The 57,671-nt window shown below is 41.2% G+C and carries 49 protein-coding genes (1 of these 49 cut by a window edge); 19 read left to right on the top strand and 30 right to left on the bottom strand.

Features of this window, described 5'->3' with window-relative positions:
- The 12 genes from WG989_RS20255 to WG989_RS20200 form a co-directional block, all read right to left on the bottom strand.
- Window positions 1–182, bottom strand: the 5' end (the start) of a protein-coding gene (locus WG989_RS20255; protein ID WP_340431939.1) for a serine hydrolase. It extends 1,261 nt beyond the left edge of the window; the window shows 182 of its 1,443 coding nt (coding positions 1–182); it begins with the start codon at window positions 180–182; its stop codon lies off the left edge, out of view.
- A 108-nt stretch (window positions 183–290) separates the two neighbouring features.
- Window positions 291–1,061: a hypothetical protein gene (locus WG989_RS20250; RefSeq protein ID WP_340431938.1), complete on the bottom strand. Its 771-nt coding sequence runs from the start codon at window positions 1,059–1,061 to the stop codon at window positions 291–293.
- A gap of 78 nt (window positions 1,062–1,139) precedes the next feature.
- Window positions 1,140–1,916 (bottom strand): hypothetical protein, encoded by a 777-nt coding sequence (locus WG989_RS20245; protein ID WP_340431937.1) that lies wholly within the window; start codon window positions 1,914–1,916, stop codon window positions 1,140–1,142.
- A gap of 18 nt (window positions 1,917–1,934) precedes the next feature.
- Window positions 1,935–3,134, bottom strand: coding sequence for a serine hydrolase domain-containing protein (locus tag WG989_RS20240; protein WP_340431936.1), 1,200 nt, complete (start codon window positions 3,132–3,134; stop codon window positions 1,935–1,937).
- 30 nt (window positions 3,135–3,164) lie between these two features.
- The gene (locus WG989_RS20235; RefSeq protein WP_340431935.1) at window positions 3,165–3,758 is read right to left on the bottom strand and encodes a hypothetical protein; all 594 of its coding nucleotides are present in this window, start codon (window positions 3,756–3,758) and stop codon (window positions 3,165–3,167) included.
- A 132-nt stretch (window positions 3,759–3,890) separates the two neighbouring features.
- Window positions 3,891–4,484: a DinB family protein gene (locus WG989_RS20230; RefSeq protein ID WP_340431933.1), complete on the bottom strand. Its 594-nt coding sequence runs from the start codon at window positions 4,482–4,484 to the stop codon at window positions 3,891–3,893.
- Window positions 4,485–4,564: 80 nt separating this feature from the next.
- On the bottom strand, window positions 4,565–5,143 hold the full coding sequence (locus tag WG989_RS20225; protein ID WP_340431931.1) for a Crp/Fnr family transcriptional regulator: 579 nt from the start codon (window positions 5,141–5,143) through the stop codon (window positions 4,565–4,567).
- A 280-nt stretch (window positions 5,144–5,423) separates the two neighbouring features.
- Window positions 5,424–5,957, bottom strand: a complete 534-nt coding sequence (locus WG989_RS20220; RefSeq protein ID WP_340431929.1) for a GNAT family N-acetyltransferase — start codon at window positions 5,955–5,957, stop codon at window positions 5,424–5,426.
- A gap of 59 nt (window positions 5,958–6,016) precedes the next feature.
- Window positions 6,017–7,471, bottom strand: a complete 1,455-nt coding sequence (locus WG989_RS20215; RefSeq protein ID WP_340431928.1) for a hypothetical protein — start codon at window positions 7,469–7,471, stop codon at window positions 6,017–6,019.
- A gap of 179 nt (window positions 7,472–7,650) precedes the next feature.
- Window positions 7,651–8,286, bottom strand: a complete 636-nt coding sequence (locus tag WG989_RS20210; RefSeq protein ID WP_340431927.1) for a response regulator — start codon at window positions 8,284–8,286, stop codon at window positions 7,651–7,653.
- Between the two features lie 67 nt (window positions 8,287–8,353).
- Window positions 8,354–9,463 carry an acyltransferase family protein gene (locus tag WG989_RS20205; RefSeq protein ID WP_340431926.1) on the bottom strand — a complete coding sequence of 370 codons (1,110 nt, stop codon included), beginning with the start codon at window positions 9,461–9,463 and terminating at the stop codon, window positions 8,354–8,356.
- Between the two features lie 3 nt (window positions 9,464–9,466).
- Window positions 9,467–12,538: a ligand-binding sensor domain-containing protein gene (locus tag WG989_RS20200; protein WP_340431925.1), complete on the bottom strand. Its 3,072-nt coding sequence runs from the start codon at window positions 12,536–12,538 to the stop codon at window positions 9,467–9,469.
- Window positions 12,539–12,792: 254 nt separating this feature from the next.
- Here WG989_RS20200 and WG989_RS20195 point away from each other — a divergent pair, with 254 nt between their 5' ends.
- From WG989_RS20195 to WG989_RS20120, 16 genes are all read left to right on the top strand, one after another.
- On the top strand, window positions 12,793–13,272 hold the full coding sequence (locus tag WG989_RS20195) for a GIN domain-containing protein (protein WP_340431924.1): 480 nt from the start codon (window positions 12,793–12,795) through the stop codon (window positions 13,270–13,272).
- Window positions 13,273–13,458: 186 nt separating this feature from the next.
- A complete protein-coding gene (locus WG989_RS20190; protein WP_340431922.1) occupies window positions 13,459–13,746 on the top strand; it encodes a hypothetical protein in 288 nt (95 codons plus the stop codon).
- Between the two features lie 164 nt (window positions 13,747–13,910).
- A complete protein-coding gene (locus WG989_RS20185; RefSeq protein WP_340431920.1) occupies window positions 13,911–16,451 on the top strand; it encodes a phosphoenolpyruvate carboxylase in 2,541 nt (846 codons plus the stop codon).
- Window positions 16,452–16,661: 210 nt separating this feature from the next.
- Window positions 16,662–17,879, top strand: a complete 1,218-nt coding sequence (locus WG989_RS20180) for a hypothetical protein (RefSeq protein ID WP_340431918.1) — start codon at window positions 16,662–16,664, stop codon at window positions 17,877–17,879.
- A 447-nt stretch (window positions 17,880–18,326) separates the two neighbouring features.
- Window positions 18,327–18,683 (top strand): cupin domain-containing protein, encoded by a 357-nt coding sequence (locus tag WG989_RS20175; RefSeq protein ID WP_340431917.1) that lies wholly within the window; start codon window positions 18,327–18,329, stop codon window positions 18,681–18,683.
- A 10-nt stretch (window positions 18,684–18,693) separates the two neighbouring features.
- Window positions 18,694–19,455 (top strand): SDR family oxidoreductase, encoded by a 762-nt coding sequence (locus WG989_RS20170; RefSeq protein ID WP_340431915.1) that lies wholly within the window; start codon window positions 18,694–18,696, stop codon window positions 19,453–19,455.
- 197 nt (window positions 19,456–19,652) lie between these two features.
- Window positions 19,653–20,039, top strand: a complete 387-nt coding sequence (locus tag WG989_RS20165) for a hypothetical protein (protein WP_340431914.1) — start codon at window positions 19,653–19,655, stop codon at window positions 20,037–20,039.
- A gap of 272 nt (window positions 20,040–20,311) precedes the next feature.
- Window positions 20,312–20,848: a DUF2975 domain-containing protein gene (locus tag WG989_RS20160; RefSeq protein WP_340431912.1), complete on the top strand. Its 537-nt coding sequence runs from the start codon at window positions 20,312–20,314 to the stop codon at window positions 20,846–20,848.
- Between the two features lie 3 nt (window positions 20,849–20,851).
- Window positions 20,852–21,064 (top strand): helix-turn-helix domain-containing protein, encoded by a 213-nt coding sequence (locus WG989_RS20155; protein ID WP_340431911.1) that lies wholly within the window; start codon window positions 20,852–20,854, stop codon window positions 21,062–21,064.
- 102 nt (window positions 21,065–21,166) lie between these two features.
- Complete coding sequence (gltS, locus tag WG989_RS20150) at window positions 21,167–22,399, top strand: sodium/glutamate symporter (RefSeq protein WP_340431910.1); 1,233 nt, start codon at window positions 21,167–21,169, stop codon at window positions 22,397–22,399.
- Between the two features lie 127 nt (window positions 22,400–22,526).
- Window positions 22,527–23,096 carry a Crp/Fnr family transcriptional regulator gene (locus WG989_RS20145; RefSeq protein WP_340431909.1) on the top strand — a complete coding sequence of 190 codons (570 nt, stop codon included), beginning with the start codon at window positions 22,527–22,529 and terminating at the stop codon, window positions 23,094–23,096.
- A 76-nt stretch (window positions 23,097–23,172) separates the two neighbouring features.
- The gene (locus WG989_RS20140; RefSeq protein WP_340431908.1) at window positions 23,173–23,904 is read left to right on the top strand and encodes an SDR family oxidoreductase; all 732 of its coding nucleotides are present in this window, start codon (window positions 23,173–23,175) and stop codon (window positions 23,902–23,904) included.
- A gap of 257 nt (window positions 23,905–24,161) precedes the next feature.
- Window positions 24,162–24,758 (top strand): hypothetical protein, encoded by a 597-nt coding sequence (locus tag WG989_RS20135; RefSeq protein WP_340431906.1) that lies wholly within the window; start codon window positions 24,162–24,164, stop codon window positions 24,756–24,758.
- Between the two features lie 25 nt (window positions 24,759–24,783).
- Complete coding sequence (locus tag WG989_RS20130; protein WP_340431905.1) at window positions 24,784–25,149, top strand: anthrone oxygenase family protein; 366 nt, start codon at window positions 24,784–24,786, stop codon at window positions 25,147–25,149.
- 102 nt (window positions 25,150–25,251) lie between these two features.
- Window positions 25,252–26,127 carry a carbon-nitrogen hydrolase gene (locus tag WG989_RS20125; protein ID WP_340431904.1) on the top strand — a complete coding sequence of 292 codons (876 nt, stop codon included), beginning with the start codon at window positions 25,252–25,254 and terminating at the stop codon, window positions 26,125–26,127.
- Window positions 26,128–26,256: 129 nt separating this feature from the next.
- Entirely contained in the window at window positions 26,257–27,312 is a 1,056-nt protein-coding gene (locus WG989_RS20120) for an agmatine deiminase family protein (protein ID WP_340431903.1), read from the top strand.
- Between the two features lie 250 nt (window positions 27,313–27,562).
- Here the strand turns inward: WG989_RS20120 and WG989_RS20115 are convergent, their stop codons facing one another.
- From WG989_RS20115 to WG989_RS20050, 14 genes are all read right to left on the bottom strand, one after another.
- Window positions 27,563–28,675: an outer membrane beta-barrel protein gene (locus tag WG989_RS20115; RefSeq protein WP_340431902.1), complete on the bottom strand. Its 1,113-nt coding sequence runs from the start codon at window positions 28,673–28,675 to the stop codon at window positions 27,563–27,565.
- Between the two features lie 109 nt (window positions 28,676–28,784).
- The gene (locus WG989_RS20110) at window positions 28,785–30,194 is read right to left on the bottom strand and encodes an ammonium transporter (protein WP_340431901.1); all 1,410 of its coding nucleotides are present in this window, start codon (window positions 30,192–30,194) and stop codon (window positions 28,785–28,787) included.
- A 223-nt stretch (window positions 30,195–30,417) separates the two neighbouring features.
- Window positions 30,418–31,926, bottom strand: coding sequence for a glutamate synthase subunit beta (locus WG989_RS20105; RefSeq protein WP_340431900.1), 1,509 nt, complete (start codon window positions 31,924–31,926; stop codon window positions 30,418–30,420).
- Between the two features lie 39 nt (window positions 31,927–31,965).
- Window positions 31,966–36,483, bottom strand: coding sequence for a glutamate synthase large subunit (gene gltB / locus WG989_RS20100; protein WP_340431898.1), 4,518 nt, complete (start codon window positions 36,481–36,483; stop codon window positions 31,966–31,968).
- A gap of 136 nt (window positions 36,484–36,619) precedes the next feature.
- Window positions 36,620–37,873 carry a threonine ammonia-lyase gene (gene ilvA / locus WG989_RS20095; protein WP_340431897.1) on the bottom strand — a complete coding sequence of 418 codons (1,254 nt, stop codon included), beginning with the start codon at window positions 37,871–37,873 and terminating at the stop codon, window positions 36,620–36,622.
- Between the two features lie 10 nt (window positions 37,874–37,883).
- Entirely contained in the window at window positions 37,884–39,368 is a 1,485-nt protein-coding gene (ilvC, locus tag WG989_RS20090; protein ID WP_340431896.1) for a ketol-acid reductoisomerase, read from the bottom strand.
- 182 nt (window positions 39,369–39,550) lie between these two features.
- Complete coding sequence (gene ilvN / locus WG989_RS20085; RefSeq protein ID WP_340431895.1) at window positions 39,551–40,141, bottom strand: acetolactate synthase small subunit; 591 nt, start codon at window positions 40,139–40,141, stop codon at window positions 39,551–39,553.
- Between the two features lie 52 nt (window positions 40,142–40,193).
- A complete protein-coding gene (gene ilvB, locus WG989_RS20080; protein ID WP_340431893.1) occupies window positions 40,194–41,942 on the bottom strand; it encodes a biosynthetic-type acetolactate synthase large subunit in 1,749 nt (582 codons plus the stop codon).
- Between the two features lie 59 nt (window positions 41,943–42,001).
- Complete coding sequence (gene ilvD / locus WG989_RS20075) at window positions 42,002–43,684, bottom strand: dihydroxy-acid dehydratase (protein WP_340431891.1); 1,683 nt, start codon at window positions 43,682–43,684, stop codon at window positions 42,002–42,004.
- A gap of 163 nt (window positions 43,685–43,847) precedes the next feature.
- A complete protein-coding gene (ilvE, locus tag WG989_RS20070; protein ID WP_340431889.1) occupies window positions 43,848–44,771 on the bottom strand; it encodes a branched-chain-amino-acid transaminase in 924 nt (307 codons plus the stop codon).
- Window positions 44,772–45,045: 274 nt separating this feature from the next.
- The gene (gene leuB / locus WG989_RS20065; RefSeq protein WP_340431888.1) at window positions 45,046–46,161 is read right to left on the bottom strand and encodes a 3-isopropylmalate dehydrogenase; all 1,116 of its coding nucleotides are present in this window, start codon (window positions 46,159–46,161) and stop codon (window positions 45,046–45,048) included.
- A 2-nt stretch (window positions 46,162–46,163) separates the two neighbouring features.
- Entirely contained in the window at window positions 46,164–46,751 is a 588-nt protein-coding gene (leuD, locus tag WG989_RS20060; RefSeq protein WP_340431886.1) for a 3-isopropylmalate dehydratase small subunit, read from the bottom strand.
- Between the two features lie 23 nt (window positions 46,752–46,774).
- Entirely contained in the window at window positions 46,775–48,175 is a 1,401-nt protein-coding gene (gene leuC, locus WG989_RS20055; RefSeq protein ID WP_340431885.1) for a 3-isopropylmalate dehydratase large subunit, read from the bottom strand.
- Window positions 48,176–48,178: 3 nt separating this feature from the next.
- Window positions 48,179–49,339 carry a 2-isopropylmalate synthase gene (locus tag WG989_RS20050; protein WP_340431884.1) on the bottom strand — a complete coding sequence of 387 codons (1,161 nt, stop codon included), beginning with the start codon at window positions 49,337–49,339 and terminating at the stop codon, window positions 48,179–48,181.
- A gap of 153 nt (window positions 49,340–49,492) precedes the next feature.
- On the opposite strand from WG989_RS20050, the gene WG989_RS20045 reads away from it, so the two are divergent.
- On the top strand, window positions 49,493–51,082 hold the full coding sequence (locus WG989_RS20045; RefSeq protein WP_340431883.1) for a hypothetical protein: 1,590 nt from the start codon (window positions 49,493–49,495) through the stop codon (window positions 51,080–51,082).
- A gap of 30 nt (window positions 51,083–51,112) precedes the next feature.
- Window positions 51,113–53,170 carry a penicillin acylase family protein gene (locus WG989_RS20040; protein WP_340431882.1) on the top strand — a complete coding sequence of 686 codons (2,058 nt, stop codon included), beginning with the start codon at window positions 51,113–51,115 and terminating at the stop codon, window positions 53,168–53,170.
- A gap of 151 nt (window positions 53,171–53,321) precedes the next feature.
- Here WG989_RS20040 and WG989_RS20035 read toward each other — a convergent pair whose 3' ends face one another.
- Genes WG989_RS20035 through WG989_RS20020 form a run of 4 tightly spaced genes read right to left on the bottom strand, consistent with a single transcriptional unit; the run spans window position 53,322 to window position 56,928 of the window.
- Window positions 53,322–53,930, bottom strand: a complete 609-nt coding sequence (locus WG989_RS20035; RefSeq protein WP_340431880.1) for a hypothetical protein — start codon at window positions 53,928–53,930, stop codon at window positions 53,322–53,324.
- Between the two features lie 3 nt (window positions 53,931–53,933).
- Window positions 53,934–54,476, bottom strand: a complete 543-nt coding sequence (locus WG989_RS20030) for an RNA polymerase sigma factor (RefSeq protein ID WP_340431879.1) — start codon at window positions 54,474–54,476, stop codon at window positions 53,934–53,936.
- 8 nt (window positions 54,477–54,484) lie between these two features.
- Entirely contained in the window at window positions 54,485–55,336 is an 852-nt protein-coding gene (locus WG989_RS20025) for a hypothetical protein (RefSeq protein ID WP_340431878.1), read from the bottom strand.
- 41 nt (window positions 55,337–55,377) lie between these two features.
- Window positions 55,378–56,928: a hypothetical protein gene (locus tag WG989_RS20020; RefSeq protein ID WP_340431877.1), complete on the bottom strand. Its 1,551-nt coding sequence runs from the start codon at window positions 56,926–56,928 to the stop codon at window positions 55,378–55,380.
- 197 nt (window positions 56,929–57,125) lie between these two features.
- Here WG989_RS20020 and WG989_RS20015 point away from each other — a divergent pair, with 197 nt between their 5' ends.
- Entirely contained in the window at window positions 57,126–57,647 is a 522-nt protein-coding gene (locus WG989_RS20015) for a hypothetical protein (RefSeq protein WP_340431876.1), read from the top strand.
- Window positions 57,648–57,671: the final 24 nt, after the last annotated feature.

Genomic DNA, 57,671 nt, shown 5'->3' with positions numbered 1-57,671 from the left:
GCATACCCGAAGGATTTCAAATAAAACACATCGGTTCCTTTTGCCACCAATACATTTCCTGAAAACTGTTTTGTATCCACATACAATTGCATGAGGCTGTCAATTTTCAATTTTACCTGTGAAGGTGACTGAGCAATTACTTTTTGTGTAAGAAAAAGTAAGATGATGAAGGTTTGTTTCATGTACCAAATATACCGGTGCAATAATGCATTTTCAACCACATGAATATGTGAAAAGGGACCTTTTGCAAGATCCCCTTCTAAACCAACTACTGCTGAAACGATTGAATTTTATTGATAACTGTACGTAAAAAGAATGGGCACTGTACTTCTGTCGTCTTTATACAGTTTTGTTGCAGGATATCCATCTGCATCATAGGTGAAATTGAAGGTAATAGTTTGATAATTTTCTCCGTTAGCTGCATAATATCTTACCCTGCGGGCATTATTCTTTTGGAATACAACCGAAGGCAAATAGATCGTTCCCAAAAACGAGATCTCCGGATTTTTGAACTGATCGTATTGATCATACACTGTGCTTCCGCTTAAAGTGAAAGGCCCGTCGTTTGTCATCTTTAAATAATAGAGCATCCGTTTCAGATTTCCGTCTGCGTAATACTCAAAAGTTTGTTTCGATTCTTTTGGCTCATCAATTTGCGGCTGACCAAACTTCTCTCTCCATTCAATTAATTGTCCATTGCTGTTATACGTGTAGTAAAGCGTTGAGATCGCACTTCCCATTGGCCGGAAACTTCTCACAACTTTCACCTGGCTGCCTTCCGTTTCATAAAATATTGAACCGCCCTGTGATGAAGAAGTACTGATGATGCCATCGATATAAAAGTAATTCACCGACATCATCGAAACGTCGTTTCCGTTCACAAACTGAATCGTATGATTTGTCAAACGTTTATTCGCATCATACGTAAACGAACGGAAATCAGTTGGCGATGAAGAAATTTTTGTGACTTGTTTGAATGATTGCTCTGGCTGCGTTGTCGGCTTCTTACAGGAACTGACAAACAAAATAACAAAAGCGATCGTGGTGTAAGCGTATTGCATAGATTGTGTTTTCTTCTTGAATACAACTTTCGACTACACTCCGTTGCATCAAGATCAAAATAGAATAAAGTTTAACAGTTAATAACTGTACGTGTATAAAATCGAAACGGAACTGTTACTCAATGATGACTTTTTGGTAGCGATCATTCCATCTGCATAATAAGTATACTCCAGTAAATTAATTTGATGTACCGCTCCGCCGGGAGTAAAATGCTGAATGCGTCCCGGATTATTGATTGCTACAAACACGCCCGGCAAATACAACGGTGTACCAAACAACAATTCCGGATTTCGGTAACGGTCGTAACGATCATACAGCGTTCCGCCCATGGACGTGAACGGATCTGTTAAACTGAGGCGATAGAAATGTTCAATTCGCTTTACATTACCATCAGGATGGTATTCGTAAATCTGCTTCGATTCAACCGGTTCATTTGTATGAGGATTGTTGATCTGCTCGATCCATTCCTTTAACTGTCCCTTGTTATTGTATATGTATTGAATGGTTGAACGAAGCACACCATTCACTGAAAAATATTTTGTTGATACTACTTTTCCTGCTTCGGTGACGTAATCTATACGACCCGATATTGACTCAGCTTTTGTAATAACAGAATTTGAATAGGTATAATCGATAATTAACCGGGAGATTCCTGCTCCGTTAACAAACTGCGACGTGTATTTTGTAAGCGTATGTTGTGCATTGTACTGATACTCTCTGAATTCAGTTTCCGCATTTGCGATCTTGCTTACATACCTGGCAATGGGTATCACAGGCGGTTGCAACGGATCAGGCTGCGGTTTGCAGGAACTGATCACTACTATTAAAAAAAGAAAACCATATATCTTTTGCATAACATTTTAGTTAATGGATCAACGATAGGTTGCTGCATAACGGCACAGATCAATTTTAAGATCGCTGGTGCGGAACAAATACTCACCAAACAACTGACGACCTGCATTAATGCTGATAAATAAATATGTATTGTTGGCAGGAATGTATAAAACCTGTGTAGTGCCGCCCAATCCATCACCTTCATGTCCGTACGTAACAGTAGGAACCGTTTTGTTATAGCTGCCAAAGTATTCAAAACCCAATCCATAGTCGGGTTCTGTACTTTCTTTGCCTTGTACCCATGTGCGCATTTCCGTTAATGATTCAGGGCTGATGATATTACCGTTGATCAAAGACTCCATGAAACGAATTACATCTGTTCCATTGGCAGCAATACCACCATAGCCTTCCAATCCTTTCGCAATAGTATTATGCCATTGCGTTGCATTTTCCAGTTGACCATTGTTATATCGTTCAAAATAATAATTGGGAAAACCTAACTGCAGCGCTTGTTGATCGGTAACTCCGTAAAATGTTTTTGTAAGATTCAATGGCTGCAGAATTTCTTCCCGCAACACTTGCGCATAAGGCTTGTTACTTACTTTTTCTACAACCCACTGCAACAATGTATAACCTGTGTTGGAATAAAAGAAATCTGTTCCCGGTTCAAACAGCGCAGGTTTGTCGTACACGAATTTCACTTTCTCTTCAAGAGTCAGCACAGTCAATGGATTATTCAATTGAAATAATTGAAACGAAGGTTCTACCGTATGGTTGCGCAACCCGCTACTGTGATTCATCAGTTGCCGCACGGTGATCTTATCAGCATTTGCCAAATGCTTTATTACATCCTGCGAAAGATAGCTGGAGATCTTTGCATCAAGATTCAGAATTCCTTTTTCTTTCAATCGTAATGCAACAACAGCAAGATAGGTTTTGGAAATACTGTATACCCAAGCCGTCATATTATCTTCAATAGGTGTTTTGATTTCCACTTTTGCATAACCGGCATTTGCAATATACCAGCCATCTGCATTCTTGACCATTACCTGCACACCCGGAACACCCTTGGCTATATGTTTATTGATAATAAATTCAAGACTGTCTTTCATTGGATGGTTTGCATTTTTTGGCAATACTCCACCCACAGGCGTAACAGCAGTACTGTAAACATCCTTACGACAGGAAGAAAAAAACAGCAAGCCGATAGCGATAGCAACGATGAAAATCCGTTTCATATAATTTAATTCGTTTGAGGTTAGCAGTAATTATTTCTTAGCTGAATATTTAACACCCAGCAAAAAGAACGAGGATGGTAATGGAGTAAGATCGGGCGTGTATTTAAACAACGCATTCAACTGGTAAGAAACATACGGTGTAAAACGGCCTTTGCTTGTTTCAATACCACGGTAACCGATACTCACCTGTGCCGGTACCTGTATCACACCTTTTGTTGCTTTTCCTTCTACCCATTCTGTACCATTCCATTTCAATGGCTTTGATGGATAAAATGCTAACTGATAACCAATGCCTGCACCAATACCTAACTCCAGCCGATTTGCAATAACCGGTGTGTAATTAAACAACAGCTGCGTAAACAATGCATCGCCTTGTTTTGCATGACGGTTATAGCCCAGTTTTAATGTGAGGCCCACATTGTTTTTCAAATTCAATGGCTGATGTACACCCGCCAGTATAACCGGATGCATGCCCTTTACATCCGCTTTTAAAAATGGCGCATAAAATGTTTGTAGTCCTGCAGAAAGATCGTATCCCAATGGTCTTTGATGCTGCTGTGCCAATACATGACCGGCAGTAAAGAACACGAAGAATGTAAAAATGATGATAAGGTTGAATTTCATGATGAGTGATGATAAGGTTGCAAAGATTTGGAATTATATTCTTTCAGGAAACCACATATCAATGTGAAAATAAGCCGGCACATAAAAAAAGATGTGATATCACTATCACATCTTTTTGATGATAAGGGTTGATCAGGCAGCGTGTAAAACAGATGAATCTTTCAACTCGATCTGTTTCAGGGTGTTTTCAATTTGTAAAAAATGCCGTTGCTCATGTGCAATAAAGAAACGGAACGTATCGCCCAGCTTTAACTTGATCAATTTTGTAAGCGAAGTTGGAATACGGTTGTATTCAAGATTAGCAGTACGGGCAATTTGTAACAGGTTGAGCAAATGATGTTGATGACTGATAAACTCCGTTAAAACTGCCGTTGCATCGGGCTGAGCCGAAGGAACTGCATTGGCCGGTGCTTTCATTTTTGATGCAATGGTTTTTTCGGCTGTAGGCTTCATCAGCTTTGTAAAATAATTACCCAGCCAACCGGGTGTAAAATCTCTATTGGGCCCCGATTGATTCAAATGTAATTTCTGTTCAATGGCCGTAATATAAAAACGGGAATAAAAATTCAGGTGTTCCAATACCTGCGCCACACTCCACTTGTCCGGCTGTGGTTGTTGTTGCAGCAGGCTGGCAGGTTTTGCCTGCAAGGCTGAGCATTGCAATAAAATTTCACGTACATCGGCTTGCAATAATTCAAGAAGTGTGTTACTATTGATCTGTTTCATGTTTTTCTATTTAACACAAATTTCAAACAGATCAATAAAACAGTTCTTGGTAAAAACCAAGATTTCCAACGTAGTGCAAATTAAATTTTAACTGAGCCTAACAACTTACTGAAGTTGGTGGCATCCATGCCGAGGTAAGAGGCGATGTACTTGTGTGGTACCAGGTTGAGGATATGCGGACTGCGTTGCAATAATGTCCTGAACTTTTCTTCGTTTGTAAAACATTGTAATTCTACATGCCGATGTAACGCACCTTTTAATGCGAAAGCGGTTGCCTTAAATAAAAATTGTTGAATGGCTGGTGAAGTTTTCATCAGTTGGTCCATTTCATCGTACGATATGCGGAGAAAACGACTGGCTGTTAAGGTTTCTAAAAAATAAAGCGAAGGAGTTTGTGTAAGAAAACTATCAGCTACACCGCTGAAGGAAGGTGGATAGGTAAACACAATGGTTGCTTCTTTGTTGCCATCGCCCACATAAAACGCACGTTGCAATCCTTCCAGCACAAAATAAACATAACGTTCAGTTTCACCGGCCGCTGTAAGAATGGTTTTCCGTTTTACGGTCAGCGGTTTCCAGTTGGCAGCAAAACGTTCCAGCTCCGCTTCCGGCAACGGATGAATTTGTTGTACAAATTGTTTAAGCAATTCAATTTCCATCCTGCTAAAGATAAGCAAAGCCTGCGTTTACCAAAAAGCAACATCAGTTATTTTCGGGATTGCCGATACAGTTGATCAACAGGTAGCCAAAGCCGGTACCGGTTGGAACAACATAGATATGGGCCCACATTAAATCGTTCATAAAAAATGTTTTAGTAACTATATTAACGAAACTGATGTGAAGATAGATTGCAGTACCCCGTGAATCAATCGCATAACTGTGTGAATTGTGGAATGTACAGCGTGAAATGATGTGAGGAAACATCACATGCATCGGCTTTTAATGCGCCGGATTGAGCAAAGCAAAATAATGGAGATCGATATAGCGCCCGTTTTTCAGTTCACATTCTTTGCGAGCACCTTTATGTGCAAAGCCCAGCTTGGTAAGCAATTGCATACTTGCATTGTTGTCGCCTTCAACAATGGCTTCGATGCGGTGCACATCCATCGTAGTAAATGCATACGCACAAATGGAGCGGATGGCTTCTGATGCATAGCCACGGCCTTGCTCTTCCGGTAATATCCAGTAACCAAGCTCAACACATTTATGCTCCTGTTTGTGCTGATGCAATCCGCCGTTGCCAATCACTATGGCCGGATTCTCCTTCTTGCTAAATGCCCACCAGATCCCGTCTCCTGTGTTATAAATTTCGTTGTACCAATCGAGTTGCACCTGCACTTCTTCCAAAGAATGATAGACCACCGACATATGCCGATTCACCAACGGATCGCTGTAGCCTTTTAATACAGCCACCGCATCGGTTTGTTCAACCTTTCGTAATACTAAACGTTCTGTGGTAAGAACAGGAAACATCTGAATACATTTTGAACAAAATAAAAAATCCTGTTCGATAAACGAACAGGATACTGTGATTATTTGTTGAGATCAACCATCAAACCCATCCGCACCGTTACATTCGGATCGAGATAAGGATTTGCTGCCACCCATCCGTTTGTCTTTGCTTCTGCTTCTGCATACAACTTCAAAGATTTTCCCGTTGGATAAAAAGCACGCAGTTGTAACAAACCTCCAGGTTCGGCTTTGGTGGATGTAAACAATTGATCTTTGGGTTGGAGCCATAACATTGCTCTTGCCTGTACCGGTATTTGAGCTCTGCGTACACGTAGTTTGATCGCAGGATTTTCTACTTCAATACCGGGCCAAATTTTTTCTTTATTTCTGTATCCATGCAATCCTACCAGCCATTGCGTTCCTTTTGTCTCGAGAAAAACATCAAGACCCAGATCATACCCAAACGAATTCAATATATGACGAACTGAAAAATTAAACGCCGTTTGTTCATTTAATTTAATGCGATGAATACCAACCATGGAAGGTGAAATAAAATTCAGGTACTGCATCCGTCCCATCTTACTTAAATATTGATCTTCTTCTGCTGTAAGCTGACTTCGTTTGATGGCTCTGTTGATCCCCGTTCCGTTTGGATGTGTACCACGGTTGCTATACGGTTCATTGATGCGATGCAGATCGTATACCCATGCTGTAAAATCCCATCCCACAAAATCACGATCCTTTATTGCAACTCCATATTTATTCATTGAGTCGATACTGGCATCGTAATCTTTTTGTTTGAACTGATTCACATAACCAATTGCCTGGTTAGTGACAAGAATATTCATGGCAACATTTGGCTGATTGGTGGGATGGAAAAAATTATCTTTCTGCAAGGCTCTTACCAATTGATACTGCGCTTCAATACCTGCTGCAAAACTACGCACCATGTTTTGTGGTGCTCTATCTTTAAACCGCATCATGTCTTCATCCAGCACATGCGATACTGAACCACTTGGGATACCTCCGCCGAAGCGATAATAAGTTTCATCGAAGCTGGATGCACATTGATGCGTTACACCATTCCGGTGAAACTCTTCATGCAGCCAAACCGGACCAAACACCATGAGGTGATACGCCAACACATAATCAATTGCACCGGCCGTTGCATTCGCAGCAAGCCGGTTTAGAAATTTTTTCTTAGAATTTACCGGTGCGATCCATTTGTTCCATAACCGGTTATTAAAATAATAATTTGTTGCATGAAGATTCTTTGTAACAGCAAGTGCCTGCTGCATGGAAGGACTTTCGTACCCACGTATAAAATCGCCGAAGGTTGGACGCACAGTGCCGCCGGAAGGCAATTGCAGGCGTTTGTTGAACGACATCCCTGCTGCATAATTCATGTGTGGAAATTCAAGCACAGGAAAATCGAGGATAAGACGGTTTTTACTTTGCTTTGTGCTGTCCTGTGCAGTTACCGTATAGCAACTGAAAAGTGCTGCTGTAACAAGAAATGATTTGAACAATTGCATGATAAGGTTTGATTGATGATAAGGTGAATACAAAAATAGCCCGCTGTGCAGGCTATTGATGAAAGAGATGGATGAACTGTATATGCAGGCCCTTTGCCAATAGAGACAAACAACAAAAATCCGGATGAATTGGAAACGGGTAGTGTTGATGTACTGATAAATACTATACGAGAAAACGTTTACAGCAATTTATCCTTAAATGCTTTTGCTACTGCTTCGCTTTTTGAATTGACGTGGAGCTTTTCGTAGATCTTTTTGATATGACTTCGAACAGTATCAATGGAAATGAACATTTCGGAAGCGATCATTTTATAACTGAAGCCATCAACCAGTAACTGCAGTACTTGTTTTTCACGGTCGCTCAAATGGTATTCTTCATTTTGAACATGCGTATTTACCTGCGAAAACATTTTGAGTACCTGTGTAGCAATGGAAGCTGTCATTGGTGCTCCGCCGCTGGCAGCCTCTTCGATATATTCTAACAATTTAGCCGGTGGAGTTTTCTTCAACACATACCCATTCGCACCATTGCGGATGGCTTCAAATACATTCTTGTTATCATCAAATACCGTGAGCATTAAAATTTTTACCGTGCTGTTTTGTGAGCGGATCAATTTCAACCCTTCAATACCATTGGTACCCGGCATATCAATGTCCATTAAGATCACATCAGGGTTCCATGCCTTCACTTCATCAGTTACGTTATCGCAGTTTTTGTAAGATGCAAGTACAGTAAATCCATCACTGCCATCGATCAACATGGTTAACCCTTCACGCAGTTGCGGATTGTCTTCATACAGCAATACTTTGATCATGTTTCTTGTGTTTATACAAAGTTAATATTCCCTCACAGCCAACCAATCACATAAATATGTACTAATCTCAGAAGCCTCTTCCTCCTGTTGTGAGCAGATACAAACGGGGAATGTACCGCCGCAGTAAACTACCCATCCATATACAAAAACAAAGTACAAGAAATGGAACAACCAGGTAACAAAGCAAACGGTAATTTGGTAACATAGATGTATTCATTAACGCCCATTTCATTACGTAAGGAAGTAACGGCACATGTAAGCCAAACATAAAGAACGAATACCCGCTTGCCGTATGAAACCATTCTTTATTCATGATCCATGTAACCACCCGATCGGCCCCAAACCAGATCGCTACAATACCGGTCAATACAGCCGACTGATGGATCACAAGTAAACTGATCAATGTTGCAGTGGTATTTGGTTCCAGTTCAAATGCCATGAATGTTTTGATCACCGATAAACCAATGAATGCAATAAAGGCGATTCCAACACTTAACCACGCAGGCTCTTTCTCCAATGAAATGTTTCGCTTTTGCAGCCACACACCAAACGAAAAGAAAAACAATCCACGAAAATCAACAAACGGAACATTTATCACCGCAACAAAAAATAACAGGAAGGTTAGCGGTAGCCAGATGTATGGGAGTTTTACAACCATCCATCGGATGGCGGGATAAAGCAGGTTAAAAAAGAACAAGGCCAGAATAAACCACAATTGATAGGCAATAGGTCTTAACAACAAACGCTCTGCCATACCGGACCATCCAATTTCGGTGTAGGGACGGTTATCACCCAACTGATCAATACCTGCTGCATAAACAACATTAGCAGTATAAGGAAACTGTTGCAATAAAAATGTAAACAACAATCCAAACGCACTCCAGATAAAGTAAGGAATGATCAATGAACGGAACCTGCTCTTCACCTGTTGTTTGTACGGCCTGTGATCGTACGTTGCATAGAGATAACCCGAGATCATAAACAACATCGGTATACGAAAACGAAGCAATCCGTTTGCAAAAAGGTATTCGAAAAAACTGGTAAATGTTAATGGCTCTTCTACTGTACTGAAAGGAGCGAGATAAGTATCGTTCAAATTGTACCCGTGCACATAAGCCAGCAAGCCAATACAGATAAACGTAAAGAAGCGGAATTTCTGGCTGAGTGAACGGGTCATGTGTTATGCATTAAGAGGTACTGTTAATACTACTTCCGTTCCTTCACCTTGCTTCGATATCAATTGAAGTTTGCCTTTCAATGCATCTGTCCGCTTCTGCATATTGCCCAACCCGTTCCCTCCATCGGCTGCTTTTACATCAAATCCAACACCATTATCTTTTACACGTAACTGCAATGTTGTTTTTTCAACAGATACATGCACGAGTGCTTTGCCGCACTTTGAATACTTGGCTGCATTATTCACCGCTTCTTTAAAAATAAGGAAGAAATCCCTGCGCCCTTCCATATCAATTTTTGCTTCATTCACTTCCTCTTCTGCTTTAAACTCCAGGTCAATATCTTTTGCTTCAAACACACTTGTGGCAAACTCCCGCATGCGTGCCACCACTTTCTGCATACTGTCGTTGGATGGCTTAATGGCCCACACAATATCATCCATTGCTTCCATCATCCGCTGACTGTTATCGCTGATCTTATTGATATATTCACCCGTTTTTATTGAATCCGTATTCAACTTTGCTTTCGCCATGGAGCTGAGAATATTAATGGTGCTGAGTGTACTGCCCATATCATCGTGCAGATCACGGGCTACACGGTTGCGGATCTTTTCAACAGCAAAGTAGCGGTGCAAACGAAGACGATGCATACTGTAAGCAATCAATGCCAGCAGCAACAGCAATGTGGCCGCAAACCAATAGGTTCGCCAGAAAGGAGGTTTTACAAAAATGCGTAGTGATGAAATATTTTTTGAAACCATTCCATCCAGGCTTTCGGCTTTCACCAGAAAAGTATAATGACCCGGTGCAAGTGCAGTAAAAGGTACAGATAAGCGATCGGCCCTGATCCAGTCTTTATGCAGCCCTTCCATTTTATAATAGTAAATAAACTTATCCCTGTTTTTGTAATCAAGACAGGCAAAGCTGATCATGAAATTATTCTGATCAGGCATTAATCGTATTTCCGGTAAACGCTGTAACGAATCAAGTAATTGATATTCGCTTCCCAATAAAAAATCGGTGATGGTAACATCCGGCGGTGGTGTACTTCTTCGAAATGTTTCCGGTTTAAAAAACAACAAACTGTTGGTGCCGGTAAACATCAGGTATCCTTCGCTGCAGATATAATCCGCTTTGTCTGATGACTCAGCGATCAATATGCCGTCTTTACGTCCGTAACTGGTAAAACGTTTTCGTTTATGATCGTAACGGGACAATCCTTTATGTGTAATGATCCATAAATATCCGCTGTTATCTAACCGCAACCGCTTGATGGAATTGGAAGGTAATCCTTCACGCAGCGATACCTGCTCCACTTTACCCGTCTTTTTATTAATAATATTCAGTGCTTCTGTAGCAGCATAAATAATACTGTCGTTCAATTGCTCCAGATCGTAACAGGTACCGGCAAACAATGGCTGTGTTGCATCATCTGCTGTGTAATGCTGTTCCACTTTTCCTGTTTTGGTATTGAGTGCATACACACCTTTATCATGTGTGGCGATCCACGCCCAGCCTTGTTTGTCAATTAATATTTTATAAATGATGGCACCAATACCAAGATCAAGTACAATTTTATAATCTGTTCCATCATACCTGATCACACGGCCTGCCTGTGTACCAAACCAAATATTGTTATCCTGATCTTCCGTAATATAACGGATGGTGCGATTCTCAAATACATCGGGCTCGAGGTAGTCCGTTTTTTTAGTTGCAGGATCATACACCATCAGCAAACCCATCTGGCAACCGATAAATACTTTTCCGGTTGTACGTTGCTGACACATACTCCATGTTTGTTTGTATGCTGTTAACCTGGTTTTATCAATCAACGAAGTGTTGGTATATAACGGTGACGGATAAGGGCGAAAACTTCTGTTCATTGTTAACACACCCTTGCCCCAGGTACTGAGCCAGTAGTCGCCATTCTGCAATTCAATAATATCAGTTACGTTATAATAACCCGGTATGTTCGATAAATAAATATTGACGATGTCGGCTGAGAAAGGCGAGGTATAATACAACCCCTGATCGGTTGCGATCCAAACCATCCCATCTTTATCTTCGTACAACTGATTCACCGCTTCGTAGCGGATGCCGTAATTATCGAGATACTGATTGCGGTACAATTGAAAACGATCTTTGTTCTCTGCATTACCCGGCTCCACACTGAATAAGTTGCCGAGGCCGTAGATCCATAGTGTACCCTTCGATGTTTGAAAGAAATGCCGCAGTTCAGAATAAGAAGTGTTTACGCCGTTTAAACCGGCTGTATCCTGTAACGATCTTGTTCCTGTGGAATCAAAACAATGAAACTCCTGCACGCCCGGCCAGTTAAACACCCAATGTCTGCGTTGATCATCAATGAAAAATTCAGTAACTCTGTATTGAACATCGGCATTATTCAACAATGCAAGATTCGCCGGATTGTACTTTCGACTCCACATTTGTTTACTGGCTTCATCATACACACACAATCCGCTGTCGGTAACGATCCAGTATTGCTTTTTCTGCTGGTCATGAAATGTGTTGAATGTTGCTTTCCAGTTAGCAGGTAATTTATTCAATGGCGTATTCTCGGTAAAGGCTCCTGCCTTATTATCATACTTCACAATTTTTCCATAGCCATGTATGTTGATGTAGGTATCGCCGTACGCATCCTGCCACATTCTGAATTCGGAACGGGCGGGCAGGCTCTTCGAAGTCTGTAACGGCACTTTATGATAACTGTAGGTAGATGGATTAAAAATTCCAAACTCACGCAATGAAAAAGCAGCCAGCCACATGCTGGTACTATCGGCAGGAAGTATTTGATTTACGGCAACCGTTGGCAATGGATCTCCCCTGGTACCATCGGGACTAAACGTTACAAACTTGGCACCATCAAAACGCTGCACACCATTACTGCCGCCAACCCATATATATCCTTTCTGATCCTGGTAAATACTGAAGAGCACATTAGACTGCAACCCCATTCCATCATCCGTGCTGATGCGGTTGAACGCATAGGGAAACCGCTGCGCCGATACATGCAGCCATGTGGTACTAACGAAAAGAAGGAGTAAAAGAATTCTCATGCGGTTGTTCGTTCTTCAAATGTAGAAAACCGCATCCACAAATTGCAGGCGCCGGGGCAAAACCACATGATTATGTGATAGGCTTGCTGTAACTAAATCAAAATGCAGCTACAGCAAGGGTTTCAACGATATTGAAATCCTGTATCAAAACCGTTTCCACACGTTTGTGTGATTGTGAAGGCCTGTTTTCCGATGCATCTTTGCAGTGTTAAACAAATCATCAAAAAAAGGCGTAAGCCAAAAACCTTATTATCATGAAACAGTTTTTTATTTTATTCATCGGCATGCTTACAGCAACTACAGTTGTAAAAGCTGCTGAAGTAACCAGAGAAATCGAATTAACACAATCCATTTACAGCATTGAGATCAGCCACGATATGGATGTGGTGCTTACAGAAAGTACGGAATCAACGATCCGTATTACCGGCGAAGAAAAAGCAACCAAAGCCGTATTGTATGATGTTACAAAAGGCAAGTTGAAACTACTCAGCAAAAAGGGATCGTTGAAAAACAGAATCACTGTTTTTATTCCGGTGCAAAATCTGCGCAAGCTGAATATCAACGGCACATCGCATGTACGCAGCAATGGAGTACTTGCATCGCAACAATTGCAGGTAAAGTTGGGCGGCCATGCAAAAGTGGAGATCAATAATATCGGCGATATCATCTTCCAGGCCGATGAAGATATTGATATGCAGGTCAAAAAATGGAACACTACAAAGCTGCGTCAATAACCAAAAAATATGTTACTGCAGAAAGCCACATGCCACATGTGGCTTTTTTTTATTGCACAGTAAAAACGGTTTATTGCAGGTTTTGTACAGTTCACACAGCGAAAACTGCTTTTCACATATTTATGCGATTGTGCAGGGAACTACGCATATTATCTTTGACCTGTCAACATCAAAAAACGATACAACATGAAAAAAGGAATATTAATAATACTGGTTTTGGCAGCCTGGGTATTACTCCGCAACCAAACCTACACACAGTTGTTCGTAAGCAAACAATACAATGTGCAGCAAACAGCACAGCTTGTTGCAAAAACAATTTCAAATGATCTGTTTCAGTTTACAAGCGTTCATTTGTCTAAGCCTGAACTGAAACGAAAAAAGAAAATACGAATCAAGCAACCGTGCATTTTTCATGCAGCCAATGAAAAACAACACAAGAACCATGAAACCTTATTACTCATAAACAGCCTTTAAAAACACTTCTTTCGATTTTTACACACCTATCAAGTACTTCAGTCTGATCTGGAAAAACACAGCCGCCCCGTAAGGCGGCTTTCGTTTGCGTAAACAAATTTTTCAAACCCTTCTTTTCTTTTTATCTTTCGTGCCACGATTGCCTGCTTTAAAACAGGATTACTATGTCATTTTCACATGCAGCACGTCTGCAACAGTTTAAGAACCTCGTAGGGATCAGATTTCAACTCTACAACAGTTTGTTTACGTCGCTTCCGTTTCATCGTATTGAGCGGACGGGAATTCTATTGTCGTTACTCCTCACCAACAGTGAAGATGGTTACAAGAAAAAACTCAGCCCGGTAGAGATACTGGAAGATTTTTTCAACCGCCACACCACGTACCAGAAAGAACAGGAACAGATCGATCTGCTCTTTCGCTTTGTGCAATATGCCGAGCGCCAGATCGTGTTGTTTGATGCATTGGAAGATGCATCGTTTCGTGAAGTGAATGATATGCAGGGATCAGGTTCGCTCAAACAACTCTTTAACGAAGTGCAGATAAAGCACAAAGAAAAAGAGCTGGAACAAAAACTCAGCGACTATTGCATACGCCTTGTACTAACGGCGCACCCTACCCAATTTTATCCCGGTTCGGTGTTGGGTATTATTCATGATCTGTCGAAAGCATTGTCTGAAAATAATGCAGCACTCATCAATACCTATTTACAACAGTTGGGTAAAACGCCGTTCTTAAAAAAGCAACGCCCCACGCCGTATGACGAAGCGGTGAGTTTGATCTGGTATCTGGAAAATGTATTTTATGCATCTGCCGGAAAAATTTATAGCTCCATCAAAAATCAATTGCAGTTAGGCATAGATTTTAATCAACCATTAATTCGCATGGGTTTTTGGCCGGGTGGCGACAGAGATGGTAATCCGTTTGTTGTGACTGATATTACGTTGAAAGTAGCATCGTTATTACGTGGCTCGATTATCAAATGTTATTACTTAGAAGTACGACGTTTAAAACGCCGGCTTACATTTCATGGCGTTGATGTTTTACTCGCCGAACTGGAAAAGAAACTCTATGATAATATTTTTATTCCCGGCCACACTACCAGTTTAAGCAAAGATGAAATACTGGCCACCTTGTTTGAGATCAGAAGTATTCTTATTCACCAACACAACGGTTTGTTTCAGCAATCGGTAGAGCAACTCATTAACCGTGTGCAGTTGTTCGGTTTGCATTTTGCATCGCTGGATATCCGGCAGGACAGTTCTGTACACAAACAGGTATTATCAGCCATTGCTGCAAATGATGCAAGTGTTTCATTCCCTTACCTGCCGGCTTACAAAGTTGATGCAGAGCACAAAGCATCGAATGAACTGGTAAAAGAAACACTGGATGTGATGTACAATATCCGCACCATTCAACAATCAAACGGTGAAGATGGGTGCAACCGTTACATCATCAGCCAATGTACCAGTGCTGAAAATGTATTGGAAGTATTTCAGTTATTATTGTTAAGCGGCTGGAGCAAAGAAGCATTGCCGATCGATATTGTTCCGTTGTTTGAAACTGTAGAAGACCTGCAACAGGCACCGGCAGTGATGAAAGCGTTGTATGAAAATGAAGTGTACAAAAACCACTTGCAGCAACGCAAAAAACAACAAACCATCATGCTTGGCTTTAGCGACGGTACAAAAGATGGCGGTTACCTCATGGCCAATTGGGGCATTTTCAAAGCCAAAGAAGAATTGACCCGCATCTCCACTGAATATGGATATGATGTGGTGTTCTTCGACGGACGTGGCGGCCCGCCTGCACGTGGCGGTGGTAAAACACATCGCTTTTATGCATCCATGGGCAAGCAAATCTCGAATAAAGAAATTCAACTCACTGTACAGGGACAAACTGTAAGTTCCAACTTTGGCACACACGATTCGGCACAGTTCAATATTGAGCAATTGTTGAATGCAGGTATCAGTAACGATCTGTTCTCTTCCACCAAAGCATTGGAGCAGGAAGAAGAAACATTGATACTGGAAGTGGCAAAGAAAAGTTTTGATGCCTATGTGGAATTAAAGAAGCATCCTTACTTTATGCAATACCTGGTGGATGTAAGTCCGTTGAAATATTACAGCGAAACAAATATTGCCAGTCGACCGGCAAAGCGTGGCGGCTCATCCCGTCTTGAATTAAAAGATCTCCGAGCCATTCCATATGTAGGTGCGTGGAGCCAGATCAAACAAAATGTAACGGGTTACTATGGTGTGGGCACTGCATTGAAAGCATTAGACGACCAGGGACGTTTTGCTGAATTCAAACAACTGTATCAAAATTCGCTCTTCATTAAAACACTCATGGACAATTGCGAAATGGCGATGAAGAAATGTTTCTTTCCGTTAACAGAATACCTGCGTGATCATCCGGTGTATGGAGAGATTTGGCAGAAGATCTACAATGAATACGAACTCACCAAGAAATATGTATTACTGTTGAGCGGCAATACGGAGTTGATGGAAGATTTTCCCGTTGAACAATTATCGATTCAAATGCGGGAGCGTATTGTGATGCCACTCATCACCATTCAGCAATATGCCATTGCGAAATGCAGAGAGATGAATGAACGTGGGCAACAAACAGAACATAAAGCAGCGTACGAAAAACTCATCATCCGCAGTTCGTTTGGAATTATTAATGCGGCGAGGAATTCAGCGTAGGTGATTTGTAGTTTGAGTTATTTAGAATCCGTGTACTGATTGTGCACGGATTTTTTGTTGGGTATACTTCAATATCAAAAACAAGCTGTTTGGAAGTTTCACTTTTCAAGGCAGTTACGTATATTAGTGCGCAACATACAATTTCGGAAGACCTGCGGCAGTAAATTTTAACACCAATTCAATTTAAACCCGAGGTAAAAAATATTCATATTGGAACATACACTCTTTAATCAGCAAAGCGCAGCTTCAACGTTTGACCTTTATTTGCGAGAGATGGTGACTGAAATTAACTCAAAAGGCAACGACTATATTTTAAATGTTGATGTTGAGCAATGGAGGCAGTATTTCATTGACAAATATGATTTTATTCCGTTGACGGTGTATCCTGAAAAAGCGACCTTCAGATTTATCGGAAAGGGAAAAGCTAGGATAGAAAAATATGGCAGAGAATACGAAACTGAAACATATCGTTTTGAAGTAATCGTTCCTTTCACAGGATGGTCTTTTCTTTTCCTGCTAAGTCCGTCAACAAGAACCATAAATCATCCACGAGTAAACACTCCATCAGGAAACAATGGCGATATAACGGCATCCTTCACCCTTTATGAACAAAATGACAGACAATTTGAACATGAAAAGCAAAGGTTAATTAACGCAATATCTGTAAATGTCCCCAATATAAACAAAGACCTTGCAGCATTTAAAGCCAATGTAATAAACACTTTTAATTCTACATACGCCGAAAAAAAGGAAAAAGTTCTTGCGGAAAATTCTTTTTTTGAAAAGCTCAATTTAAAAGTAGAAACTAGTACCGACAGAATTTTCAAGGTGTCTGTTGTAGAAAAAAAGAAGGTGCCAGAACCAATAGTCGATAAAAAAACTGAAAGAAAATATACTGATAGTCCAACTCTGCCAGACGAATTTTATAATGATGTCTTGGATGTTATTAATACATTTTTCAAGTCAGTCGAAAAAAAACCCTCAACATATGAAATTAAAGATGAGGAGGGGTTAAGGGATTATGTCCTTCCAACCTTGGAAACAAGGTATAATAATTTAACTGTTACTGGCGAAACTTTTAATAAAGGAGGAAAAACTGATATACTTTTAAAATATAAAGATGGGACAAATTTATTTGTTGCAGAATGCAAATATTGGAAGGGCGAGGCGGTCTTTCATGAAACCATCAATCAACTTTTTGACCGCTATCTAACTTGGAGAGATAGTAAAGTTGCAATAATCTTTTTTGTCACCAATAAGGAATTCTCAAAAGTTCTTTCTACAATCCAAGAGAGCGTAAAGAAGCATCCATATTTTTTTCGGGAAAATGAAGTAAGAGGTGAAAGTTCCTTCTCTTATCTATTTCATTTTCCGACTGACAAAGGAAAATATGTTTTTACTGAGATAATGGCTTTTCATTTTCTTTAGTATCAGACATAAACAAGAAATCGATAGAGCATAGCAAGCAACAATACATCAACATTTTATCAATCGTACCTAGGGCACGAAAAATACTTCGCCGCTGTTGGTATGTACCAAATAAAAACACGCCGTGGTTGCGTCGCCGGACCAACCACATATTCTATTCTTTGTTTGAATAAATTCTCCGCAGAAATAATACAACATGAGAAGGTAGAGATGTCTCCTGCGTCGACATGACGTGCAAGAGGCTGAGTAATTATATCAGATCTTCTTCGCTTTTCGTCGGCCCGGGGTCTGGCCTTAGCCGACCCCGGGAGTAAGGATATATCTCGTTAATCTGTTAGTATATTCGCTACAAAAAACACGCCGTGGTTACGTCACCGATAGCTATCGGAATGTGCATCGGTAAGTGAACGTTGGTTTCTCCCTATAAAAAAATTAAAACTCCACCACATGCAAAAAATTAACTGGAACAGCATCCCCACCGAACAGGTAAATGAAAAAATGAAACGGCAATTTGTACACGGCGAAAAAATCATGATTGCCCGGATGGAATTTGAAGATGGCTTTACCGTTCCCTGGCATTCGCACGAAAACGAACAGATCACCGAAGTAATTGAAGGCACTCTCCGCTTTTGGTTTGATGATGATGAAACCAACAGCATTGATTTAACGGCGGGAGACGTAATGATTATACCTTCAAATCGCCGGCACAAAGCGTTAATGATTGGGAAGGTAATAGAAACGGATACATTTGCTCCGCCACGTCAAGACTGGATTGATGGCACGGATAATTACTTACGGAAATAAAAATTCTATTATGGATTTAGGCATACAACATAAAACAGCGCTGGTACTGGCATCAAGCAAAGGCCTTGGTAAAGCAGTAGCCATGGAGCTGGCAAAAGAAGGTGCGAAGGTGATTATTTGCGGCACCGATGCGGCAGCATTGGAAGCTACCAAGGCAGAACTGGAAGCAGTGGCGCCGGGCAATGTACTGTCGGTAGTATGCGACATAACGGATGAAGCCCAACGAAAAAATTTGGTTGCACAAAGTGTAGATGCATTTGGGTCCATCGATATTTTAGTCACCAATACAGGCGGCCCTGCTGCCGGTCCGTTTGAACAATTTGATACAGCTGAATGGAACAATATCTTCAACCTGCTTTTTTTAAGTGCGGTCGATATTATACAGCAGGTGTTGCCCGGTATGAAAGCAAACGGTTTTGGCCGCATATTAACCATTACTTCTGTTGCAGTAAAACAACCGGCCGATAATTTAATTTCATCGAATGCAGTACGGGCAAGTTTATTGGGATTGGTGAAAAGTTTATCGAACGAAGTAGCGGCTTTTGGTATTACGGTAAATAATTTAATGCCGGGTTACACCAGTACCAACCGCCTGCAAGGGTTGATTGAAAAAAATCCTGCAGTCAACAATGTAAAAGAAACCATCCCCATGAAACGCTTTGGCACACCTGAAGAATTTGCTGCAGCCGCTGCGTTTTTAGTAAGTGAACGGGCCAGCTATATTACCGGCCAGTCGCTGGCGGTGGATGGTGGTTGGATTAAAGGACATTAAACAATTTCTCCACTGTTGGTATGTATCAATCAGACGCATACCGTTGTTGCATACCCCGACCAAATATATACCTACGCAGTATTGCATCCTGTAAAATTCTGACATGGCATTCAACGTTTGTATGCCACTTATCGAGTTCTAATTGAAAGAACCTTTCGAATGAAATATCTTTAAGATTCACAATAAAATTACAGTTTATGAAAAAGTTTTTATTTCTGACGTTGATCTTTGCTGCACTGATTTCTGCTACCATACATGCACAGAGTGGCCCGCAAGCCCAAGGCAATCCCGATCCGGCAGTTATGCTGCAGCAGATGAAAGAAAAACAAGTACCGGGATTGGTAAGTAAAGCAGGATTAACCGAGGCGCAGGCAAATAAAGTTGTAGAAATCAACCTGGAATTGCGCATGACAATGATGACTGACGTAAGGGATCTCAGTGAAGCTGATCGTTCGAAAAAAATTGCAGAATTTAAAGCAGCAAAGGAAAAAAAGTACAGTGAAATTCCGCTTACTCCAGAGCAAATAAAAGCTGTGTACACCTATTACGAAGACATGGGAAAGAACAGGCAAAAGAAAGATTGAGACTACTGATACATGACTTTCTGAAAGCTGCTCACGGGCAGCTTTTTTTATTGTGTAACCTGATGAAGTTTGCCGTCGACATCACGAGTAAGAGCTTGAATATTGCAAAACATTTTACCGGCATACAATAACTCCTGCTACCCTGCTATCGTCAACATCTGTTCACTTTCCTTCAAAACAGCTCATCCAGATATTTTTCGATAAATATTCTATTTTTATTGTTTATCAATAAATATTTATTATTTTTGCGACATCATTCTAAACTACAAATCATGTCAAAAAGAAACGACTACTTATTGAAAGGTCTGTACATTGTTGCATGGCTCATCTTTGTTGGTTTATCTATTGAAGCCGGCGGACTCATCGTCAATTTTATTTTCAGCATTTACAAACCCGAATTTGTTCCAAACTTATATCAGAAACTCGACCTTAGTGAAATGTACGGGAAGAGTAAATGGGTATTCTTCGGCATGTACAGTTTTATTCTCTTTATTGCCATTTTGAAGGCACATATGTTTTATGTTGTCATCAGGCTCATGGGCAAACTGAACCTGGCAAAACCATTCAGCGAATATGTGTCGAAACAGATCGCACTGATCAGTTACTACACACTCTCGATCGGTCTCTTAAGTTATATTGCCAGGCAATCAGCCAAAAATTTACAACATTATGGATTTGAAATTGATCAACTGAATCAATTCTGGGGCGACAGCCAGGCATACATTTTAATGGCAGCGGTGATCTATGTAATTGCCACCATCTTTTCAAAAGGAGTTGAAATGCAAAACGAAAACGATCTAACTGTGTAACGTATGGCAATTATTGTAAACCTGGATGTGATGATGGCCAAGCGGAAAATGTCGCTGAATGAACTTTCGGAGAGGGTTGGTTTAACATTATCGAATCTGTCTATCTTAAAAACGGGGAAAGCGAAAGCGATCCGCTTCAGCACGCTGGAAGCAATTTGTAAAGCGCTCGATTGTCAACCTGCTGATATTTTGGAATATGTTGATGAGGAGAAATGAACTTTTTTAATAAGTTATTCAACGAAAAATAAGTGTATCAAAAAAGGATCATCCTTTGTTGTTTTGTTGCAGTAACTTGTTTTGTACACAATGTAAAATCGTATGCCTGCAACAGAAACGCAGATTCCTGAATTCCATCTCGATCTCATTCAGACATTGGCCATCGCCGGTCTTATTTTCTTAACAGGCATGCTGCTCAAAAAGAAGATAAATGTTTTTGAACAGCTCAACATTCCATCCGCCGTTTTAGGCGGATTGGTTTTTGCAGCCTTCAATCTCATTGCACATAACCGGTTTCTGAATATTCAGGTAAATACCTCCATGCAATCGTTGTGCATGATGTTGTTCTTTACTTCCATTGGAACCAACGCAAGTTTTGGTTTGTTGAAAAAAGGCGGGAAACAGGTGATGCTGTTTCTGTTGATTGCATCTGCATTTTGCGTGATTCAGAATCTGGTGGGCATAACCGTTGCGACTTTATTTGGTGTGCCCAAACTCTTTGGTGTAATGGCGGGTTCTGTAACGCTGGTTGGTGGGCCTGCCACCGGTTTAGCATTTGCGCCTTTGTTTGAAGAAATGGGATTAAGAGGTGCTGAAACAATTGCTATTACGTCTGCTACATTCGGTATTGTGTTCGGCGGATTGCTGGGTGGCCCTGCAGCAACATTCCTCATCAATAAATTCAACTTAGACAAAGATGCAAAGAAGAATCATTCGAAAAGGGAAACCTTACCTACGGAAAAGGATGAACTGTTAGGTGTTGATATTACACACGAGAATTCCGGCTTCACCATCAGTCTTGTGAATATCGGCATCATCATGGGCTTGGGAAGTGCAGTAAGTTATTTGATTGCAAAAACAGGCATTACACTTCCGGCATATATTGGTGCGATGATCGTGGGTGCTGTTTTCCGAAACATCAACGACAAAAAAGAATGGACGGTGATGGATCAGAAGACCATTGATTTTGCAGGCGGCATTGCATTGAATATTTTTCTCACCGTTGCGTTGATGGACCTGCGATTATGGGAATTGTTTCATCTGGCTTTGCCTCTTTCCGGAATACTCATCGCACAGATGATCGTTGTGATTTTATTTGCACTCAGCATCTGCTTTGTGTTAATGGGAAAGAATTATGAATCGGCTGTGATGTCAAGCGGCTTCATTGGGTTTATGTTGGGAACTGTTGCCAATGCAATGGCTGTAATGAAAACGATCGTAGATAAACATGGTATCGCTCCGAAAGCTTTCCTGGTTGTTCCGTTGGTGGGCGCTTTTTTTATTGATTATATCAATGCACTTGTCATCACTGTATTTGCGAATATTTTGAAGTAGAAATATCAATTCTATTCTTTATTGACAATGCAGATCAGCACTCTTTAAATTTCTGACAGATTGAAATTTTGGTGCAGGGTCAATAACTTTAACATTATTATCCCAGTATAATTCAATTCAAAAAAATTTGAAAGAATTAAAAAACTATATCGATCAAATCGCAAAGCTCGACAATGAAGCGTGGGTTGCATTCAGTGATCTCTTCTCGGAATTGTCCATTGCAAAAGGAGAATACTTTGCAGTTGAAAACAAAACAGAAACCAGGATTGGATTTCTGCTAACTGGTATTGTCCGTGCTTTTTACAAAAACCACGAAGGCATCGAATACAACAAAACTTTTTTTACCGGTAACGAATTTCTCGGCGCATATGCTTCACTTGTAACACAACAACCCAATAGGATCAATATCCAGGCACTTACTGATTGTACACTTTTGATTGCAGATTATTCACAAATCACAAAGCTGTTTGCAACACACAGAGCCATTGAAACATTAGCAAGGCTTCTTGCCGAGCAATTTTACATCGAAAAGGAAAAAAGGGAAATTGAAATTGTTCTTTTACAAGCCGATGAACGATACAAACTATTCAGAGAAGAATATCCCGGACTTGACAACCTTATTCCACAGTATCATATTGCTTCGTATTTAGGCATTACGCCTACACAGCTCAGCCGTATACGGGCTAAGAAAGGGTAAGCACAGTATTTCTTTACATATGTACATGTTCAGGTTGGATGCAGTATTGAAATTTGCCTGCATCAAAAACATATACATGAAAGTCTCAGGCAACAAAATTTTGATAACCGGCGCAACAGCCGGTATTGGAAAAGCGCTCACTCTAAAATTTCTTTCACTTGGCAATACGATCATTGCTGCAGGACGAAATAAGGAAAGTCTTCAGGAACTTGCAAAAATTGACAGCCGTATTATACCTGTTGTATGTGACCTTTCAAAAATGAGTGAGTTGGAAAAACTTACACTGCAAATTGAGAACGTTCATCCTGATTTAAATATCCTGATCAATAATGCAGGTATTCAGTACAACTATCAGTTTACAGAAGAAGAATACCTGATCAACAAAATAGACCATGAGATCAACGTTAATTTCATTGCTCCATTAAAGCTGATCGCTTTTTTACTTCCGGTATTGCAAATGAATGAAAATGCAGCGATCGTAAATGTATCATCCGGTATTGGTCTTGTTCCAAAAATGCAGGCACCTGTTTATTGTGGTACAAAAGCAGGCATTCATATCTTCTCTCAATCGTTGCGCTATCAATTACAAACGACCAAAGTATTTGAAATGATCCCACCGCTGGTTGATACGGAAATGACAAAAGGAAGAGGAAAAGGAAAAATTTCAGCTGAGCAAGTTGCCGAAGAATTTATCAAGGCTTTTTCAAAAAATCAATACGAAATAAATATTGGCAAAGTGAAATTGCTGAAACTCATCAACAGAATAAGCCCGAAGCTGGCGCAGCGTATTATGAAAAACGGAAAATAAATTGAAGAAGAACTTTTAACCGCCATTCACCAGTTTACCCACCAATTCCTTATTCCTAATTAACCTCACCCCCTCCCAACTATTACTGTATTTTTACTCGTCTTAGAAAAGCACTATAAGTAAAGTACAGGTAGGAATGGCGCAATGGAGCTGCGCAACCAATAATGAAGAGAACCTTTCCGGCTCGTTAGCGATAAGGGAACTGTTTGTGGCAAGAATTAACGTAAGTAACATTCACCAATACAAAACAAACCACTATGTTCAAGAAAACGTTCCTGTTCATAACTACGTTCTTTACAGCCGCGTCGGTTTCCACTGGCTATGGTGCAACTGATTCCTTAAAAGGCACCGTTAATGTAACAACATTTTTAGACTGGTTCAACAGTACGGAGAAGTATGTACCTGTAACCGGGCTTATTGTATTAGATCTCATCCCAATACTTTTTCTCATCGTTCAGGCAACACTATTTTTTAAGGACAGAAAAAAGCTGAAAGGCATACTTACTGTTGCTGCATTGCTGGCAAATCTTATCGGAGTATTTCTTATTATACAATATGCAAACCCTATTGCTTCGCAAATGAAAGGTTGGACAGCAGGCAATACTCCTTCAGATTGGATCAGTTTAAAAGATGAATGGTTGAACAATATCGGGCTTTCCGGTTTACTGGGCATAGCAGGTTGGCTTTGTTTTGTGATAACTTATTTTGTGCCCGCAAGAAAACAGGAAGGCGTAAAACAGCTTCCACGCTTTCTTAATTTCTCAAAAAATGCGCTCTTATTTTTTCTGACGTTTGTATTAGGTATGGGTGCTACACGCTTGTACGACGCTTTCTTTTTTTCCCTTTTCGTATGACATTTCAGGGGCAACTTTTATTGAAATGCACCGCCCTTTGGATATAGCTATACGAAAAGCCGGACCGGTGGTATTTGCAATTATATCTTCGTTACACATACTGCTTGCCGCACTATTTTTTATTGAAAAGAGCCGGAAAAAAGCATGGCTTATTATAGCTGCATTAATTTTCCTTTTGTGCGATACGTTTATTGCATTGCAATACAACGGGCCTATAAACGACCTGTTTCTTACCTGGACGCCAACTACTATACCAACTAACTGGGCAGGTATAAGAGATGAATGGTTAAGCTATCATTTGTACAGAAACATTTTTATGACGTTGGGGGTTGCTGCTATTCTGCTTACGTATTTTGTTAAACAGAATAAGAACGTAACAGAAGCAGTGTAATAAGTGGTAAAAAAGGCAGTCAGCAACTCCAACTGCTAATTCCTGATTCACTGCATCTGCACCCAACTAATTCTGTATTTTTGCCCGTCTTAAAAAAGCATTATGAGTAAAGTACAAGTAGGATTGGTGCAAATGAGCTGCACGGCCAATAAAGAAGAGAACCTCCAAAAGGCAATTGCCAAAACGAGAGAAGCGGCAGCCAAAGGCGCACAGATCGTTTGTTTGCAGGAGTTGTTTACATCGCTGTATTTCTGCGATGAAGAGAACTATGATAATTTCCTGCTGGCTGAAGCCATTCCCGGCCCATCGACAGAAGCGTTGAGTGTTGTTGCCAAAGAGCTTGGCGTAGTGATCATTGCTTCGCTCTTCGAAAAACGCACACAGGGTTTGTATCATAACACAACGGCTGTGCTGGATGCTGATGGTACTTATCTTGGAAAGTATCGCAAAATGCATATCCCTGATGATCCGGCATACTACGAGAAATTCTATTTCACTCCCGGTGATCTTGGTTATAAAATATTCAAAACAAAATTCGCCAATATTGGTATCCTCATCTGTTGGGATCAATGGTATCCGGAAGCAGCACGAATCACAGCATTGATGGGTGCTGAAATTTTATTCTATCCAACAGCAATTGGTTGGGCAACATCGCAAGATGAAGCAACGAACACCGAGCAATACAATGCATGGCAAACGATGCAACGCAGTCATGCTGTTGCAAACGGCATTCATGTGGTGAGTGTAAACCGTGTTGGGCTGGAGCAAAATGGTGCGATGCAATTCTGGGGTGGTTCATTTGTGAGTAATCCCTTTGGTACGTTGTTGTACAAAGCAACACATACCGAAGAAGAAGTACATGTGCAAGAGTTGGATCTCAAAAAAACAGATCAGTACCGGACGCACTGGCCGTTTTTGCGTGATAGAAGAATTGATTCTTATCAGCCGATTACCAAGCGCTACATTGACGAGGATTAATAGCTACTTGTGATCTCTGTGTATTACTTCGTGTTCTTTGTGCTAAAAGTTTCACAAAGAGCGCAAAGATGAAAACACAAAGAACACAATTACATCAACAACATTTTTCAATTCCATCGAGCATCACCAATGATTTCAGAAAATAAAACCCCAAAAGAACTCGGCTATTTTTTCCCTGCTGAATTTGCGCCGCATGTAGCAACATGGCTTTCATGGCCGCATAAAGAGGCAAGCTGGCCTGGAAAAATCCAAACCATCTTTCCTTATTACGTACAGTTCATTAAAACACTTGCATTAAGTGAGCAGGTGCGTATTAATGTTGCGGATGAAGCCATGAAGAATTTTGCACTCGGTCATTTGCAAACAGCAGCAGTTGATCTGAGCAAAGTTGAATTCTTGTTTCATCCAACCAATGATGCATGGTGCAGAGATCATGGACCTGCATTTCTCATCAATCCAAATGCAGAACAAAAGAAAGTAATTGTTGATTGGGGTTACAATGCATGGGGCGGAAAGTACCCTCCGTTTGATCTGGATGATGTGGTGCCTACATTGATTGGTAAGCATTATAATATCCCTGTATTCAACCCGGGTATTGTGATGGAAGGTGGTTCTGTTGAATTTAACGGCAACGGAACATTAATGACCTCAACCGCATGTTTGTTGAATGAAAATCGGAATCCGCATTTGAATCAACAACAGATCGAAGAATATCTCATCAACTATTATGGTGTTGAACAAATTCTTTGGATCGATGAAGGAATTGTAGGTGATGATACGGATGGGCACATTGATGATACGGTTCGTTTTGTAAACGAAGACACGGTGATTACGGTGATTGAAGAAAACAAAGCCGATGAGAATTACGACCTCCTTCAGCATAACTTAAAGCAACTGCAGCAAATGCGTTTGCTCAATGGCAAACAGTTGAATATTGTGGAGCTGCCCATGCCCGATGAATTAATTTATGATGAGCAACGCCTCCCTTGTTCGTATGCAAACTTTTATATTTCTAACAAGCACGTGATCGTTCCAACATTCCGTTCTGCAAAAAAAGATGACAAAGCGTTGCAGATCATTCAGCAATGTTTTCCGGAACGTGAAGTGGTGGGTATTGATTCTACAGAAATCATCTGGGGATTGGGAAGTTTCCATTGTTTAAGTCAACAGGAACCAGCAGTATAATGTTTTTTATTCTCCTTGCGTTATCTGTTCACCTGAAAGGTGACTGTACAACATTGTGCGCATGATCAAGTTCATACTTCACAGCTAAGAATCAATTGTACATGTTTTCGTTTGATGAGTAGTCAGCTTTCGGCTGAACAGGCATCAAACGAAAAACCTCCTGTAAATACAGGAGGTTAATCGATTGCCTGCTATAGAAAGAGCGGGCCTGCCATATATAAAAAAGGAAACTGAATGGCCTATGTTCAAGTTAGAATTTATACACGGCAGCCACTAAAAAGCTTGCAGCTGTTTTTTCATTGAATACGCCATTTTTATCAGCGTAAATTGATGCACCTGCACTTTCGATGCGTAACTCAGGAATAAAAGTGAAACCCCCTACTCTGAAATTAGCTGAAAGTGTATTGGCAAAAATGGATGTGCCAAATCCCTTTGCACCATCTTTATCATCAAATAATTCGCTACGGAGTGTTAAACCAAATGCTTCAGTTGGATCAACCGTAAGGTACGTGGCGAAACCCCACCATGTTAACGGATCTACATTCTTAGAACCATCCCATGCTTTAGTATTATTCATTGTTGCATTTACACCAATGTTGAATTTGCTGCTTACTGCAAACGTACCTACAAAGTCAAATTGATTTACAATTGATGTATCCGGATTTTTACCACCTACATAGTTGGCATACAATTTAATTTCATCAGTTGCTGCAAGACTATACTGTGCAATGAAGAATTTCTTTTCAATTTGTCCGGCTGGTAATAAACGCAGATCCGTAGGATTTGAGATACCCACCATGAAACCACTTTTACCTGCAGTGATATCAGCTTTTACACCGGTATGTGTGAAAGGTCCGTTAGTGAACATATAGCTCATGCTGTAGTTACGGTTCAGTTGAGGATCAACCAACTCATAACCAACATGCGTTGCCCATGTACCTGCGGTGAATTTCAATGCTGCTACCGGAGAATAGCTTACATACAATTGCTTTACTGCAGCAAAAATGCCTGCATCGTTGTATGCAAATTCCATTGCACGTGGACCAAAACCTAAATCAGCAACGGCACTAACTTTTTCACCTGCATGTTCAAATTTTACAGAGGCCATACCAATTGCAAACGTATTGTTCGCATTTGTAAAGCTGGTTCTGTTATTGGCACCTTGCTTACGGAAGTCGTATTTGAAATAAGTATCTGCAGAACCGCTGATAGTGAGAGCCGGTTTTTTTTCTGGTTCATCTGCAACAGCTGCAGTAGAATCGGCAGGAGGAGCAACCACTTCCAGTGCAGTGTTTTGCTGCGCAAATGATGACATAAGAGTAACGGTCAGGAGCGAACCTGTTGCGAATAATTTTCGTAACATTGTAATAGATTTTAAGTGTTAATAAGGGTACAGCAGATGCGTTGCGTCAACAACTCATCATTATGCTGTACCTTTTTGTTTTAAGTGTAGTGTATTTGAAGTTTTTGACTTATTCAGTAATTGATTCAGAAACTTCTTCTTCTTTCATTTGTCCGGTTTTAGAAACCAGCAATGTTCCCTGCAAATACTTTTCATCGTGCTGAGAAGCATCCAATCCAAGTTCTTCTTCTGCTTCAGTTACACGCATTGGTAAGATGAAGTTGATGAACTTAAAGATGAGATAAGAAACAGTAAAGCTGTACGCTACTACAATTCCCAACGCTTTTACTTGTGTAAAGAAGAAGGCAGGGTTACCATAAAACCAACCTTGTGGTCCGCCGGTAATACCATGTACAGTAGTATTAGCAAATACACCTGTTAACAACATACCTACTATACCACCTACACCATGACAAGGGAATACATCGAGTGTATCATCCAGTCTTGATTTTTGCTTATAGTAAACTGCAATATTTGAAATGATGGCAGATACAACACCTATGAAAATACTTTGTGGAATACCTACAAAACCGGCTCCTGGTGTAATGGCAACCAAGCCAACAACAGCACCGATACAGAAACCAAGTACAGAAGGTTTTTTACCACGCAATACATCAAAGAACATCCAGCTTAAACCTGCAGCAGCAGCAGCTGTATTTGTTGTTGCAAAAGCAGATACGGCCAATGCATTTGCACCCAATGCAGAACCGGCATTAAAACCGAACCAACCAAACCAAAGCAAACCGGTACCAATTAAAACGTATGGTACGTTTGCCGGTGGAATTTCTTTGTTTTCCATGTGTACTTTACGACGCTTCAATACCAACGCACCTGCTAAAGCAGCACAACCTGCAGAGATATGCACCACGGTACCACCTGCAAAATCCCAAACACCCATCAAGGCGAGGAATCCTTCGGGATGCCAGCTCCAATGTGCAAGGGGAGCATACACCAATAAACAAAAGAGAACCGTGAACAGAACGTACGAAGTAAAACGGATACGCTCTGCAACTGCGCCCACTACCAGACCCGGAGTGATGATCGCAAACATCATTTGAAAGATGGCGAACAATCCCAACGGAATACTTGGAGCTAAACTCCAGGGAGCACCGGAAGAAACATCTTTAAAGAATAAAAACGTTCTTGGATCTCCGATAACACCGCCAATAGAATCACCAAAGGCGAGGCTGAAACCAACAACTACCCATAACACACCTACAATACCTGCGGCAACCACACTCTTGATCATGGTTGAGATCACATTCTTGCGGTGCACCATCCCGCCATAGAAAAAGGCAAGACCGGGCGTCATTAAAAAAACGAGAGCTGTTGCTACAATGATCCATGCAATGTCTGCTGGATTGTACACACCTTCCTTGTCTTCAAAATTTGGAAGGGCCGGGATGAACAGAGAGGCAATGGCAACGCCCGCCAGAATCAGGAAGGGGGCAATTTGCCGTGGGGTTACTTTTTTAATCATGGTCGATCGATTTTTTAAGAGTTAACATTAATTATTTCTATAATTAATCATTATTTAACTAAACTACATATAAAAAATAATAGCAACGGTTAGTTTTTATCACATTTTATAAATTATAATATTTACTGAATGGCAATAAAAAAACAGGTGCAAGTATTTAATTTTTAATTACTTACACCTGTTTAGGCTGTTTGGGCATCATAAAACCCAAATAAAATACTATCTAATTTATTAACGAAAAAGTAGCGGTTTGATCTTTTGTTTCCAAAATTGAGGAGCCGGTTAAAAATTCATCCACTTTACGGGCACATTCCCTGCCCTCACTGATAGCCCACACAACCAACGATTGCCCCCTGCGGATATCACCTGCCGTAAACACTTTATTGATATTTGTCTTGTATTCTTTTTCAGTAGCTTTTACATTCTTACGTTCGTCTAATTCCACTCCTAACTGTTCCAGCAAACCAACATACTGCGGATTTACAAACCCCATCGCCAGTAATGCCAATTCACAAGGAATGGTGCGTTCACTGCCTGGTCGTTCTACAAAAGAGGAAGGACGGCCATCTTCACTACTCTTCCATTCAAGGTCAACGATTTTTAATGCTTTCAGATTTCCGTTTTCATCGCCTATAAATTCTTTGGTAGCCACTGCCCATTTACGATCGGCACCTTCTTCATGGGAAGAGGATGTTTTCAACGTCATGGGATAAGTTGGCCACGGCATGAAATTGGTTCTGTCTTTTGGCGGCATTGGCATTAACTCAAACTGCGTTACCGATTTTGCTTTGTGACGGTTGCTTGTACCCACACAATCGCTGCCTGTATCGCCTCCACCAATCACCACTACATTTTTATCGGTAGCAAAAACATGCTCCGTAAGTATATTGCTTTCAATGGCTGTATTTGCCAATGGATCAAGACCTGCATTGCGTTTGTTTTGTTGCTTCAGGAATTGCATGGCAAAATAAACTCCTTTCAATTCTCTGCCGGGTACGTTCAAGTCTCTTGGAACTGTTGAACCACCTGCTAATACAATGGCGTGGTATTCACGCAGCAAATCATTCACACTTACATTTACGCCAACATTTGCATTGCATTTGAATGTAACACCCTCTTCTTCCATCAGTTTTACACGACGGTCGATCACCCATTTTTCCAATTTGAAATCGGGAATGCCGTAACGTAACAAACCACCGGGTTGATCATCACGTTCAAATACAGTAACTGTATGACCTGCATAGTTTAATTGTGCTGCCGCAGCTAATCCCGCAGGACCGCTTCCTACGACGGCTACTTTTTTACCAGTTCGTTTATTGATTTTTTTTGCTTTTACAAAACCTTTATCAAATGCAATTTCAATGATATGCTTTTCAATTTCTTCAATGGCAATAGCCGGTTGATTGATACCAAGCACACAAGCCGTTTCACAAGGTGCAGGACAGATGCGTCCTGTAAACTCAGGGAAGTTATTGGTAGAAGAAAGAATATCGTATGCCTCTTTCCATTCCTTGCGATATACTGCATCGTTGAATTCTGGAATAACATTACCTAACGGACAACCATTGTGACAGAAGGGAACACCACAGTCCATGCAACGTCCGCTTTGCTGATTGAGTTTTTCATCAGAATAACGATTCACAAATTCTTTGTAATCGCCCACACGTTCTTCCACACTTCGCTTGGTAGGAAGCTCTCTTGTAAATTCTAAAAATCCAGTTGGTTTACCCATGAGAAACTATTTATTTTCTGTTTCTTATTATTACAATGATTATTTACTTATACCGATTGTGTGTGTGCTCTTTTGTAATGCTTTCTTGTAATCAGAAGGAAACACTTTTACAAAATGCTGCAATTGATTATCGAAATCATCCAATACAAATTTCGCAACTGTGCTGCCTGTGTATTCATAATGATTTCGGATCATTTGCTTTAACTCTGCTACATCTTCCTCACCAACAGGATCCAGATCAACCATTTCTTTGTTACAATTGCCTGCAAACTTTCCTTTTACATCATACACATACGCAATACCACCACTCATACCCGCAGCAAAGTTTCGTCCGGTATCGCCTAATATCACTACTCGTCCACCGGTCATGTATTCACATCCATGATCGCCTACACTTTCTACAACCACATTTGCACCGGAGTTACGAACGGCAAAACGTTCACCTGCTTTACCACGAATAAATGCTTCACCATCTGTTGCACCATAAAATGCAACGTTGCCGATGATGATATTTTCTTCCGGTGTGTACGTAGCATATTTCGATGGATAAACTATCAACCGTGCACCACTCAATCCTTTTCCAAAATAATCATTGGCATCACCTTCCAGTTCAAGTGTTACCCCTTTTGTATTGAAGGCGCCAAAACTTTGTCCTGCTGTACCGGTGAATTTGAAATGAATGGTATCAGCCGGTAATCCTTCAGCACGATATTTTTTCGTGATCTCATTCGACAAAATGGTACCTGCTGTACGATCGGTATTCTTAATATCAAATGATGCTTTTACTTTTTCTTTATTCTCCAATGCAGGTTTTGCAGCAGCTAATAATTTCCAGTCGAGCACATCTGCTAAACCATGATCCTGTTCTTCGGTACAATACAAACCTGTGTATTCTCCGGCCGGTTCTTTGTACAAAATGGGCGACAGATCAAGCTTACTGAATTTCCAGTGATTGATATTTTCACGCATCTGCAAACAATCAACCTGGCCTACCATTTCATTCACTGTTTTGAAACCAAGTTCTGCCATGATCTCCCGTAACTCCTGCACCATAAAGCGGAAGAAGTTTACCACATGATCTGCATCACCGGTGAAACGTTTGCGTAATTCAGGATCCTGCGTTGCAACTCCTACAGGACATGTATTCAAATGACACTTGCGCATCATGATACAACCTTCAACCACCAACGCAGCTGTTGCAACACCCCACTCTTCTGCACCTAACAATGCAGCAATGGCAATGTCACGACCGGTTTTCATTTGTCCATCAGCCTGCACCACCACACGGCTGCGCAATTTATTTTTAACGAGTGTTTGATGTGCTTCTGCTAAACCAAGTTCCCACGGCAGACCTGCATGCTTGATCGATGAAACCGGTGATGCACCAGTACCACCATCATGTCCGCTGATCAACACCACATCTGCTTTTGCCTTAGTAACACCTGCAGCAATGGTTCCAACACCTGCTTTACTTACCAACTTTACATTGATACGTGCAGCACGGTTGGCATTCTTTAAATCAAATATTAATTGTGCCAGATCTTCAATCGAATAAATATCATGATGCGGCGGCGGAGAAATTAAACCAACACCGGGCGTTGAGTGACGTGTTTTACCGATCCACTCATCTACTTTATGTCCCGGCAACTGTCCACCTTCGCCTGGCTTGGCACCCTGTGCCATTTTAATTTGTAATTCATCTGCTTCAGTGAGATATAAACTTGTTACACCAAAACGTGCTGATGCTACTTGCTTAATTGCAGAACGCATGCTGTCGCCATTTGGCAAACGATCATAACGACGTTCATCTTCACCACCTTCACCGGTATTGCTTTTACCGCCGAGGCGATTCATGGCAATGGCCAATGTAGTATGCGCTTCCCATGAAATAGAACCGAAGCTCATAGCACCTGTTGCAAAACGTTTGTAGATAGCTTCAGCCGATTCAACTTCATCAATACTAACCGACGGACGATTACGCTTGAATTCAAACAAACTACGCAAGGTAGCAGCACGTTCACTCTGATCGTTTACATGCTTCGAATATTTTTTGAACGTTGCATAGTCATTCATCTTGGTTGCGTATTGCAACAAGTGAATAGTTGTTGGATTGAACAAATGGAATTCACCTTTACGTTTCCATTGATACACACCACCAACCGGCAAACGATCAACCGGAATATCTTTTTTACTAAAAGCGAAATAATGTTTCACCAATGCTTCTTTCGCTATCTCTTCCAAGCCAATTCCCTGAATACGACTTGTTGCACCTGTAAAATATTTATCAACCACATCCTGATTGATACCAAGTATTTCGAGGATCTGTGCGCCTTGATAAGATTGCAATGTCGAAATACCCATTTTTGAAAATACTTTCAACAAGCCATCACAAACTGCCTTGATATAATTCTTGCGCAAACCTTCCCATTCCTGTTCAGTTTCAAGCTGTCCGTTGATTTTCATATTACGGATCGACGCCAATGCCAGGTAAGGATTCACTGCCGTTGCACCAAACGCAATCAAGCAGGCAAAGTGATGCACTTCCCACACATCACCTGCTTCTACTACAATGCCCACCTGTCCACGCAATCCTTTCCTGATCAGATGATGATGTACAGCTGCAGTTGCCAACAAAGACGGAATAGCAGCATGATCACTATCAACAGCACGATCGCAAAGGATCAATACTTCAAATCCATCATGCACTGCATCTTCTGCGTAGCGACACAAACGTTCAAGACCTGCTTTGAGTGAACCCGGTTTCCCATCAGCACGGAAATAAGTTTGTAATGTCTTTGCCTGGAAGATCCCTGTATCAATACTCCGGATCTTTTCAAGATCAGTACTGGTTAATACCGGATGCTTTAATGCTACTGTATGACAATGCATCGGATCTTCTTCCAACAGATTACCATTGTTTCCAACGAATGCCGCAAGACTCATCACCATACGTTCCCGGATAGGATCGATCGGCGGATTGGTTACCTGTGCAAATAATTGTTTGAAGTAAGAAGTTAAATGCTGCGGCTGATCACTAAGCACAGCCAATGGTGTATCAGTTCCCATTGAACCTATCGGTTCTTTTCCATCGATTGCCATTGGCTTAATGATGGAATCAATATCTTCAGTAGAATAGCCAAACGCTTTCTGATATTTATGAATGCTTTCATCACTGAGATGTGTAAACGCAACACGTGGCTCAGGTAATTCTTCTAAACGAATTTTATTTTGGTTCAACCAGTCTGCATATGGTTTTTGTGAGCAGATGGTTTGTTTCAATTCCTCATCACTAATGATGCGTCCTTGCTCCATATCTACCACAAACATTTTTCCGGGATGCAAACGGCCTTGCTTCACAATTGTTTTTGGATCGATCCACAACACACCGCTTTCGCTTGCCATCACCACACGTTCATCGGTAGTAATGCAATAACGTGAAGGACGCAGACCATTCCGATCCAACGTGGCACCAATCATTTTTCCATCAGTGAATGAAATCGATGCGGGGCCATCCCACGGTTCCATGATCGATGCATGGTATTCGTAGAATGCTTTCTTAACCGGATCCATATCATCATTACCATCCCATGCTTCAGGAATCAACATCATCATCACATGTGGTAAACTACGACCGGTCATTGCAAGCAATTCGATCATGTTATCCAAACAGGCAGAATCAGATTGACCACCTGTAACGATCGGCAACAACATCTCCATTTCTTCTTTGCTGAAGTTGGGAGAAGTAAAACCATGCTCACTTGATTTTAACCAGTTGAGATTTCCCTGTAATGTATTGATCTCACCATTGTGTGCAATGAAACGAAATGGTTGCGCCAATTTCCATGAAGGAAATGTATTGGTAGCAAAGCGGCTGTGCACTAAACCAAAAGCACTCACTACACGCTTGTTGTTGAGATCAGGAAAATAACCACGCACCTGTCCGCTGGTTAATTGCCCTTTATACACAACTGTTTTATAAGAGAGTGATGCAATGTAAAATCCAATGGCATCTTTTTTTACTGTACTCTTGATGAGATGTGATGCATGATTCCGCAACACAAATAACTTCCGTTCAAATTCATCCGGATTCGTAATGTGATCAGGCGACGCAACAAACACATGTTCCATTTCCGGTTCAACGCTCAATGCAGTTGGACCAATACCATCCGGGTTGACCGGTACTTTCCGATACGTCAAAATTTCCAATCCCAGCTTCTCAGCTGTGCGATTGAAAATATCTCTGCACTCTTCACGAAGTTTTATTTCTTTCGGAAAAAACAAAACACCCACACCATACTTTCCAAATGAGGGAAGATGTACACCCAGCTTCAAACATTCTTCAAAGAAAAATTCATGTGGAGTCTGGATCATAATACCTGCACCATCGCCTGTATTATTTTCACAGCCACACGCACCACGATGTTCCATGTTTTCCAACACAGTTAATGCATCGCTGATATGCTGATGTGATTTGTAGCCTTTAATACTCGCTACGAAGCCGATACCACAAGCATCGTGTTCAAATGCCGGGTTGTATAAACCGATGTTGCCTGCCATTCTACTATGCAAGTTTTGATTAGGAATATTATTTAAATCAGGGTTTGTACCCAGTTAACAGCAAGCAATCGCTTAAAATTACCAAATTAATCAACTAACACATGTTCAGCGAACTGTCATATTTCTAACAGAAAAATCACACGATATAGCCGAACATATTATCGTTTTTGTTTAACTCAGTAAAGTTGATCTGGTATTTTTTCAGGTTATTCATCAGTGCTTCATAATCATCCTTGCTCCGCAGTTCCACACCAACCAAAGCAGGACCGGTTTCTTTATTATGCTTCTGCATATATTCAAAGCGTACGATATCATCGCTGGGGCCCAGCACATCATTCACAAATTCTTTCAATGCACCCGGCCGTTGTGCAAAACGAATGAGGAAATAATGTTTCAATCCTTCGTATTGGAGGCTTCGTTCTTTGATCTCCTGCATACGATCGATATCATTGTTACTGCCGCTTACAACACATACCACTATTTTTCCTTTGATCGCTTCAGCATAATCATCCAAAGAAGCTATACTTAATGCCCCCGCTGGCTCCACTACAATCGCATCTTCGTTATACAGTTTCAAAATAGTGGAGCACACTTTTCCTTCTGCTACAAGATGCATATCGTCCAACACATCTTTACAAATGTTGAAGGTTACATCGCCCACTCTTTTTACTGCAGCGCCATCCACAAAGCGATCAATATTTTCAACTGTTACGGGATGACCGGCTTTCAGCGCTTCATACATCGATGGAGCACCCTCCGGTTCAAGACCAACAATTTTTGTTTTGGGTGAATAGGTTTTGAAATAAGAACCTACACCTGCACTCAATCCACCTCCGCCAACCGGCACAAAGAGATAATCAATTTCCGGAAGCTCTTCTAAAATTTCAACACCAACCGTTCCCTGTCCTTCAATGATGCGCAGATCATCAAAGGGTGGAATAAACGTCATCCCGTTTTCTTCCGTGTATTTTTTTGCAGCGAATGCACAATCATCAAACGTATCGCCCACCAGTTTCACTTCTATAAAATCTTCTCCAAACATTTTTGTCTGGTTGATCTTTTGATTGGGAGTTATTACCGGCATAAATACTACGCCTTTTACATTGAGCTTTCTGCAACTGTACGCAAATCCTTGTGCATGATTTCCCGCACTTGCACATACAACTCCATTTTGCAATTCCTCCGCAGATAAACTACTCATCATGTTGTACGCACCACGAATTTTGTAGCTGCGTACAACCTGCAAGTCTTCCCGCTTCAGATATACTTTACAGTGATATTTTTTCGAGAGACTGCGGCTTACCTGCAAAGGCGTTTTATGCACTACTTTTTTAATGCGTTGTGCAGCGCCTGCAAAATCGAGCTGTATGTGATTAGATGCGGTTTTCAACTGTTTATTTTTATGCGGGTGTATTGATCACTTTCATATCCGTCATTGCTTTACGCAATACAGCGCCTACTTTTTCAACAGGGTGTGAACGGAGAATATCATTTACAATGATCAGTTCTTTGTTATCAACGCCGGCATCTTTACCATCGTTGAAATTTTTACCGATCACATCTGTATCAATGGTTTTCATGAATTCTTTCAGCATTGGTTTTGCTGCATGATCGAACAGGTAGCAACCGTACTCTGCGGTATCAGAAATTACACGATTCATTTCAAACAACTTCTTACGTGCAATCGTATTAGCGATCAACGGTGTTTCGTGCAATGATTCGTAGTAAGCAGATTCTGCTTTAATACCTGACGCCACCATGGTTTCAAAGGCAAGCTCAACACCTGCACGTACAAACGCAACGAGTAACAACCCATTATCAAAATATTCCTGTTCAGAAATTTTCGCTGATGTTGGTGCTGTTTTTTCAAATGCAGTTTCACCGGTTGCTTTGCGCCATGTAAGCAAGTTCTTATCATCATCCGCCCAGTCTTTCATCATAGTTGATGAAAACTCACCGCTCATGATATCGTCCTGATGTTTCTGGAACAATGGACGCCAGATATTTTTAATTTCAGTTGACAGCTCAAATGCTTTGATCTTTGCCGGATTTGATAAACGATCCATCATAGCAGTAACACCACCATGCTTCAACGCTTCTGTTACCACTTCCCAACCGTATTGAATCAGTTTTGATGCATACGATGGTTCAATCCCTTTCTCCACCATTTTATCGAACGCAAGGATAGAACCTGTTTGCAACACACCACACAAAATGGTTTGCTCACCCATGAGATCCGATTTTACTTCGGCAACAAACGATGAACGCAACACACCTGCACGATGACCGCCCGTTGCAGCAGCATATGCTTTTGCCTGGATCAAGCCTTTTCCTTCAGGATCATTCTCCGGATGCACAGCGATCAACGTTGGTACACCAAAGCCACGTTTGTATTCTTCACGCACTTCAGTACCTGGACATTTCGGTGCTACCATGATCACCGTAATATCTTTACGGATCTGTGTACCTTCTTCAACAATATTAAAACCATGTGAGTACGACAAAGTAGAACCTTGTTTCATCAACGGCATAATTGCTTTAATTACTGCAGTATGTTGTTTATCGGGAGTTAAGTTCAATACGAGATCAGCAGTAGGAATCAATTCTTCATAAGTGCCAACAGTAAAACCATTCTCTGTTGCATTTTTCCATGACGCACGTTTTTCAGCAATTGCTTCTTTACGTAACGTGTACGAAATATCCAATCCTGAATCACGCATGTTCAAGCCTTGGTTCAAACCTTGTGCACCGCAACCAACGATGACGATCTTTTTTCCCAATAACGCATTCACACCATCCGCAAACTCACTACGATCCATAAATTCACATACGCCAAGCTGGTTCAACTGTTCCCTGAGCGGAAGTGTGTTAAAGTAATTTGCCATTTTCGTTTCTCTTTTTTTGTTTTGCCTTTGCTCAACAGAGCAAAGAGTTTAGATTTAAGATTTAATTTTTATGTTATCAGCGACTTCAATTCTTATCATCTTCTGTTGCGTCGCACTCTTCAGCGTTTTTAATTCTGTTCCTCATCCAACCAATCCCACAAATCATGGTTCAGACGTGGATGTTACATTTCAAACACCTCTTCACCCTTATCCAAATATTCATTCTCGATCACTTCTTCACTTGGCTCTCTGTATTCAAACTCTTTCAACTTATTGTGGAAGCCATCACTTGCTTTAATGATCGCCACTCTTGCACTACGTACAAACTCAATTAATCCATAAGGTTCCAGCACTTTAATGAACGCATCTGTTTCATCACGCTGACCACTCACTTCAAACACTGTATAATCTTTGCGAATCACAACTGCTTTCGCTCCATGTTGACTTAACAGGCGCTCTACTTTTACATGCTCCGCTATAACATCCGTTGGCACTTTGTACATAGCCAACTCCTGCCAAATGATCTCTTCGTTGGTGTTGTAATACGCTTTCAATACTTCAACCTGCTTTTCGATCTGGCGACAGAGTTTGCGAACCACTTCTTCTGTTTCGTTGATCACAATTGTGAAACGATGCACACTGTCGACTTCACTTGGTGATGTATTTAAACTTTCAATGTTTATTTTCCGTTTGGAAAAAAGAATAGCGATACGGTTCAATAAACCGATCTGGTTCTCTGTGTAAACTGTTATGGTGTATTCCTGTTTTTGCATATGCTTTGTTTTTACTAAACCGCCTGCAGGGTTTGCAAACGCTGCGGGGTCTTTAGATTTCTTCTTTACTTAATACGATTTCTGATACGCCTCTTCCCTGTGGCACCATCGGGAATACATTGTTTTCTTTACCAACCATTACTTCCAGCAAATAGCTGCCTTCATGGTCGATCATTGTTTTCAATGCTGACTTCAATTCTGAACGCTCACTGATGCGTTGTCCGTCGATGTAATATCCTTTTGCCACAGCAACAAAATCAGGACTGGTGATATCAACAAACGAATAACGCTTTTCATGGAACAGTTGCTGCCACTGGCGCACCATACCTAAGAACTGATTATTCAGAATAATAATTTTCACGTTTGGTTTAAACTGCATGATAGTTCCTAACTCCTGTATTGTCATTTGAAAACCACCATCACCGATAATGGCAACGGTTGGTCTTGATGGATCACCATACGCTGCACCAATTGCTGCAGGCAATGCATAACCCATTGTACCCAAACCACCACTGGTGATATTACTTTTCGTTTGATTCATTTGTGCATAACGGCAAGCAACCATCTGGTGCTGACCAACATCCGTTACAATAATTGCATTGCCGTGTGTCAACTCGTTCAATGCTTTGATCACTTCACCCATTGTAAGAATATCTGTTGCCGGGTTCATTTCAGGATCAATACACAAGGATTGCTCTTTCGCCATGCAATCATGAAACTTCTGTAACCATTGCGGATATACTTTGCTTTCAACCAATGCAGTCAGCATCGGCAATGTTTCTTTACAATCGCCCCAAACAGGAACTGTTGTCTTTACATTCTTATCAATTTCCGCAGGATCAATATCGAGATGAACAATTTTTGCCTGCTTGGCATATTTATCTAAACGACCGGTTACACGATCATCGAAACGCATACCAACAGCAATCAACACATCACATTCATTCGTCAGTAAATTCGGGCCGTAGTTACCATGCATACCCAGCATACCAACACCTAAGGGATGATCTGTTGGAATTGCACTCATACCCATGATGGTCCATGCTGCAGGAATACCGGCTTTTTCAATAAAGGCTTTGAATTCTTTTTCTGCTTTACCAAGAATAACACCTTGTCCGAAGATCACGAAAGGACGTTCTGCTTCATTAATAAGCTTTGCTGCTTGTTCAATATATTCTTTCCGCACAATTGGTTTTGGACGATAGCTGCGGATATGCTCACATTTTTTATATCCTTCGTAATCGAATAATTGCAGCTGTGCATTTTTTGTAATATCGATCAACACCGGACCTGGGCGACCACTACCTGCTATGTAAAATGCTTTTGCTAATGCAGCCGGAATTTCACTTGCATCTGTTACCTGGTGATTCCATTTGGTAACAGGCGTAGTAATGTTGATCACATCTGTTTCCTGGAATGCATCGGTGCCTAACAAATGTGCAAACACCTGTCCGGTGATACATACTAATGGAGTTGAATCGATCATCGCATCAGCTAACCCTGTTACAAGATTTGTTGCACCGGGGCCACTTGTTGCAAACACAACACCCGTTTTACCACTTGCTCTTGCAAAACCCTGTGCTGCATGAATAGCACCTTGTTCGTGACGAACAAGAATATGTTCTAAACGATCATTGTAATCATACAATGCATCATAGATCGGCATAATTGCACCACCCGGATAACCGAAGATGGTCTTTACGTTTTCATTGAGCAAAGCATCTAATACAGCTACACTTCCACTTACGGACTTTGTTGCTTCTGTTTGCTTTTTCTCTTCTTTTATTGTGAGTGTTTCCATTTCACGTTTATTTATTGTTGCTTTTTAAAGCTGAATGTTGTTATTGTTTTTGAAAGGGCCTACGCCTCATCTGTTACGCAACCTTGTGAAGCATCCTTCACGCACATTGCATATTTATACAATACACCTTTCTTTTCTTTTAATGCAGGCTGCTTCCAGTTTTTACGTCTTTCTGCTATCACTTCGTCAGCTACTTTCAGGTTGATCTTATTGCTGGTTGCATCCAGTTCAATGATATCATCATCCTGCACCAATGCAATTAAACCACCTTCAAATGCTTCCGGAGTGATGTGACCGACGACGAATCCATGTGAGCCACCACTAAATCTTCCATCAGTGATCAATGCAACATCTTTACCTAAACCGGCACCTGTAATGGCTGAAGTTGGTTTCAACATTTCCGGCATACCCGGTGCACCTTTCGGTCCTTCATATCTGATAACTACCACATCACCTTTTTTCACTCTGCCATTTGCTATACCTGCCACCAGATCTTTTTCACCATCAAATACTCTAGCAGGTCCCTCAAAACGTTCGCCTTCTTTACCACTGATCTTTGCTACACTGCCTTTTTCAGCAAGATTGCCATACAATATTTGTAAGTGACCGGTTACTTTCAACGGAGCTTCTAATGGGAAAATAATTTTTTGTGTATCGAAATTTATCGGCGCAATGTTTTCTAAATTTTCTGCAACTGTTTTACCGGTTACTGTCAAGCAATCGCCATGCAGCAACCCTTTTTGTAATAAGTATTTCATTACAGCAGGCACACCGCCATGTGCATGTAATTCCTGCATCAGATATTTTCCGCTTGGTTTAAAATCTGCCAGCACCGGCGTTTTATCACTGATGCGTTGGAAATCATCCTGCGTTAATTCTACGTCTACACTTTTCGCCATAGCGATCAAATGCAAAACAGCATTGGTGCTTCCGCCAAAGATCATGATGGTAACAATGGCATTTTCAAAAGCCTTCTTCGTCATGATATCTTTTGGCTTAATATCTTTTTCTAACAAAACCTTTATTGCTCTTCCTGCATCTAAACACTCATTCTTTTTTTCATCACTGATTGCAGGATTTGATGAGGAGTAAGGTAAGCTCATACCCAGCGCTTCAATTGCAGAAGCCATGGTATTTGCTGTGTACATACCACCGCATGCACCTGCACCCGGGCAGCTATGTTTTACCACTTCTTTAAAATCTTCGGGCGTAATCGTGCCTGCCAATTTTTTACCCAATGCTTCAAATGCAGAAATAATGTTGAGTTCTTCTCCTTTATGATGACCCGGCGCAATTGTTCCGCCATACACCATAATAGAAGGACGATTCAAACGACCCATCGCCATAATAGCACCCGGCATATTTTTATCACAACCCGGTAATGCAATTAAACCATCATAATAAAATCCGCCGCAAACACTTTCAATACTGTCTGCAATGAGATCACGGCTTACCAACGAATAACGCATACCGTCCGTACCATTGCTGATACCATCACTAATACCGATTGTATTAAATATTAAACCAACGAGATCATTCTTCCACACACCTTCTTTCACGACCTTTGCAAGATCATTCAGGTGCATGTTACAAGTGTTCCCATCGTAACCCATACTTGCAATACCCACCTGTGCTTTTTTCAGATCATCTTCTGTTAAGCCAATGCCATACAACATGGCTTGTGCAGCCGGTTGTGTTTCATCCTGCGTTAATACTTTTGAATACTTGTTTAATTCAGCCATTTTATTTTTGTTATCGTCTGTTGTTATTCTATTTAGCTTCTGTTGCGTCGCACTCTTGTACGTTCTGTAATTCTATTTTTCTTATCAAGCGTTCCTACGGAACGCAAATACCATCGCCCCTATTTTTGCTACCGACCAATTGTCCCTACGGGACATAATATTATTAAGCTAATGCCTCTTCTTTCTTTGCGCCTTCGTGTCTTTGCGGCAATACACTTTCTATTACAAGATTCTTATAAGCTAATTGAATTTTCCGACTCGCTGAATCATTCCACTTCAATGGAAACTTGTAATCATCCAAACTATCAAACCCAATTACCTCTGCTGCAGTGCCGCAATAAAAAACAGCATCTGCACTTTTCAACTCATCTATTGTAAAGATCTTTTCTTCTACTTCTATTCCTAATTCAGCACACAATTCAAACACGGTTGCTCTTGTAATACCGGGAAGGATATTCCCTTTTGCCGGTGTAAAGAGCTTGCCATCTTTTTCATAAAACAAATTAGCACCTGGCGCTTCTGCAACATTGCCGTTCATATCGAGCAGCAATGCTTCATCAAAACCTTTTGCTTTTGCTTCATGACTGGCGAGCAATGAGTTTACATAATGACCTGCTGCTTTCGCTTCGATCTTGAACGCCTTCGGATTGGGGCGTTCAAATGAACTGGTCATGATCCGTAACAACTTATCGCCAAGAAACGGTTGCATGGCCCACACTTCAATTACAAGAAACGATTGTTCATTCTGCACAAAACTCATATTTGCCGGAGCATAAACTACGGGACGTATATATGCATCCTGCAGATCATTTCGCTTCAACACTTCGTATGTAACAGCAGTTAACTCTTCTGTTGTCCAGTGATAGGGAAGGTTCACTAACTCAGCCGAACGTTTTAAACGATCGTAATGCTCTTTGGCTTTGAAAATTTTCGTTTCACCATTCACTGTTTTGTACGAACGGATACCTTCAAACACACTGTAGCCATAATGAAAACTCTGACTGTAGAGGTCCATTTTTGCTTCTGCTGCTTTTACATACTCACCGTTGAGATACAAAATCGTTTCACTGTTGTAATAAGTTGCCATACACTTTTTCCTTTTGTAGCGGTAATAAAAAAACCCGCCTCTTTTGGAGGCGGGTCGTTATGTTAATTCGTTTTGTTTGTTACATACAACTTGCACCTCCGTTGATCGCAGGAATAATAATGACTACCACAATAATTAGTGTGGTTAAACTGAGTACATTATATATGCTGCTTTTCAACATCGTTGTTTGTTGTACAACGAATATACCGCCTGAAATTTAATAAACAAAGAACTAATTGATTTTTTGCACAGGTTTTTGGCTCACTATCGTTCGCTAAATAATCGTCGACTTACGCAACTCAATATTCTCTTTCTTCACAGAACCGGGAATTTTGCCCGATACATAATCGCTGATGAGATCACCAATGGTACTGGTAAAATAAAAATTCACCGGATCAATATCTTTTGTAACAAAATTGTTTTGGAGTGTCCAGTCAACTGCTTCACGGATCACCTGCGCTTCCGCATGTAAACCAAAATGATCGAGCAACATCGCAGCTGATAAAATTGAGCCTGTTGGGTTGGCAATATCTTTTCCGGCAGCTTGCGGATACGAACCATGAATGGGTTCAAACAATGCCGTTCCGTTACCAACAGATGCAGAAGGCAACATACCTAATGATCCGCTTAATACACTTGCTTCATCGCTGATGATATCACCAAACATGTTTTCCGTTAATACAACATCAAACTGTTTGGGGTTTAAGATCATCTGCATGGCAGCATTATCAACAAACATATAGTCAATGGTAATATCGCTGTACTGCGGTGCAATTTCCTGCACCACTTTGCGCCACAGTCTTGATGTTTCCAATACATTGGCTTTATCGATCAGCGTTACTTTCTTCTTCCTGTTCTGTGCATACTTGAATGCAAGATGTGTAATGCGTTCGATCTCCGGACGTGTGTAATAACATTCATCGCTTGCACTGTTTCCATCTTCACTGGTTGACTTCTTACCAAAATAAATACCACCGGTCAACTCACGGAAGATGACGCAATCAACACCTTCCAATTGTGAAGGTTTTAAAGGTGATAAATGTTGTAGCGTTGGATAAGTAGTAACCGGACGAATATTGGCAAACAACTGTAATGCTTTGCGGATACCGAGAATACCTTGCTCCGGACGAACCTTTGCAGAAGGATCATTATCATACTTGGGGTGACCAACCGCACCAAACAAAACAGCATCACTGTCTAAACAAATGTCAACTGTTTCCGACGGTAATGCTTCGCCTGTTTTGTCAATCGCATCGGCACCGATCAATGCTTCTTTATAATGAAATATATGTCCGTATTGATGTGCAATGGCGTTTAATACTTTAATGGACTGGGCCGTTACTTCAGGACCAATCCCATCTCCGTTTAATATAGCGATCTTTTTTTCCATGATCAGGCAATTGTGTTTTCGTAGTTTATAATATCTTCTTTTATACTCAGCAAATAATCAATATCATCATACCCGTTGATCATGCATGTCTTTTTGTATGCATTGATCTCGAACGATTCACTTTCACCCGTAGCATCAATCGTAATGGTTTGTGCTTCGAGATCGATGGTGAGCGTTGCTTCATTCCCCAATGCAAAAATGGTTTGAAGAAAAGGTTCCGAAACGGTTACAGGCAATACGCCATTATTGAGTGCATTATTCTTAAATATATCTGCAAAGAAACTGCTCACTACTACGTTGAAACCATAGTCCTGGATCGACCATGCAGCATGTTCCCGTGATGAACCGCAACCAAAGTTTTTGGCGGCTACTAAAATTTCGCCTTTGTATTGCGGTTGATTCAATACAAAATCTGGTTTGGGTTTTGTTTCATCATCGTTTTCATAACGCCAGTCACGAAACAGATTTTTACCAAACCCGTCTCTTGTAGTTGCTTTTAAAAATCGTGCAGGGATGATCTGATCCGTATCAACATTCTCAATGTTAAGTGGAACAAACCGGCCCGATATCGTTGTAAATGCTTTTGCCATTATCAATTATTCATTATCTGTTATCAATTCAAAAATTCTCTTACATCCCCTACTTTGCCGGTGATGGCTGCAACAGCTGCTGTTAACGGACTTGCCAGCAATGTTCTTGCACCTGCACCTTGCCTTCCTTCAAAATTTCTGTTGGAAGTAGAGATGCAATATTTACCTGCAGGAATTTTATCTTCATTCATACCGAGACATGCACTGCAACCCGGCTGACGTAACACAAATCCTGCTTCTTCAAATACTTTGTCAATGCCTTCTGCTTTTGCCTGCGCTTCTACTTGTTTACTTCCCGGAACGATCCATACTTCCACATCATCGGCTTTCTTCTTTCCTTTTACAAATGATGCAACCATACGCAGATCTTCAATGCGACTGTTGGTGCAACTGCCAATGAAAACATAATCCACTTTCTGTCCTTTAATCGGTGTGCCTTCCTGCAAGCCCATGTAGGCAAGTGATTTGCTTAAACCCGATTTATCATTCTCATTGATGGTAGCAGCAGTAGGTATTGTTTCATTTACACTGATGCCCATGCCCGGATTTGTTCCGTACGTGATCATTGGTTCAATATCGGCTGCATTGATATTGATTTCTTTATCGAATATTGCATCTGCATCGCTGAACAATGTTTTCCAATGCGCCAACGCTTTGTCCCAAGCTTCACCCGCCGGAGCAAATGTTCTTCCTTTTATATAGTTGAAGGTTGTTTCATCGGGCGCAATCAAACCACAACGTCCGCCCATTTCAATACTCATATTACAAATGGTCATGCGTGCTTCCATACTCAATGAGCGAATAGCACTTCCTGCAAACTCCACTGCATAACCGGTGGCACCGCTTGCTGATATCTGCGCAAGGATGTACAACACGATATCTTTCGATACAACACCTTTGTTTAATTCACCTTCCACGTTGATGCGCATCAGTTTTGGTTTGCTTTGCAGCAAACATTGCGTACTCAACACCATTTCCACTTCGCTGGTTCCAATACCAAATGCAATAGCACCAAACGCACCATGCGTGGATGTATGACTATCACCACAAACAATCGTTGAACCGGGTTGAGTAATTCCCAACTCCGGACCAATAACATGCACGATGCCTTGATACGGATGTCCCAAACCATATAACTCCACGCCATGTTCACCACAATTTTTGATCAATGCTTCCACTTGCTTACGGCTCAACTCTTCTTTAATAGGTAAATGTTGGTTGAGTGTTGGTACATTATGATCGGCTGTTGCAACGGTTTGCTTCGGACGAAAAACTTTGATGCCTCTTTTATTCAAACCGTTAAACGCCTGGGGGCTGGTTACTTCGTGAATAAAATGTGTGTCGATGTATAAAACAGAAGGACCGCCTTCAATGGTTTTCACCACGTGACGTTCCCAGATTTTTTCAAATAATGATTTCGCCATGCTTTAAACTGTTATTGCAATTTGTTCTGCTAAGGTTTTTAAATCGGCATCTTCCACTTCTTTCTTTGAATCAGCCAGTGTAAGAAAACGCTCATACAATTCATCTACCTGGTTACGATCGAAACTGTAACCAAGATTCTTAAAACGGTACGCCAATGCACTGCGGCCACTCCTTGCCGTTAGTACGATCTTCGAAGTATCGGCACCCACTTCCTCCGGCGCAATAATTTCGTAGGTAGTAGCTTCTTTCAAAAATCCATCCTGATGAATACCAGATGAATGAGAGAATGCGTTATCACCCACTACTGCTTTGTTTGGCTGTACCACCATACGCATGGTTTCGCTTACCAGACGACTCATCGGTAACAATTGCTTGGGATCAACGTTTGTAAACAACTCGAGTTCCGGATGTTTGCGAATCGTCATCACCACTTCTTCCAGCGAAGTATTACCGGCACGCTCACCAATACCATTGATGGTGCATTCGATTTGTCTTGCACCGGCAATAGCACCTGCAATAGAATTCGCAGTTGCTAAACCAAGATCGTTATGACAATGGCAGGAAAGAATTGCTTTATCGATATTGCTTACATTGTTCATTAAGTAAGCCATCTTTTCTGCATACTGATGCGGCAAACAAAAACCGGTTGTGTCGGGGATGTTTACTACCGTTGCACCGGCAGCAATCACCGCTTCTGTCAATTGCGCCAAAAATTGCAGGTCTGCACGACCTGCATCTTCGGCATAAAACTCAACGTCGGGTACATAATTACGGGCAAGTCTTACAGCATTAACGGCACGTTGAAGTATTTCTTCCCTGGTGGAATTGAATTTGTATTTAATGTGATTGTCAGACGATCCGATTCCGGTGTGGATACGTGGACGAACAGCCGGCTTCAACGCCTCGGCTGCCACTTCAATATCTTTTTGCACCGCACGGGTTAACCCGCACACGGTTGCATTTTTTATTACTCTGGAGATCTGGTTCACACTTTCAAAGTCGCCCGGACTTGAAATCGGAAATCCCGCTTCAATAATATCAACGCCTAATGCTTCCAGTTTTAATGCCAGTTCTACTTTCTCTGTAGTGTTTAACTTGCATCCCGGCACCTGCTCTCCGTCTCTGAGAGTGGTATCAAAAATGAACACTTGTTTGTTGGCCATATCAATCTTTAATGGTGTAAAAAAATGCAGGTTCGCTCACTTCAATTGATTGTCAAGGTCAGAAGTAAACAACCTGCGCCATAAAATTATTTCAGTTAGAAGCGGCCTGCAAACCTTATTTCATGTATTTTACGACAGATAAGAGATGCCCTTTTGACGAAAACCCTTGACAGCAAAGGATTACAGCAGAAACGAATTACGATGCCCAACCGATCGACCGATACAACCTTCCAACTGGTAAAGTCGCTTGAAAAGAGCGAAAAACGCAATTTCAAGCTCTATGTGAAACGAAACTCCGCCGATTCAACCTTAAAGATCACCCAGCTTTTTGATGCGATGGACAAAATGGAGGAGTATGATGAGGCTACTCTCCTGCGCAAAAACCAGAGCATTACCAAACAACAGTTATCGAATTTAAAGGCTTATTTATACCGCTCCATCCTCAGCAGTCTGCGACTGATCAAGCAGGATGACAATATTACCATTCAGCTAAACGAGCAGATGGACTTTGCCCGCATCCTATATAATAAAGGACTGTACCTGCAAACCCTGAAGATCCTGGACAAGATGAAGGAACTGGCCAGGCAGTACGAGCAGATCACGTATATGCAGCAGATCTTGTTCTTTGAAAAAAAGATCGAAGCACTGTACATTACCCGAAGCATGCAGGACCGGGCCGAGAAATTATCGAAAGAATCAGTTGCGGTTGAAGAACAGCTTACGAGTGTTTCCCAGCTTTCCAACTTATCGCTGCAACTCTACAGTTGGTATATTAAAAATGGCGTGGCCCGCAACGAACGGGAAGGCGACGATGTAAAAGCTTATTTTGAAAGTCATTTGCAGAGAAATGCCGAGAAGCTCACCGGTTTTTATGAGCAGTTGTATTTATATCAATCGCATTGCTGGGTAGCGTTTATTCGTCAGGATTATTTGTTGTACTACCGCTACACCCAAAAGTGGGTGGGTCTGTTTGAGAAATTCCCGGCGATGATCGAAGCTGAAACAGCTCACTACATTAAAGGGATGCACAATTTAATGAGTGCACACTTCGATTTGAGTAATGAAGCGAAACTGATCGAAACCATTGATCAGTTAGAAAATTTTACCCGACGCAAAGTGGTGCAGCAAAATGAGAACTACCGCATTCTTTGTTTTGTGTACATCTCCATTGCCAAGATCAATAAACATTTCCTGGAAGGAACATTTACCGAAGGCCTTCGACTTGTGCCGCATATTGAGGAGAAACTGGATGAATACGAATTGTATCTTGACCGACACCGTGTACTCACCTTCTATTATAAAATTGCCTGTTTGTATTTCGGCAGTGGTAATAATGAAAAGGCCATTGAATATTTGAACAAGATCATCAACTGGAAAGTAGATCTGCGAACCGATCTGCAATGTTATGCACGGTTGCTGCATTTGATCGCTCATTATGAATTGGGCAATTTTGATTTGCTGGAATATTTGATCAAATCGGTGTACCGCTTTATGGGTAAAATGGAAAACCTGAGTTCGGTGGAAGAAGAGATGTTCAAATTCCTGCGCCATGCTTTTAAACTTACACCCGGCAAACTGAAACCTGCTTTTATCAAATTACTCGAAAGCATCCGCAAATACGAAGGCAACCGCTTTGAAACAAGAGCCTTTGTATATCTGGATGTGATCAGCTGGCTGGAAAGTAAGATCGAAGAAATACCGGTGCAGAATGTAATTCATAATAAATACAAACGACAGAAATAAACAGAAACCAACTTACGTTGTTATAGCAATATGAAACGATACGCAGCTTTCACCACACTACTCCTTTTTTTCGCTACTTCTCTCACTGCGCAAATAAAAATTGATCCAACTAAAATTGAAATTGTTCGTGACAGTTTTGGCGTGCCACACATTTTTGCAAAAACCGATGCAGAAGTTGCGTATGGTTTGGCATGGGCACATGCGGAAGATGATTTTAAAAGCCTGCAGGATGTGGTGTTACCCGCCAAAGGTTTAATGGGACGTGTGCAAGGCAAAGCCGGTGCTGCCGGTGATTATGCATTTGCATTGTTTCGGTGTATGGAAATAACCGAAGCTAAATGGAATACGCTTACGCCTGCTTTTCTGAAATTGATCGATGGCTATGTGCAAGGCATCAATGCATACGCAAAAGCACACCCCAATGAAGTGCTGCACAAGAAAATATTTCCGATTACGATGAAGGAATATGTTGCTTCATCGGTTCTTGCACTCACTGTTTTTAACGGCGCCGATAAAGCGTTGATGGGCATTTTCAATAATGTAATAGAAACCGATCCGGAGTTGAATAAGAAAGGAAGTAATGCGATGGCTGTGCACCCCAGCAAAACAAACACGGGTGAAGCGTTCCTGTTGATCAATGCACACCAGCCTAACACCGGATCACAAGCATTTTACGAAGCGCATATTAACAGCGAAGAGGGATTGAATGTACACGGGGGATTGCTTGCAGGTGGACCATGTATTCTGCATGGCGTGAATGAAAACCTTGGTTGGGCACACACAGTAAACTATGTTGATCGTGTTGATGTGTTTCAATTAGAAATGAATCCGGCAAATGAAAAGCAATACAAGTTTGACAATGAATGGATCAACCTTGAAGAGAAAACCATTACACTCCGCATTAAAGGAATTCCGGTTGGCGTAAAACGAAAAGTATATTGGAGTAAGTATGGAGCAACGATGAAGAACAAACAAGGCTATTTTTCTATTCGACTTGGTGCCAACATGGATATCCGTGTGCTTGAGCAATGGTATGAAATGGATAAGGCAAAAAACTTTACGGAGTTTTATGCGGCTATTAAAGATCAACGTCTATCGATGTTCAATATTACCTATGCCGATAAACACGATACCATCTTTTATGTAAACAACGGATTGATACCGGTGCGTAATCCGGCACCGAAGTACAATTGGAAATCAACGTTACCCGGCAATACTTCGCAAACATTGTGGACGGCCTTTCGAAAGTTCAGTGAACTGCCGCAATATGTAAATCCGAAAAGCGGTTACCTGTTCAACACCAATCACTCTTCGTTTTTTGCAACAGCACCTGCTGATAATTTAATCGCCGATAAATTTCCTGCTGCTGATGGTTGGGAAACCTGGCATAACAACCGCAGCATGCGTGTGGTAGAACAAATGCCTGCTGCACCATTAGATTACACAACGTTTAAACAAATCAAATTCGATAAGCAACTGCCTGCAACGCTTCGCTATCCGCATAATATTGATACGTTGTTTTTGCTGAATGAAACAGAGTATCCGTTGTATACAACACTTATTAAAAATTTAAAAGCATGGGATAAAAAAGGTACAGCCGACAGCAAAGGTGCAGCAGTATTCCTGTTAAGCTATCTGCATCTTGCAAAGAAACTGGGGGCTGGTGCAGCACGCACCATTACCAAAGCAGAAGTAGTTGAAACGTATGCCTATGTGTATGATTACATGATGAAGCATTTTAACAGCACCGACCTTACACTTGGCGATATTCAAAAATTAGTACGGGGTGATAAAGAATGGCCACTGTGGGGTTTTCCTGATCTGCTCTCTCCGCAATGGACATCGACTTACAAAGAGGGTAAGTTGAAATCAACCGGTGGTGATGGACTAATTATGTTTATCCGCTTTACAAAAAATGCATTACCGCAAATTGAAACCGTAAACATGTATGGTGCTTCTGCCAAAAAAGGGAACAAACATTTTGATGACCAAGTGGAAATGTATTTACAACAGAAAACAAAACGCATGACGTTGAATAAGGAAGAAGTGTATAAGATGGCGGAGAGGGTTTATCATCCCGGGGAATAATGTTACGGGTGATCTTGCCCAACAGATTCCTCCTTCGTCGGAAAGACAGCTTTGTTGAGCAGCGTACAACAGCTCATCTTCAGTACTAAGCCAAATCTTCCTGTCATCCTGAGGAACGAAGGATCTGTTCAACAAAAAATCATTTGATTCATCAACTCTTACTACTATCCTTCTTCGGTACAATTTTATAATCACTATCTGTAATACCTTTTACACCTCTGCTCTTCTTGGTTGAATCAGGACTTATATTTTTTTGCGGCGTAACCAACGGCGGAGTTATAACGGGAGGTGCATTTGTCTGCACAGCATTACTGTCGGGTTGTAGTAGCACAGGCCCCGTTACAGGAGCAGAGCTATCAGCAGGCAGTACAGCCGATGAGTTGATTGGTGCAGATGAATTATTCTGCGGCGCAATTGTATTGTTTGTACCCGGCGAATTGTTACGCACGGGGTTATCGTTATTGTTGGGTGTTGTTACAGGTGCAGTAATGTTTGGTTGATCGTTAGAAGTTGTTGTTTGTTTACGGTTGTTGAATAAATAAATGAGTACAATAGCAACAGCAGCAATGATGAATCCACGGTTGAGCCATGTACGTGGACCACTCGTTGGCGCAGGTGGATTGGTTGGACCATCATCTGTCGGCAAATCAATATCGAGTTGTGCTTCGATACGTGCCCAGATAGCATCCACCATATCCGGTGCCGTTAGCTGTTCCAACTTTTCGGTAATGGTTAATTCGTATGTTGCTTTTTGATTCATCCGCTATGTTATGCGACTGAGTTGTTGTTGTAATGTTTTCCGGGCTTCGCTCAGGTGCCATTTCGATGTACCCTCACTGATGTTTAGTTTCTCGGCTACTTCCCGGTGATTATAGCCTTCCACTGCATACAACACAAACACGGCATGAGTGGCAGGTGGTAATTGATGAATGAGTTTCATAATTTCATCAGCACCCATCCGTTCCAACACATTGTTACTGATCTGGGGTTCTTCCACCGTTTCCAGTTCCATGTCTTTACTGAAACGTTCTCTTGTTTTCAGGTGATCGAGCCCCTCGTTCATCACAATCCGTTTGATCCATGTTTGCAATGCGCCTTTTGTTTTATCGAACGTGTGCATGCTTTTAAAGATCTTCACAAATGCATGACTCATGATATCAGCAGCATCGGCTTCATCACGGGAGTAACGCAGGGCAATGGTCATAGCATAGTTATAGAACTGCCGGTACAACTGTTCCTGTGCCCTGCGGCTATTGCCTTTGCAATCTTCCACCAACTGATCAATATCGAGTGCTTCTGCAATCACTTCCGTTCTTAGAAATTATTGTCTTTATCTTTTTCAACATCCTGCATACGTTTTAACAGGATGGCCGATGAAACGGATGATAAAATAAGTTTGTCTCTTGCATCTAAATTATTTGCGAACCAAATACTGTTGTCGAGTATATCAATAATAGCTACTACCCCATCATCCCAACGTAATTCATAACCGGTGAGCATTGGTCCGCCAACTACTTTGGTTTCTTTCCCACTCTTCGTTGTTACTTGCTCCAGACGCAACGGACGGATAGCAATATTTTCTTTTCCATTGGTAGCATAGCCTTCTTCTTCCACATACGGACGATCAAAGATGCGGCGTGCAGTATCTCTCTTTGCATCATACTTATTCATCAACACAACCGACCATGGGTCGTTTTCTTTTGCCATGAGTGGGAGAACAGCGGCAGTAAATGCATATTCATAACGCTGTGTTGCATTCACCTGTCCGAGAAAAGGATTGTTACTTTTATAAACCAATTGATTTTCACTGAACTTTTCAGTTGCAAATACTTCGGCTACTAAATTGCCATCCTGGATCGTGTATTGAAATTTGTTGCGTTGCTTCAGGTTGCGTACATCAGTATCAATGTTGAGCACACGCAACAACATGGTTTGCGGATCGAGACTGAACTTTGTATACTGAAATGAACTGCTGAAATCCCAACCACGCTTAACTGCTGAAGTAGAAAATTCGCCGAAACTTAATTTCTGATTGATCATCCATCCATTCAATCCTTTCACCTGCATTTTGGTTGCCTGCGAGCTGAAGCTCGCAGGAACCGATACCTTGGCTGCTGTGCAGGACACTAAAAACAGCAGGGCTATGAGTGATAATTTCTGTAACATGGTTTTATTCGTTTATGAAAGTAATAAGAAATGATATTTTATCAATAGTTGTAAATGGTCTTTGTTGTAAACAAATGTTGTCCGGTGATATACGATTTGTAACGGCGGATCAACTCCACAGGATAACCTTCGCTATCATACTTATATTCGAAACTGTAGGCAACATTTACTGGATAGCTACCATAGTAAGTACGTGCCTGCCAGTTGAGATTGTTTTTTGAGCTGTTGCTTAAAAACAGATCGGGCCAGTTCATGTGTACATAAGGATTGATGCCGTTATCATGTTGGTAACTGCCGGTCTCCGTATCCTGGTTGCTGGTTCTGCTGTTATCAGAAAACAGGTTGCCATGTCTCCAGCGCTGATAATAGTTCATGGTAAGTGAAGTGTGTGAATAACTGAAATCGAAAGTTACTTCATCAAATCCATCACCGTTTGCACCATGATGTGCAATGTCTACTTCTGTTTTGCTTACGTTGAGCATATCTTCTGTAATGTGGTTAATCTTGCCGGCTGCATTGTAACGGATGCTTCTTGTACCTGCAAACACATTGCCTTCGTTATAGATGCTGATTTTTTCTACTCGTCCATCTGTGTATTCCAGATTTTCTGTTCTGGCAACAAAGGGGGTACCATCTGTTGCACGCTTCTGCATAAACTCAACTTTAGTAAGACGACCTTTTCCATCGTAGATATAGTTGTTCTTCGATTCAGCTTTATACATGTTGCCATCCCAACGTGCCGTGATCTCCGACTTCAGTTTTTTCGCTTCTTTTTCTTCACCAAATTCGTACACAATATCTTTTTTCAATTCTTCTTTTGCATAACGTTTGGTGTAAGTACCGCCCCATTTCTGCACAATAAATTCATGATGTGCCGCCTGCTTATCCAAAGTCACTGTGTTGGTACCGGGAGCAAGACTGATAAATTTTACACTCTTCAATCCATTGGCAGCATCAAATGTGCGGTACACCAACGAAGACTGTATACTGTCGTACAGGATATCGCCCACCTTTATGCGTGTACGCATTTTGATGCTGAGTTCTGTTTCTTCGGGTGTGTTGCTGTTACCAAATTCACTTGCAGCATAACCAAAATCGATGGCTTTGTCGGTTGCTTCAATTTTCAGAAAATCAGCGGCAACAACCAACGAAGTAGCAGCCGGCAATACCATCGGATAAGCCAATGGTCTATTAACCTGTGTTGCTTTGGGCGAATTGGTTATAGGCACTGCATATAATACATTACCGGTGCCCGATACGATCATGAGTTTGCTGATGCGGTACGTACCTGCGGGCAGTTCCATTTCTTCGGTTGTAAATTTTCCGTTGAAGCTGATGGCTGCCAGTTTATTGTTTACCACCAGCTCATCCTGTGCGTTCACTACATCGAACTTTGCAAACAGGTTGGCCATTGGCTGATTCGGCAAACCGGGCAATGCATCGGCCGTGATACGATACTTGTGCGAAAGACCGGGTATTGGACCGGGATCACCACCACCGGGTTGATTGGGTTCTACAGGTTTCTTACAGGAAACGAGGATAAAAAGGCTTGCGAAAAAAAGCGTGAACACGCTGCGAAATGTCTGTTTCATATTCTTTGATTATAAGGTTTATAAATGCCGTTTTTGTGGCGTTTGATAGAGATACCCCACACGGGCACAAAAGGGTTGGGTAGAAAACGGGGCGTTAACGGAATTTTAACAAATAGTTGGTTTGAGGGAAATGAGGCAGCACACTTTATATATTCCAATCCTATCTGAATCACTATTTTTGAAGATTACATTTCAGTATGACACGACTTATTTCTGGTTTTGCATTAACAATTCTTGTTTCCTGCAACCAATGGGTAAATACATATCAACCTGACACGACCCAAATCAAGTCCTTTTTTTCGCAAATCGACGACAGCATTTTGACAAAAGAAAGTTTCTTGCTTGTGGACACTGTACAAGTAAAATGGAGAAATTTATTTGTTCAAACAGCATCCTATCAAAAGGCATTATCAAGTAGCGACATTGATTTTATAGCTAACCAGATTGAACAAACTCCCGCTACTATTTGGGCAAATTCAATGTTTGACAGTGCCAGAATTGTAAGTAATTCTTACATTACTTCATTCAACAAAAGAACTGCCTGGGTACCTATCCACTATAAATTTTCATTCCCTTACTTTACAAAAGACAAGAAACATTGTATTCTTTATTATGACAAGTACTGCGGAAGCCTTTGTGCAGAGCAATCACTCAGACTTTACAAATATGAAAATGGTAAATGGATACTAATAAAGGTTCTCTTCAGTTTCGTAAGTTGATAAAACACACTTGTTGAAATGCCC

Source organism: Lacibacter sp. H407 (genome assembly GCF_037892605.1).
Classification (GTDB): Bacteria; Bacteroidota; Bacteroidia; order Chitinophagales; family Chitinophagaceae; genus Lacibacter.
This window is presented reverse-complemented; position numbering and strand designations above follow the sequence as displayed.

What these genes read in the sequence shown, in the direction of transcription:
- ilvD (WP_340431891.1), bottom strand. Translation starts at nt 43,684, where the DNA reads ATGGCTGAATTAAACAAGTATTCAAAAGTATTAACGCAGGATGAAACA.
- WG989_RS20205 (WP_340431926.1), bottom strand. Translation starts at nt 9,463, where the DNA reads ATGACCCGTTCACTCAGCCAGAAATTCCGCTTCTTTACGTTTATCTGT.
- ilvB (WP_340431893.1), bottom strand. Translation starts at nt 41,942, where the DNA reads ATGGAAACACTCACAATAAAAGAAGAGAAAAAGCAAACAGAAGCAACA.
- WG989_RS20035 (WP_340431880.1), bottom strand. Translation starts at nt 53,930, where the DNA reads ATGAATCAAAAAGCAACATACGAATTAACCATTACCGAAAAGTTGGAA.
- gltS (WP_340431910.1), top strand. Translation starts at nt 21,167, where the DNA reads ATGCCTGCAACAGAAACGCAGATTCCTGAATTCCATCTCGATCTCATT.
- WG989_RS20200 (WP_340431925.1), bottom strand. Translation starts at nt 12,538, where the DNA reads ATGAGAATTCTTTTACTCCTTCTTTTCGTTAGTACCACATGGCTGCAT.
- leuC (WP_340431885.1), bottom strand. Translation starts at nt 48,175, where the DNA reads ATGGCGAAATCATTATTTGAAAAAATCTGGGAACGTCACGTGGTGAAA.
- WG989_RS20120 (WP_340431903.1), top strand. Translation starts at nt 26,257, where the DNA reads ATGATTTCAGAAAATAAAACCCCAAAAGAACTCGGCTATTTTTTCCCT.
- WG989_RS20185 (WP_340431920.1), top strand. Translation starts at nt 13,911, where the DNA reads ATGTCATTTTCACATGCAGCACGTCTGCAACAGTTTAAGAACCTCGTA.
- WG989_RS20215 (WP_340431928.1), bottom strand. Translation starts at nt 7,471, where the DNA reads ATGCAATTGTTCAAATCATTTCTTGTTACAGCAGCACTTTTCAGTTGC.
- WG989_RS20220 (WP_340431929.1), bottom strand. Translation starts at nt 5,957, where the DNA reads ATGTTTCCTGTTCTTACCACAGAACGTTTAGTATTACGAAAGGTTGAA.
- WG989_RS20015 (WP_340431876.1), top strand. Translation starts at nt 57,126, where the DNA reads ATGACACGACTTATTTCTGGTTTTGCATTAACAATTCTTGTTTCCTGC.
- WG989_RS20025 (WP_340431878.1), bottom strand. Translation starts at nt 55,336, where the DNA reads ATGTTACAGAAATTATCACTCATAGCCCTGCTGTTTTTAGTGTCCTGC.
- ilvE (WP_340431889.1), bottom strand. Translation starts at nt 44,771, where the DNA reads ATGGCAACTTATTACAACAGTGAAACGATTTTGTATCTCAACGGTGAG.
- WG989_RS20105 (WP_340431900.1), bottom strand. Translation starts at nt 31,926, where the DNA reads ATGGGTAAACCAACTGGATTTTTAGAATTTACAAGAGAGCTTCCTACC.
- WG989_RS20160 (WP_340431912.1), top strand. Translation starts at nt 20,312, where the DNA reads ATGTCAAAAAGAAACGACTACTTATTGAAAGGTCTGTACATTGTTGCA.
- gltB (WP_340431898.1), bottom strand. Translation starts at nt 36,483, where the DNA reads ATGGCAGGCAACATCGGTTTATACAACCCGGCATTTGAACACGATGCT.
- leuD (WP_340431886.1), bottom strand. Translation starts at nt 46,751, where the DNA reads ATGGCAAAAGCATTTACAACGATATCGGGCCGGTTTGTTCCACTTAAC.
- WG989_RS20245 (WP_340431937.1), bottom strand. Translation starts at nt 1,916, where the DNA reads ATGCAAAAGATATATGGTTTTCTTTTTTTAATAGTAGTGATCAGTTCC.
- WG989_RS20165 (WP_340431914.1), top strand. Translation starts at nt 19,653, where the DNA reads ATGAAAAAGTTTTTATTTCTGACGTTGATCTTTGCTGCACTGATTTCT.
- WG989_RS20225 (WP_340431931.1), bottom strand. Translation starts at nt 5,143, where the DNA reads ATGGAAATTGAATTGCTTAAACAATTTGTACAACAAATTCATCCGTTG.
- ilvN (WP_340431895.1), bottom strand. Translation starts at nt 40,141, where the DNA reads ATGCAAAAACAGGAATACACCATAACAGTTTACACAGAGAACCAGATC.
- WG989_RS20190 (WP_340431922.1), top strand. Translation starts at nt 13,459, where the DNA reads ATGAAAAAAGGAATATTAATAATACTGGTTTTGGCAGCCTGGGTATTA.
- WG989_RS20210 (WP_340431927.1), bottom strand. Translation starts at nt 8,286, where the DNA reads ATGATCAAAGTATTGCTGTATGAAGACAATCCGCAACTGCGTGAAGGG.
- WG989_RS20135 (WP_340431906.1), top strand. Translation starts at nt 24,162, where the DNA reads ATGTTCAAGAAAACGTTCCTGTTCATAACTACGTTCTTTACAGCCGCG.
- WG989_RS20130 (WP_340431905.1), top strand. Translation starts at nt 24,784, where the DNA reads ATGCACCGCCCTTTGGATATAGCTATACGAAAAGCCGGACCGGTGGTA.
- WG989_RS20110 (WP_340431901.1), bottom strand. Translation starts at nt 30,194, where the DNA reads ATGATTAAAAAAGTAACCCCACGGCAAATTGCCCCCTTCCTGATTCTG.
- WG989_RS20050 (WP_340431884.1), bottom strand. Translation starts at nt 49,339, where the DNA reads ATGGCCAACAAACAAGTGTTCATTTTTGATACCACTCTCAGAGACGGA.
- WG989_RS20175 (WP_340431917.1), top strand. Translation starts at nt 18,327, where the DNA reads ATGCAAAAAATTAACTGGAACAGCATCCCCACCGAACAGGTAAATGAA.
- WG989_RS20155 (WP_340431911.1), top strand. Translation starts at nt 20,852, where the DNA reads ATGGCAATTATTGTAAACCTGGATGTGATGATGGCCAAGCGGAAAATG.
- WG989_RS20115 (WP_340431902.1), bottom strand. Translation starts at nt 28,675, where the DNA reads ATGTTACGAAAATTATTCGCAACAGGTTCGCTCCTGACCGTTACTCTT.
- WG989_RS20250 (WP_340431938.1), bottom strand. Translation starts at nt 1,061, where the DNA reads ATGCAATACGCTTACACCACGATCGCTTTTGTTATTTTGTTTGTCAGT.
- ilvC (WP_340431896.1), bottom strand. Translation starts at nt 39,368, where the DNA reads ATGGCAAATTACTTTAACACACTTCCGCTCAGGGAACAGTTGAACCAG.
- leuB (WP_340431888.1), bottom strand. Translation starts at nt 46,161, where the DNA reads ATGGAAAAAAAGATCGCTATATTAAACGGAGATGGGATTGGTCCTGAA.
- WG989_RS20140 (WP_340431908.1), top strand. Translation starts at nt 23,173, where the DNA reads ATGAAAGTCTCAGGCAACAAAATTTTGATAACCGGCGCAACAGCCGGT.
- WG989_RS20195 (WP_340431924.1), top strand. Translation starts at nt 12,793, where the DNA reads ATGAAACAGTTTTTTATTTTATTCATCGGCATGCTTACAGCAACTACA.
- WG989_RS20240 (WP_340431936.1), bottom strand. Translation starts at nt 3,134, where the DNA reads ATGAAACGGATTTTCATCGTTGCTATCGCTATCGGCTTGCTGTTTTTT.
- WG989_RS20235 (WP_340431935.1), bottom strand. Translation starts at nt 3,758, where the DNA reads ATGAAATTCAACCTTATCATCATTTTTACATTCTTCGTGTTCTTTACT.
- WG989_RS20040 (WP_340431882.1), top strand. Translation starts at nt 51,113, where the DNA reads ATGAAACGATACGCAGCTTTCACCACACTACTCCTTTTTTTCGCTACT.
- WG989_RS20020 (WP_340431877.1), bottom strand. Translation starts at nt 56,928, where the DNA reads ATGAAACAGACATTTCGCAGCGTGTTCACGCTTTTTTTCGCAAGCCTT.
- WG989_RS20125 (WP_340431904.1), top strand. Translation starts at nt 25,252, where the DNA reads ATGAGTAAAGTACAAGTAGGATTGGTGCAAATGAGCTGCACGGCCAAT.
- WG989_RS20230 (WP_340431933.1), bottom strand. Translation starts at nt 4,484, where the DNA reads ATGAAACAGATCAATAGTAACACACTTCTTGAATTATTGCAAGCCGAT.
- WG989_RS20170 (WP_340431915.1), top strand. Translation starts at nt 18,694, where the DNA reads ATGGATTTAGGCATACAACATAAAACAGCGCTGGTACTGGCATCAAGC.